The sequence below is a fragment of the Mycobacterium paraseoulense genome (genome assembly GCF_010731655.1).
Lineage (GTDB): Bacteria > Actinomycetota > Actinomycetes > Mycobacteriales > Mycobacteriaceae > Mycobacterium > Mycobacterium paraseoulense.
The window spans coordinates 3890714-3948148 of the sequence record NZ_AP022619.1 but is presented as its reverse complement, the minus strand read 5'-3'; the positions used below and the strand labels follow the sequence as shown (position 1 = coordinate 3948148).

Annotated in this window: 52 protein-coding genes (2 of these 52 only partly in view); 27 read left to right on the top strand and 25 right to left on the bottom strand. The window is 68.9% G+C overall.

The genetic code is table 11. The features are described from left to right. Positions 1 to 1014 carry the 5' portion of a DNA polymerase IV gene (dinB, locus tag G6N51_RS18360; RefSeq protein ID WP_083175860.1) on the bottom strand. The gene continues 192 nt to the left of window position 1, outside the view, so only the first 1014 of its 1206 coding nucleotides appear in the window; its start codon is at positions 1012 to 1014; its stop codon lies beyond the left edge, outside the window. 23 nt (positions 1015 to 1037) lie between these two features. Next, positions 1038 to 1679, bottom strand: coding sequence for a TetR/AcrR family transcriptional regulator (locus G6N51_RS18355; RefSeq protein WP_083175862.1), 642 nt, complete (start codon positions 1677 to 1679; stop codon positions 1038 to 1040). 76 nt (positions 1680 to 1755) lie between these two features. Between G6N51_RS18355 and G6N51_RS18350 the strand changes: the two genes are divergently transcribed. Then, entirely contained in the window at positions 1756 to 3225 is a 1470-nt protein-coding gene (locus G6N51_RS18350; protein WP_083175864.1) for a flavin-containing monooxygenase, read from the top strand. Here G6N51_RS18350 and rraA read toward each other — a convergent pair. From rraA to G6N51_RS28785, 9 genes are all read right to left on the bottom strand, one after another. Further along, positions 3222 to 3701, bottom strand: coding sequence for a ribonuclease E activity regulator RraA (gene rraA, locus G6N51_RS18345; protein ID WP_083175866.1), 480 nt, complete (start codon positions 3699 to 3701; stop codon positions 3222 to 3224). The genes G6N51_RS18350 and rraA overlap by 4 nt on opposite strands. A 28-nt stretch (positions 3702 to 3729) precedes the next feature. Beyond that, on the bottom strand, positions 3730 to 4197 hold the full coding sequence (locus G6N51_RS29450; RefSeq protein ID WP_083175868.1) for an Rv3852 family protein: 468 nt from the start codon (positions 4195 to 4197) through the stop codon (positions 3730 to 3732). A gap of 96 nt (positions 4198 to 4293) precedes the next feature. Beyond that, positions 4294 to 4794, bottom strand: a complete 501-nt coding sequence (locus G6N51_RS18335; RefSeq protein WP_083175870.1) for a copper resistance CopC family protein — start codon at positions 4792 to 4794, stop codon at positions 4294 to 4296. Next, positions 4791 to 5468, bottom strand: coding sequence for a YcnI family protein (locus G6N51_RS18330; RefSeq protein ID WP_083175888.1), 678 nt, complete (start codon positions 5466 to 5468; stop codon positions 4791 to 4793). Before G6N51_RS18330 ends, G6N51_RS18335 begins: the two co-directional genes overlap by 4 nt. Before the next feature lie 18 nt (positions 5469 to 5486). Beyond that, positions 5487 to 6143 carry a DUF6474 family protein gene (locus G6N51_RS18325; RefSeq protein ID WP_083175872.1) on the bottom strand — a complete coding sequence of 219 codons (657 nt, stop codon included), beginning with the start codon at positions 6141 to 6143 and terminating at the stop codon, positions 5487 to 5489. A 135-nt stretch (positions 6144 to 6278) separates the two neighbouring features. Continuing rightward, positions 6279 to 6677, bottom strand: coding sequence for a helix-turn-helix domain-containing protein (locus G6N51_RS18320; RefSeq protein WP_083175873.1), 399 nt, complete (start codon positions 6675 to 6677; stop codon positions 6279 to 6281). Between the two features lie 490 nt (positions 6678 to 7167). Next, positions 7168 to 7701 carry a peptidase gene (locus G6N51_RS18315; protein WP_067925804.1) on the bottom strand — a complete coding sequence of 178 codons (534 nt, stop codon included), beginning with the start codon at positions 7699 to 7701 and terminating at the stop codon, positions 7168 to 7170. 196 nt (positions 7702 to 7897) lie between these two features. Then, a complete protein-coding gene (locus tag G6N51_RS18310) occupies positions 7898 to 8521 on the bottom strand; it encodes a superoxide dismutase (protein ID WP_083175875.1) in 624 nt (207 codons plus the stop codon). A 163-nt stretch (positions 8522 to 8684) separates the two neighbouring features. Then, positions 8685 to 8840, bottom strand: coding sequence for a hypothetical protein (locus G6N51_RS28785; RefSeq protein ID WP_167528590.1), 156 nt, complete (start codon positions 8838 to 8840; stop codon positions 8685 to 8687). Between the two features lie 407 nt (positions 8841 to 9247). Between G6N51_RS28785 and G6N51_RS18305 the strand changes: the two genes are divergently transcribed. Together G6N51_RS18305 and G6N51_RS18300 are read left to right on the top strand one after the other, a co-directional pair. Beyond that, complete coding sequence (locus tag G6N51_RS18305; protein ID WP_083175877.1) at positions 9248 to 10294, top strand: DUF4328 domain-containing protein; 1047 nt, start codon at positions 9248 to 9250, stop codon at positions 10292 to 10294. Further along, a complete protein-coding gene (locus tag G6N51_RS18300; protein WP_083175879.1) occupies positions 10291 to 11103 on the top strand; it encodes a glycerophosphodiester phosphodiesterase in 813 nt (270 codons plus the stop codon). Before G6N51_RS18305 ends, G6N51_RS18300 begins: the two co-directional genes overlap by 4 nt. On the opposite strand, the gene G6N51_RS18295 is transcribed toward G6N51_RS18300, so the two are convergent. Both G6N51_RS18295 and G6N51_RS18290 read right to left on the bottom strand, forming a co-directional pair. Continuing rightward, positions 11100 to 12308 (bottom strand): LCP family protein, encoded by a 1209-nt coding sequence (locus G6N51_RS18295; RefSeq protein WP_232078428.1) that lies wholly within the window; start codon positions 12306 to 12308, stop codon positions 11100 to 11102. The genes G6N51_RS18300 and G6N51_RS18295 overlap by 4 nt on opposite strands. Positions 12309 to 12353: 45 nt before the next feature. Beyond that, positions 12354 to 13157: a DUF2470 domain-containing protein gene (locus G6N51_RS18290; protein WP_083175880.1), complete on the bottom strand. Its 804-nt coding sequence runs from the start codon at positions 13155 to 13157 to the stop codon at positions 12354 to 12356. 90 nt (positions 13158 to 13247) lie between these two features. Between G6N51_RS18290 and pheA the strand changes: the two genes are divergently transcribed. Then, on the top strand, positions 13248 to 14198 hold the full coding sequence (gene pheA / locus G6N51_RS18285; RefSeq protein ID WP_083175882.1) for a prephenate dehydratase: 951 nt from the start codon (positions 13248 to 13250) through the stop codon (positions 14196 to 14198). Further along, entirely contained in the window at positions 14195 to 14881 is a 687-nt protein-coding gene (locus tag G6N51_RS18280; RefSeq protein WP_083175884.1) for a histidine phosphatase family protein, read from the top strand. The genes pheA and G6N51_RS18280 overlap by 4 nt, the downstream gene beginning before the upstream one ends. A 7-nt stretch (positions 14882 to 14888) precedes the next feature. On the opposite strand, the gene G6N51_RS18275 is transcribed toward G6N51_RS18280, so the two are convergent. From G6N51_RS18275 to G6N51_RS18265, 3 genes are all read right to left on the bottom strand, one after another. Beyond that, positions 14889 to 15080, bottom strand: a complete 192-nt coding sequence (locus tag G6N51_RS18275; protein WP_046183317.1) for a hypothetical protein — start codon at positions 15078 to 15080, stop codon at positions 14889 to 14891. Between the two features lie 73 nt (positions 15081 to 15153). Further along, positions 15154 to 15504, bottom strand: a complete 351-nt coding sequence (locus G6N51_RS18270) for a metallopeptidase family protein (protein ID WP_142275247.1) — start codon at positions 15502 to 15504, stop codon at positions 15154 to 15156. Between the two features lie 4 nt (positions 15505 to 15508). After that, positions 15509 to 16867, bottom strand: a complete 1359-nt coding sequence (locus tag G6N51_RS18265; protein ID WP_163750750.1) for a septum formation family protein — start codon at positions 16865 to 16867, stop codon at positions 15509 to 15511. A gap of 111 nt (positions 16868 to 16978) precedes the next feature. Here G6N51_RS18265 and serS point away from each other — a divergent pair, with 111 nt between their 5' ends. Continuing rightward, positions 16979 to 18247, top strand: coding sequence for a serine--tRNA ligase (gene serS, locus G6N51_RS18260; RefSeq protein ID WP_083171834.1), 1269 nt, complete (start codon positions 16979 to 16981; stop codon positions 18245 to 18247). A 104-nt stretch (positions 18248 to 18351) separates the two neighbouring features. Here the strand turns inward: serS and G6N51_RS18255 are convergent, their stop codons facing one another. Further along, positions 18352 to 19101, bottom strand: coding sequence for an AraC family transcriptional regulator (locus G6N51_RS18255; RefSeq protein WP_083171833.1), 750 nt, complete (start codon positions 19099 to 19101; stop codon positions 18352 to 18354). Positions 19102 to 19156: 55 nt separating this feature from the next. Between G6N51_RS18255 and G6N51_RS18250 the strand changes: the two genes are divergently transcribed. After that, entirely contained in the window at positions 19157 to 19726 is a 570-nt protein-coding gene (locus G6N51_RS18250; protein WP_083171832.1) for a class I SAM-dependent methyltransferase, read from the top strand. Positions 19727 to 19733: 7 nt separating this feature from the next. Here G6N51_RS18250 and G6N51_RS18245 read toward each other — a convergent pair whose 3' ends face one another. Continuing rightward, entirely contained in the window at positions 19734 to 20315 is a 582-nt protein-coding gene (locus tag G6N51_RS18245) for a carboxymuconolactone decarboxylase family protein (RefSeq protein WP_197747124.1), read from the bottom strand. A 91-nt stretch (positions 20316 to 20406) separates the two neighbouring features. On the opposite strand from G6N51_RS18245, the gene G6N51_RS18240 reads away from it, so the two are divergent. Further along, a complete protein-coding gene (locus G6N51_RS18240) occupies positions 20407 to 20676 on the top strand; it encodes a winged helix-turn-helix transcriptional regulator (protein WP_232078427.1) in 270 nt (89 codons plus the stop codon). Here the strand turns inward: G6N51_RS18240 and G6N51_RS18235 are convergent. Then, a complete protein-coding gene (locus G6N51_RS18235; protein WP_083171830.1) occupies positions 20673 to 21158 on the bottom strand; it encodes a DUF2834 domain-containing protein in 486 nt (161 codons plus the stop codon). The two genes, G6N51_RS18240 and G6N51_RS18235, sit on opposite strands and share 4 nt — an antisense overlap. Before the next feature lie 71 nt (positions 21159 to 21229). On the opposite strand from G6N51_RS18235, the gene G6N51_RS18230 reads away from it, so the two are divergent. The 4 genes from G6N51_RS18230 (at position 21230) to G6N51_RS18215 (ending at position 28320) form a co-directional block, all read left to right on the top strand. Continuing rightward, entirely contained in the window at positions 21230 to 21850 is a 621-nt protein-coding gene (locus G6N51_RS18230) for a TetR/AcrR family transcriptional regulator (protein WP_083171829.1), read from the top strand. A gap of 62 nt (positions 21851 to 21912) precedes the next feature. Then, the gene (locus tag G6N51_RS18225; protein WP_083171828.1) at positions 21913 to 23487 is read left to right on the top strand and encodes a phytoene desaturase family protein; all 1575 of its coding nucleotides are present in this window, start codon (positions 21913 to 21915) and stop codon (positions 23485 to 23487) included. 167 nt (positions 23488 to 23654) lie between these two features. Beyond that, positions 23655 to 25091, top strand: a complete 1437-nt coding sequence (locus tag G6N51_RS18220; protein WP_083171827.1) for a condensation domain-containing protein — start codon at positions 23655 to 23657, stop codon at positions 25089 to 25091. Between the two features lie 22 nt (positions 25092 to 25113). Then, complete coding sequence (locus G6N51_RS18215) at positions 25114 to 28320, top strand: MMPL/RND family transporter (protein ID WP_083171858.1); 3207 nt, start codon at positions 25114 to 25116, stop codon at positions 28318 to 28320. On the opposite strand, the gene G6N51_RS18210 is transcribed toward G6N51_RS18215, so the two are convergent. Then, positions 28317 to 29414: a PE-PPE domain-containing protein gene (locus G6N51_RS18210; RefSeq protein ID WP_232078426.1), complete on the bottom strand. Its 1098-nt coding sequence runs from the start codon at positions 29412 to 29414 to the stop codon at positions 28317 to 28319. The two genes, G6N51_RS18215 and G6N51_RS18210, sit on opposite strands and share 4 nt — an antisense overlap. A gap of 41 nt (positions 29415 to 29455) precedes the next feature. Next, complete coding sequence (locus tag G6N51_RS18205) at positions 29456 to 30184, bottom strand: GAP family protein (RefSeq protein WP_083171826.1); 729 nt, start codon at positions 30182 to 30184, stop codon at positions 29456 to 29458. Between the two features lie 440 nt (positions 30185 to 30624). Here G6N51_RS18205 and G6N51_RS18200 point away from each other — a divergent pair, with 440 nt between their 5' ends. Next, the gene (locus G6N51_RS18200) at positions 30625 to 32049 is read left to right on the top strand and encodes a condensation domain-containing protein (RefSeq protein WP_083171825.1); all 1425 of its coding nucleotides are present in this window, start codon (positions 30625 to 30627) and stop codon (positions 32047 to 32049) included. Here the strand turns inward: G6N51_RS18200 and G6N51_RS18195 are convergent. Both G6N51_RS18195 and G6N51_RS18190 read right to left on the bottom strand, forming a co-directional pair. Beyond that, positions 32032 to 32367 (bottom strand): hypothetical protein, encoded by a 336-nt coding sequence (locus tag G6N51_RS18195; protein WP_083171824.1) that lies wholly within the window; start codon positions 32365 to 32367, stop codon positions 32032 to 32034. The genes G6N51_RS18200 and G6N51_RS18195 overlap by 18 nt on opposite strands. Further along, positions 32364 to 33914, bottom strand: a complete 1551-nt coding sequence (locus G6N51_RS18190; protein WP_083171856.1) for an MBL fold metallo-hydrolase — start codon at positions 33912 to 33914, stop codon at positions 32364 to 32366. Before G6N51_RS18190 ends, G6N51_RS18195 begins: the two co-directional genes overlap by 4 nt. A gap of 185 nt (positions 33915 to 34099) precedes the next feature. On the opposite strand from G6N51_RS18190, the gene G6N51_RS18185 reads away from it, so the two are divergent. Genes G6N51_RS18185 through G6N51_RS18170 form a run of 4 tightly spaced genes read left to right on the top strand, consistent with a single transcriptional unit; the run spans position 34100 to position 37279 of the window. Next, positions 34100 to 34867 carry a lysophospholipid acyltransferase family protein gene (locus G6N51_RS18185; RefSeq protein ID WP_083171823.1) on the top strand — a complete coding sequence of 256 codons (768 nt, stop codon included), beginning with the start codon at positions 34100 to 34102 and terminating at the stop codon, positions 34865 to 34867. 6 nt (positions 34868 to 34873) lie between these two features. After that, entirely contained in the window at positions 34874 to 35629 is a 756-nt protein-coding gene (locus G6N51_RS18180; RefSeq protein ID WP_083171822.1) for a lysophospholipid acyltransferase family protein, read from the top strand. A 14-nt stretch (positions 35630 to 35643) separates the two neighbouring features. Further along, positions 35644 to 36429: a lysophospholipid acyltransferase family protein gene (locus tag G6N51_RS18175; protein WP_083171821.1), complete on the top strand. Its 786-nt coding sequence runs from the start codon at positions 35644 to 35646 to the stop codon at positions 36427 to 36429. Positions 36430 to 36463: 34 nt separating this feature from the next. After that, complete coding sequence (locus G6N51_RS18170) at positions 36464 to 37279, top strand: Cof-type HAD-IIB family hydrolase (RefSeq protein WP_083171820.1); 816 nt, start codon at positions 36464 to 36466, stop codon at positions 37277 to 37279. Between the two features lie 13 nt (positions 37280 to 37292). Here G6N51_RS18170 and G6N51_RS18165 read toward each other — a convergent pair whose 3' ends face one another. Then, positions 37293 to 38927: an LGFP repeat-containing protein gene (locus G6N51_RS18165; RefSeq protein WP_180134407.1), complete on the bottom strand. Its 1635-nt coding sequence runs from the start codon at positions 38925 to 38927 to the stop codon at positions 37293 to 37295. Between the two features lie 131 nt (positions 38928 to 39058). Next, positions 39059 to 40048, bottom strand: coding sequence for a PirG (locus G6N51_RS18160; protein ID WP_232078425.1), 990 nt, complete (start codon positions 40046 to 40048; stop codon positions 39059 to 39061). 264 nt (positions 40049 to 40312) lie between these two features. On the opposite strand from G6N51_RS18160, the gene glf reads away from it, so the two are divergent. The 10 genes from glf to pks13 all read left to right on the top strand — a co-directional run. Next, positions 40313 to 41557, top strand: a complete 1245-nt coding sequence (glf, locus tag G6N51_RS18150; RefSeq protein WP_083171818.1) for a UDP-galactopyranose mutase — start codon at positions 40313 to 40315, stop codon at positions 41555 to 41557. Continuing rightward, complete coding sequence (locus G6N51_RS18145; RefSeq protein WP_083171817.1) at positions 41557 to 43452, top strand: glycosyltransferase; 1896 nt, start codon at positions 41557 to 41559, stop codon at positions 43450 to 43452. Before glf ends, G6N51_RS18145 begins: the two co-directional genes overlap by 1 nt. Next, positions 43445 to 43993 (top strand): phosphatase PAP2 family protein, encoded by a 549-nt coding sequence (locus tag G6N51_RS18140; protein WP_083171816.1) that lies wholly within the window; start codon positions 43445 to 43447, stop codon positions 43991 to 43993. The genes G6N51_RS18145 and G6N51_RS18140 overlap by 8 nt, the downstream gene beginning before the upstream one ends. Further along, positions 43986 to 44903 carry a decaprenyl-phosphate phosphoribosyltransferase gene (locus tag G6N51_RS18135; RefSeq protein ID WP_083171815.1) on the top strand — a complete coding sequence of 306 codons (918 nt, stop codon included), beginning with the start codon at positions 43986 to 43988 and terminating at the stop codon, positions 44901 to 44903. The genes G6N51_RS18140 and G6N51_RS18135 overlap by 8 nt, the downstream gene beginning before the upstream one ends. Further along, the gene (gene aftB / locus G6N51_RS18130) at positions 44890 to 46869 is read left to right on the top strand and encodes a terminal beta-(1->2)-arabinofuranosyltransferase (RefSeq protein ID WP_269475042.1); all 1980 of its coding nucleotides are present in this window, start codon (positions 44890 to 44892) and stop codon (positions 46867 to 46869) included. The genes G6N51_RS18135 and aftB overlap by 14 nt, the downstream gene beginning before the upstream one ends. Before the next feature lie 328 nt (positions 46870 to 47197). Next, a complete protein-coding gene (ag85A, locus tag G6N51_RS18125; protein ID WP_083171813.1) occupies positions 47198 to 48241 on the top strand; it encodes a diacylglycerol acyltransferase/mycolyltransferase Ag85A in 1044 nt (347 codons plus the stop codon). A gap of 155 nt (positions 48242 to 48396) precedes the next feature. After that, positions 48397 to 49299 (top strand): esterase family protein, encoded by a 903-nt coding sequence (locus tag G6N51_RS18120; protein ID WP_083171854.1) that lies wholly within the window; start codon positions 48397 to 48399, stop codon positions 49297 to 49299. Positions 49300 to 49466: 167 nt separating this feature from the next. Further along, positions 49467 to 50477 (top strand): carboxylesterase Culp6, encoded by a 1011-nt coding sequence (gene culp6 / locus G6N51_RS18115; protein WP_083171812.1) that lies wholly within the window; start codon positions 49467 to 49469, stop codon positions 50475 to 50477. 288 nt (positions 50478 to 50765) lie between these two features. Continuing rightward, positions 50766 to 52664: a long-chain-fatty-acid--AMP ligase FadD32 gene (fadD32, locus tag G6N51_RS18110; protein WP_083171811.1), complete on the top strand. Its 1899-nt coding sequence runs from the start codon at positions 50766 to 50768 to the stop codon at positions 52662 to 52664. A gap of 11 nt (positions 52665 to 52675) precedes the next feature. Then, a protein-coding gene (pks13, locus tag G6N51_RS18105; RefSeq protein WP_083171810.1) for a polyketide synthase Pks13 crosses the window boundary here: on the top strand, positions 52676 to 57435 show its 5' portion. It continues 589 nt past the right edge of the window; the window shows 4760 of its 5349 coding nt (coding positions 1–4760); its start codon is at positions 52676 to 52678; its stop codon lies off the right edge, out of view.

The following is a 57435-nucleotide window of genomic DNA, read 5'->3' as shown; positions in this document are numbered from 1 at the left end:
GACCAGCGTCAGCCCGCGCTGCACGATCACGGGCGCTGCCGCCGCGACCAGCTGGCGGGCGGCGGCCAGGATCGGCTGCGTCGAGGCCGTCGCCAGCGGCAGCGTCCGCGACCGCGTCGCCCGGCCGAAGTCGTCGAACCTCAGGCGCAGCGTGACCGTCCGGCCGGTGCGCCCGGCGGAGCGCATCCGGCCGGTGATGCGGTCGATCAGGTTGACCACCACCGCGTCGAGCTCGGCTGGTGAGATGGTGTTGCCCGATCTGCCGAGCGCCCGTTGCGCTCCGACGGAACGGCGACGGACGCCGGTGGTCACCCGGCGGCGGTCGATGTTGCGGGACAGCGCAAACAGCTGGCGGCCCATGGCGCCGCCCAGCAGCGAGGCCAGGGTCGACTCGCTCAGCTCGGCAACGTCGGCGACGGTCACCAGGCCGTGGGCGTGGAGTTTCTCGGCGCTTTTGGCGCCCACGCCCCACAGGCGCCGCACCGGCAACGGGTGCAGGAAGGCCAGCTCCTGGTCGGGCGGCACCAGCAGCAGCCCGTCCGGCTTCGCCTCCTGGCTGGCGACCTTGGCGAGAAACTTCGTCCGGGCGATGCCCACGGTGATGGGCAACCCGACCCGCTCGCGCACGTCGGCACGCAGCCGCGCGGCGATCTGGACCGGCGTCCCGGACACCCGGCGCAGCCCGCCGACGTCGAGGAACGCCTCGTCCACCGAAAGCGGCTCCACGATCGGTGTGCAGTCGCGGAACACCTCGAACACGGCGTCGCTGGCGCGGCTGTAGGCCCGCATCCGCGGCGGCACCACCACGGCATGCGGGCAGAGCCGCCGCGCCTGGCCGCCGCCCATCGCGGTGCGCACGCCGTAGGCCTTCGCCTCATAGCTGGCGGCCAGCACGACCCCGCCCCCGACGATCACCGGGCGGCCCCGCAACGTCGGGTCGTCGCGCTGTTCGACGGACGCGTAGAAGGAATCCAGGTCCGCGTGCAGGATGGACGCGTCGCACCGCACGAACATATGTTCGCACGCGCCGGTGACGGCTAGCCGGATTCGCCGTAGATGCTGGACACCCAGATGTGGGTGAGGGTGTCGACCACCCGGTCCTCATCGACCGCCGGCGTCTCGGCGGACAGGGCGGCCATCATCGTGCGCTCGTTCATCTGGTTCAGCGAGGTGGCCAGGTCCGCGGCCGGAATCGTCTCCGGTGCGGCGCCGCGAGCGCGTTCGGCGGTGATCATGGCCGCCGTCTGGTCGATCCACTTCTGCATGAAGCCCAACCACACGACGCGCAGTTCGGAGCTCGTCGCCAGCGCTTCTGTCGCGGCGCGGGCCAGCCGGCGGTGTGAACTGAAGGCCGTGAAGAACGCCTTGATGCCGTTTCGCCACACCCTGCGCGGGTCCTCGGGCAACCGCTGCACCGCGCCGTCGAACTCGGAGTCGGCGCGCGCGATCACCGGTTCCAGCAGCGAGAGCAGCACCGCGTCCTTGGACTTGAAATAGAAGTAGAACGTCGGGCGCGACAGTCCGGCACCCTTGGCCAGGTCATCGACGGAGATGTCGGCGAACGAGCGCTGCTCCAGCAGCCGTTCGGCGGTCGCCAGGATCGCCTGCTCACGGTCGTCTCCCGAGGGACGGATTGCGCGGCGCCCACGCAGGGCACGGGTCTGGCCGGCGGTAGTCACGACCGTTACTTTACACAGTGTCGAAAGTTTCGACACAGCGTTGACTGCGTCGACACAGCGTTGATAACGTGGCCGCATGACTGAGCACCTTGACGTGATCATCGTGGGCGCCGGCATCTCGGGGATCAGCGCCGCGTGGCACCTGCAAGAGCGCTGCCCGACCAAGAGCTACGCCATTCTCGAGCGCCGCGACGACCTGGGCGGCACCTGGGACCTGTTCAAATACCCGGGCATCCGGTCGGACTCCGACATGTTCACCCTGGGGTTCCGGTTCAAGCCCTGGCACTCGGCGAAATCGATCGCCGACGGCGCCGACATCAAGGCCTATATCAACGAGGCCGCGGTTGAGAACAAGATCGACCGGCACATCCGCTACCGCCAGCGCGTCCTGGCCGCCGATTGGTCCGACACCGACAACCGCTGGACCCTCACCGTCGAGTCCGATGGCCAACAGCGCGAACTCACCTGCTCATTCCTGTTCGCGTGCACCGGCTACTACAACTACGACGAGGGGTACTCGCCCACCTTCCCCGGCGCCGACGACTTCGAGGGCCAGATCATCCACCCGCAGCACTGGCCGGAGGACCTCGACTACGCGGGCAAGAAGATCGTCGTCATCGGGTCCGGCGCCACCGCGATCACCCTGATTCCGGCCCTGGTGAACTCGGGCTCCGGTCACGTCACGATGCTGCAGCGCTCGCCGACCTACATCGGCTCGCTGCCCGGGGTCGACCCGTTCGCCGTGCGGTTCAACCGGTGGTTGCCGGACCGCTTGGCGCACATCGCCAACCGCTGGAAAGCGATCGCCTTCAGCACGTTCCAGTACCAGCTGTCGCGGAAACGCCCGGCCTACATGCGCAAGACGTTGATGACCATGGCCAAGCGACGCCTGCCGCAGGGCTACGACGTCGAGAAGCACTTCGGGCCGCGGTACAACGTGTGGGACCAGCGACTGTGCCTGGCTCCCGACGGCGATTTCTTCCGGACCATCCGGCACGGCAAGGCGGACGTGGTCACCGACACCATCGACCGGTTCACCAAGACGGGCATCAGGCTCACCTCGGGTGAGGAGCTGCAGGCCGACATCATCATCACCGCAACGGGTTTGAACATGCAGCTGCTCGGCGGGGTGAAGCCCACCAGGAACGATGAGCCGATCGAACTGACGTCGTTGATGACCTACAAGGGCCTGATGTTCTCCGGGGTTCCCAACTTCGCGATCACCTTCGGCTACACCAACGCCTCGTGGACGCTGAAGGCGGACCTGGTCTCCGAGTTCGTCTGCCGGCTGCTGAACTACATGGACGACAAGGGTTTTGACTTCGTCGAGCCGGAGCATCCCGGCGATGACGTCGACGAGCTGCCGTTCATGGACTTCAGCCCCGGGTATTTCCAGCGGGCGATGGACATGCTGCCCAAGTCAGGGTCGCGCGCACCGTGGCGGCTCAAGCAGAACTACTTCTTCGACATGCGCACGATCCGCCGCGGCAAGGTCGCCGACGAGGGTCTGCGATTCGCGAAAAGGCGGGCGCCGGTCGCCGTTTAGGGCTTGACGACGACGATGCCGTCGTCGTCGCTGTAGGCGATCTCCCCCGGCACGAACGTCACCCCGCCCAGCGTGACCTCGACGTCGCGCTCGCCGGCGCCGGTCTTGCTGCTCTTGCGGGGGTTGGTGCCCAGCGCTTTGATGCCGATGTCGAGGCCACGCAGCGCGGCAGCGTCGCGCACCGCCCCGTTGATGACCAGCCCGGCCCACCCGTTCGAGCGGGCCAGCTCGGCGATCACGTCTCCGACCAGCGCCGAATGCAGGGAGCCGCCGCCGTCGATGACCAGCACTCCGCCCGCACCCGGCTCGGAGAGCACCGATTTCAGCAGCGCGTTGTCTTCGAAGCAGCGCACCGTGCTGATGGGTCCGGCGAACTGCGGGCGGCCACCGAATTGGCGGAATTGGACGTCGCAGCTGCGGACGTCGGCTCCGATGTCGTCGACGAGGTCGGCGGTCGGCTTGAAGAGCACGGTCACGTCTGACACGGTAGCGGCCAGGTCCCGGTCAGCGGCGCCGCAGCTGCCGGATCAACAGGATCGCCAGCAGGCTGACGGCCAGGGCGACGATCAACGGCACCGGCGACTGGGTCAGGGCCGCCGCGGGAACCTCGGGAGAAACCGGGTTGTTGACGGCGTCGACAGCTGATTTCGCTTGTGCTGCAGCGTCTTTGGCGGCCGCCGCGAGGTCGCCGTTGCTTTCGATCCGGCGCTGCACCTCGACGGGCGGCTCGGCGGCCTTCGCCGGGGCCGCGGCGGCTTTCGCGGGCGCCTTCTTCGCGGGCGCTTTTTTCGCGGGCGCCTTTTTGGCGGGCGCTTTCTTCGCGGGCGCTTTCTTGGCGGGTGCCTTCGCGGTCTTCTTGACCGCCTTGGCCGGGGGCTTCTTTTCCGGCGGGGCGGCCGGCGCGGGCGGCTCCGGAGGCGGGTTCGATGCGTTCTCGGGTTCGCTGTTGGGTGGATCTTGCGGGTCTGCCATGCGGCCGCTCCTTGAGCTTTCTTCAGTCGTTTTCTAGCCCACGCGGGTTCTTCGAACCCATCATGCCAGCAGGAGTGCGGGCGCCTCGGGCGCCGGTCACGGTCTGCGCCGCACCGACCACAGGGCGCCTCCAGCGACGAGCAGCCCCGCCACCACGACGAACGGCCACACCGGGACGTCACCGCCGGCGGGGGCGCCGCCAGCCGGGGGGCCCGGCGTCCCGGTGCCCGGCACCGTCAACCGAAACGACCACGAGCCGGAGACCACGTGACCGTCGGCGGACGTCACCCGGTAGTTCACCGTGTAGGTCCCGGCCGGGCCCAGCGGCCGCAGGTCGATGCCGACCACCGCACCCCGCACCACGGGGTCGCCGGCCGACCACGTGTTGCCGTCGGGCCCGACGACCGTCATGGCAGCGAACGTGGTTTGCAGCTGTTCGTTGAAGGTGGCGCTCACTCGCGCGGGACCGGCCGCGAGGACGGCCCTGTCGGCCGGATCGCTGGCTATCCGCGTTGCGTGCGCCGACGCCGCGGGCGCGGTCAGCGTTGCGATCACCAGCAGGGCAGCGACGCATGCGGTGATCGCCAACCGCCTCATGTCCGTCGGCGGATCAGCGCGAGGCAGACGCCCAGCGCGGCCACGACCAAGGCCGCGCCGCCGAGCAGTCGGGCGGTGCTGTCCGACGACTTGGGCTGTGGCGCGGTCGCCTGCCGGGCCGGCGCCGCGGAGGGCGGATGGTGGCTCTGCGAGGCCGCCGGTGCCGCGGCAAGCGTCAGCGTGGGCACGGGATATTCGGGCTCGCCACCGTCGGGCTTCGGGGGCTGGTCCCACTTCACCACCGTGCCGTCGGAGTAGGTCTGCGTGGCCGGAAAGCTCACCGTCTCGGTGTCGGGCAATTTCACCGACATCCGGAACAGCGCGAACTGATCAGCCCCGATGCCGCCGCCCGGCGCCGCCGTCCACGTCACCGAGCGCACGGCGCCCGATACCGCGTCGCGGTCGAGCTTGGTCGTCCACCCCGGCATGGTTTCGGCGCGCGCCGAGGCCACGTCGGGCAGCGCGACGCTGAGCGCGGTGGTCGCCGCGCCCACGTTCGATTCGTTGGGGACCTGAAAGGTGACGACCGCCATGGCGCCCCGCACGGCGTCGTCGCTGGTGGCGTGGACGTGGGCCCATGCCGCGGGGAGGTGCGCCGCCGCGCCGACATAGAGCGCGACGGCCGCGGCCACCGCGATCGGCAGGCGGGCCGTCCGCCGCGCGCGGATCGACATGCCGGATCCCATCCGCGGTCAGCCCAGCCCGAGCCGGGCCATCAGGTCCGCCTCGATGCCGTCGAGCTGCGCCGCGATCGCGGCGTGGGCCGCCCGGCGCCGCGCGGCCGGCATGTTCTCCGCGGCGGTGACGGCCGCCGACAGATCGGCGAGCCGCTCGCTGATGGCCGACACGAATTGCTTGGTCTCGGCGTCCTTGGGCTTCTTGTCTTGCACGGCCCGCAGGGACTTCTCCGCGCCGGCGATCCGGGCCGACAGCTGCGCGCCGTGGCCGGAGAACTGCCCGATCTGGGCCAACGGGATCCCGAGTCGGTCCGCGCGGCGCTGATCGATCAGCGCGCGCGCTGAGACGGCGGCACGGTAGACGAGTGGAGTGAGGATCGGCGCGAGCAGCCGGGACACGGTCAGCGCCCGGCGGATCCGCGTCGGGGAGAGGATCTTCCCCTCCCGCGCCGCTTTGAGTTCGGCCTCGGCGACCTTCAACGCCGTTCGATCGGTGTCCCGTTGGGCCTTGATCTGCGCTCGCAGTGCCTTGGCCTCCGCCCGCTGGGCCGCCTTGTATCGGCGGGTCTCGTTCTTGGCGGCGAGCTTGGCCTCCAGCTTCGCGCGGGCCTTGATCGCACGGGCTTCGGCGCGACGCGTCGCGCGACTCTTTCGCTTGCGGAACAGGCCCATTCCCGGCCGCCTCCCCGGTCTGTTGTGGACTATCGCTTTCGCGCGTGCGCGATCCGTGAGCCACCCTAATCGGCGTGGGCGGGCGGAAGCCCTCCAGGTCGGGGCGGCCGGGGTGGGCGTCCGTAACCGGTACAGCTACGCGTCCAGGTGCTCCGCGCGGCGCAGTTCGTTGACCCGCTGCATGACCTCGTGCTGGGCCTCGGGGGACAACTCGGATGCGCGCAGGGCGATACGGCGCACCCCGTCGTCGCGCATCGTGGCCAGGAACGACAGCTCCCTATCGAGCTTCTCGTAGTACTCGTCGTCGGTGAAGTAGGCCGGCTTGATGCGGAAGAAGTTGGCCAATGCGGCCATGGTGGCCGCCGACGGGTTGGTGCGGTTCCCCGACCGCAACTGCGACAGGTAGGGAGCCGACATCGTGACGCCCTCCGCCTTGAGAGCCGCGATCACTTCCGCGGAGGTGTGCGGCCCCCGTCCCGGGGGATACACCGTGTCGAACAGGCGGTTCAGGCGAGCAGCGAACGTCGTGCTCATTGGATATGACCTCCACTGGGCTGTAGAAGTGAACTATTACCTAGGTGTATTTGCTGATCATGGTAGCGAGGGTTTGTGTGCCTAACCAGGTGCAAACCCCCACGGATATGCGTCGGACGTAGCTGGAACGTGCCGATGCCACACTTGACGAGCGTCTAACTGATTCGCTGAGGTGTCCACTAAATCCACGGAACTCACAGGTTATACGCAGAATTGGGGATCGGGCACACGGTGGCCGACCGGCGGCGCCGGTCGGGGCGACGTGTGGGATGGCGACGTGCTGTGCGGTCGCACCGCAACCGGACAGCAATTTATGATTGCTTAACGCCTTATTTGCTGTCGGACGCCTGCTGCGTCCCGAAACAGCAGCACGCGGACGCGCCGGGAAACACGAATCGGAGCTCGTGGGCGATGGGGGCGCCCGCGGGGGCACCGCAGAACGAACGCTGTGCGGTGTCGAGAAAGGCCGTCCGGGCGAAGCGGCAACCGCTTATGCCGCCAGCAGCATCGCCAGAATCGCGGTGTCGGGATGGCTGATGGGATCGACGCCGACCCGGCTCACCATGGACGTGATCGTGCCGTCGGCCTCGGCTTCCACCCAGGCCGCCCGATGCTCGAGCCCCAGGTATGGCAAGCCGGGCAGCAGCACGCAACCAGACGCCGCGCCGCTGCATTCCGGCAGGGAAGGCGTGGTCTCCGAGGGCGGATGCAACATCAACAGCGCGGGCGGTTGGTGGTCGGCGAAATATCCTGGCTGGATTGCCGATTCACCGAAGACGGTACCCTCGGCGAGCACCAGGCCGACGGTGCCCGGCTCGGGCGCGTCGGGTAGCTCCTCGCGGGCACCGAACACCGTTGTGGTGGAGAGCAATCCGGGCAACGACGCGACCCGCACGGCTACCATGAGCAGCTGGGCCCACTCCTTGGTCGAATCGGGCCAACGCCCGGAGATCACAAACCCTTTCAGGGCACCACGAGCATGGAAAGGGGAAACCCCTATCGGGCGGTCAGACCCAGTCTCCATTTCGACCTCCGCGCGACGCCTCCGTCCGATTAACCACACTGGTAGCTCGAATGACTAAGCATGCCTGCGGGTTCGGCGCCGTGCAACCCGACACGGCTAGTGGCGCACATCTTCTCGGAATGCCCGATTCGCGGCCGGACAAACGACAGGGGCGCCGCGCATGCCGCGCGACGCCCCGTGCCGATTCGAGGAGGCCTCAGCCGAAGATCAGCCCGCTGGTTTTCGACGTGGCGGCCGCGTACCGCTTCTGCACGTCGGCCCAGTTGACGACGTTCCAGAACGCCTTGACGTAGTCCGCCTTGACGTTCTTGTACTGCAGGTAGAAAGCGTGCTCCCACATGTCGACCTGCAGCAGGGGAATGATGCCGAGCGGGACGTTGGCCTGCTGGTCATACAGCTGGAAGGTGAGCAGTCTGTCACCGAGCGTGTCATAGCCCAGGACCGCCCAGCCCGAACCCTGCAGGCCGTTGGCGGCCGCGCTGAACTGCGCGCGGAATTTGTCGAACGATCCGAACGCGTCATCGATCGCGGCGGCCAGCTCTCCGGTCGGCTTGTCGCCGCCGTCCGGCGACAGGTTCTTCCACCAGATCGAGTGGTTCACGTGGCCGCCGAGGTGGAACGCCAGGTTCTTTTCGTTCAGGAAGATCGAGGCGTGGTCGTCATTGGCGCGTGCCTCTTCGAGTTTGGCGACCGCGTCGTTCACGCCCTTGACGTACGCGGCGTGGTGCTTGGTGTGATGAATCTCGTTGATCTGCCCCGAGATGTGCGGTTCCAGCGCTGCGTAGTCCCAGTCCAGATCGGGCAGGGTGTATTCAGCCACGGCGTTCCTTTCTTCGATTGTCTTCTTAGGCTCATTGCGCGGGCCCGCCAACGCGGCGGCCAGCCGTAGACAACCCTGCTCCATGACCGGACGGACCGCAAGAACGGCCGCTATGAGCCCCGAACGCGGGTACCCGTTCGGCGCCGAATCAAGCCCGAACGAGTCAGGACAAAACGATGAGGGCGAGAATCGCCAGCAGCGCGAGCGCGATGAGCCCGGCGCGCAGTGCGGCGACGCTGTAGCTGTGATTCCACGCGGGCGAGCCGGAGTACGACTTCGAGGGGGCCGGTGAACCCGGACCGAACGAATGCGTGGCCATCAATCGCCTTTCACCCGCCCCTCACCCCGCGGTAGTGAGGTGAGTCACAAACAATTTTTCGCGAACGCGATCATAGCGCTTCAAACCGGGGTTGGAAAACGGCCCGCTGACGTGCGCGTTGGGGCGGGGCGGGCAAGGACATTTGTGACCGGAGGTCATCCATTCGCTCAACGGCCCTTCCGGGCTGTCGATGGCACACCGGCAAGCCCGTGGTGTTATCCACATGTCGAACCACGGCTACCCCGATAGCGCTGTGGTAACGCTCCCCTTACCCGTTATCCGGATGTGGATAAACCTGTGGAAACTGTGGATAGTCACGGCAGCCGAGTAGATAGCCGGCGGCCCCGACCTCCAGCCACCGACGCCGCATCCGGCGGCGGATATCACCGCGCGGTTAGGCTAGTCCGGTGATCCAGGTGTGCTCCCAATGCGGCACCCGGTGGAACGTGCGCGAGCGGCAACGCGAGTGGTGTCCCCGTTGTCGGGGAGCCCTGCTGGCCCCGCTGCCGGACGCGCCGGCGCCCGATCCGCGGTGGGGCGCACAAACCGCCGCGCCGGCGAGCCGACCGTCCGGGGCCCGGGGATGGCAGCGCACGCCGCCGCGCCTACCGCCGGGCTTTCGCTGGATAGCGGTGCGTCCCGGTGCCGCGCCGCCCACCCGGCGCGGACGACGTCCCCTCGGCCCCACTCCGCGTTATGCCGTGATGCCGCGCTGGGGCCTGGCCGACCGCGTCGAGCCAACGCCGGCGGCGGCCGAGGCGGCCGCGCGCCCCGGGCCGGCCGTACCGACAATTCGCACCACGCTGTTTGTGAGCGTGCTCGTCCTCGGCATCGCGGCTCTGGTCTATGTCGTGCGATACCTGCTGCTGATCATCAACCGGAACACCCTGCTGAACTCCTGGATCGCCGCAGGGGCGGACTGGCTCGGCGTCCTGGCCAGCGCGGCCGCGATCGCGGCGGTGTTCACCTCCGGGGTGATGCTGATCCGTTGGCTCATCGCTCGCCGCGCCGCCGTGTTCGCGCATCACGGCCTGCCCGAGCCGCGGTCCACCCGTACGTTGTGGGCGGGGTGCGTGGTGCCGCTGGCCAATCTGTTGTGGGCGCCGGTCTACGTCATCGAGCTGGCGATCCTGGAGGAGTACTACGCCCGGATACGGCGACCAATCGTCCAGTGGTGGGTCGCGTGGGTGGCCAGCTACCTGGTCTCCGTCTTCGCCATGGTCACCAGCTTCGCCAGGGACGCGCAGGGTATCGCCAACAACACGATCACCATGGTTTTCGCGTACCTGCTCGCGGCGCTGACGATCGCCGCGGCCGCCCGGGTCTTCGAGGGTTTCGAGCGGAAGCCGGTCGAACGGCCCGCGCACCGCTGGGTTGTGGTCACCGACGACCCGGTGCCCACATCGCGCCCGGTTGAGCTGGAGGGGCAGGAAGCGGCAGCATTAGGCGTATGACGTGGGCCGAGGAGGTGCTCGCCGGGCACCCCTTTGTGGTAGCCCACCGCGGCGCGTCGGCCGCTCGGCCCGAACACACGCTGGCCGCCTACGACCTCGCCCTCAGGGAGGGCGCCGACGGCGTGGAATGCGACGTGCGCCTGACGCGCGACGGCCACCTGGTGTGCGTGCACGACCGGCGTCTGGACCGCACGTCGACCGGGGCCGGGCTGGTCAGCACGATGACCCTCGCTGAGCTGCGTGAGCTCGAGTACGGAGCGTGGCACGACAGCTGGCGTGAAGACGGCACACACGGTGACACCAGCCTGCTGACGCTGGACGCCCTGGTTTCGCTCGTCCTGGACTGGCGCCGGCCGGTGAAGCTGTTCATCGAAACCAAGCACCCGGTGCGATACGGCTCGCTGGTGGAAACCAAGCTGCTCGCGCTGCTACACCGCTTCGGCATCGCCGCCCCAGCCTCCGCCGACCGGTCCCGCGCGGTGGTGATGTCGTTTTCGGCGGCCGCGGTCTGGCGGATCCGGCGAGCCGCTCCGCTGCTGCCGACCGTGCTGCTCGGCAGAACCGCGCGCTACTTGACCAGCGGCGCGGCCACGGCCGTCGGCGCCACCGCCGTCGGGCCTTCGCTCGCGACGCTGAAGGAATATCCCCAGCTGGCGGATCGCGCGATCGCCCAGGGCCGGGCCGTCTACTGCTGGAACGTCGACGAGTACGAAGACCTCGACTTCTGCCGTGATGTCGGGGTGGCCTGGCTTGCCACCCACCACCCCGGCCGAACGAAGGCCTACCTGCAAAACGGCCGGGGCGGCTAGTCCGGCGGGGCGGTGGGCACCGGCGCGTCGTTGGCCAGCGCCTCGAACAGCCGGCTGGCCTCGTCGTGGTTCCACACCACCACCGATCCGGCGTCACCGCTGGTGAACTCCCCGATGGGCACCGTCATCGTGGTGGGAGAGCCGTGCAGCCCCCAGCCCAGGCGGCCCAGGTCCCAGACGTGGTCGCCGCGGTCGACGGTCAGGGCATCGGCGACCGCACGCGGCACCGCGTACCAGCGCCACGGGTTCAGCCACACCGCTGGGCTGGCGGCGGCGCGCAGCAGCGCCGCGACGAACTGCCGCTGGTTGACCATCCGGTCCAGATCCGCCCGGGGGGTGTCGCGCGTCCTGACGTACCCGAGGGCGTTGCGGCCGTTCAGCTTCTGGCAGCCGGCCGGCAGGTCGATGCCGGCCAAGGGGTCGTTGAGCGGGGTCGTCGGGCACACCGTCACCCCGCCCAGCGCGTCGACCACGCCGGCGAAGCCGCCGAATCCGATTTCCGCGTAGTGGTCGAGGCGCAGCCCGGTGGCCTGCTCCACCGTCTGGGCCAGCAAGCCGGCCCCGCCCATCGAGAAGGCCGCATTGATCTTGTCCTTGCCGTGCCCGGGGATCGGCACGTAGGAGTCGCGCGGTATCGACACCATCGTCACCCGACCGCCGGACCACAGCTCGGGCAGGTGCACCAGCAGGATGGTGTCCGTCCGGCTGCTGCCGAGGTCACCGCCGGTGGCCAGGTCCTGCTGCTGCTCGGGGCTGAGCCCCTGGCGGCTGTCGGAGCCGACGAGCAGCCAGTTCGTGCCTCGGCCGGGTCCCGGGCGTCCGGGGTAGTCGGTCAAAATGTCGTCGCGGTGCAGCCTGCTGTCGAACCAGACCGCCCCGCACACGGCGGCAATGCCGATCAGCAGCGCACAAATCACCAACGCCGAAGTGGCCGCCCGAAGCCACCGGCGCCACCCGCGTCGGCGTCGCGCGCCGGGCGCGGCGGGCGGAGGTGGGGGTCCGGGCGATCGACGGGTGCGCGGCCCCGGCGGGGCGGGGCGTGGCGTGTCGACGGCGCGGGGCGGCACCGGCGGCGCGGGTGGTGGCATGGGCCGCCGCAGCGGCGCGGTCTGCTCGGCCGGGGCCGGCGGTCGAGCCCCGCGGCGAATCACCGGTGACGGCTCGGTAGGCGGGTCGGGCCGGTGCGGTGGTTGATCGCCGTTCACCCGGTTAACGTACGCGGCGGCGGCGGCCCGGCAAGACGGGTTCGGCTACCGACGGGCGCGCAGGCCGTTGATGAACGGGCACCCCATCAGGACCCGGATGGCCTGGCTCAACCCGGTCATGTCGTCCACCGGCTTGTGGAAGGGCAAGCGGACGTCGTGGTCGCGGTCGGCACCTTCGACGCGGAACCGCACGCCGTAGCGGTCGAGCCCGAGTGGGCGTACCTGGCCGCGGCGCAACGGGGCCGGCAGCCGCGACACCAGCCGCGCCACCACGTCGCTGTGGGCGGTGTCCAAATGCCACAGCAGGTTCGACTCGATCTCGCAGAACGGGTCGGGCCGGGCCGCGAGGAGATCCTCGACGCTGACGGGCTCGGCGCCGGTGGCGTCGGTGACGACGACGGACGCGATCTCCAGCCGGATCAGCGTGTACCGGGGCTCGTCGCCGTCCGGCGGGGCGCAGCGCGGCGTGTCGACCTGAAGCAGTGCGGGGTGGGGCCAGTCGGCGGCGATCAGGTCGACGGTGTCGGCGACCTCGTCCGGGCGGAATTCCTGCAGGCGCCCGCGCACCCACACCAGCGAGCGCACCGGCTCCCGCAGCGGAAGCGGCGCGTAGTCGGTCAACTCCAGCAGTGCCTGCGCTCCGGCGACGCCGCGGTCCGGCCGGCCGTCGCGCCCACTCGGAAGCGCCAGCGCGAACGACCCGTCGGGCAGCAGGTGATGTACGGGCGTCACGACCGGATCCTGGCGTGTGTGCACGGATTCCAGGGCCAGGAGCGCGCCACCGGCGCGCACGCACGCGCTGCGGATGCGTTCGGCCGTCGTCGGGGCGGGGCACGTCAGCGGTAACACCGTTCTCCTTCAGTTAGGTAAGCCTAAGTTAACTTAGAAGGCCGAGCGCCGCAAGAGCCGTCTGCTCGCGGTCGCCGCTAGGGTTGGGGCGTGATCCGCATCGCTTATCTCGGTCCGGAGGGGACCTTCACCGAGGCGGCGCTGTTGCAGATCAAGGCCGCCGGCCTGATTCCCGACCAGGGGACGGACGAGGTTGGGCGGATGCCCTTCGACAGCACCGCCGCGGCGCTGGACACCGTCCGCGAGGGCGGCGCCGAATACGCCTGTGTCCCCATCGAGAACTCGATCGACGGGTCAGTGACGCCCACGCTGGACAGCCTGGCGATCGGTTCGCCGCTGCAGGTGTTCGCCGAGACCACCCTGGACGTCGCATTCACGATCGTCGTCAAACCCGGTCGCACCGCCGCCGACGTGCGCACGCTGGCCGCATTCTCCGTGGCGGCGGCGCAGGTGCGGCATTGGGTCGCCACCCACCTGCCCGACGCCGAGCTGCGACCCGCGTACTCCAACGCCGACGCCGCGAGGCAGGTGGCCGAAGGGCAAGCCGACGCCGCGGTGACGTCGCCGCTGGCCGCCACGCATTGGGGGCTGGCCGCGCTGGCCGACGGCGTGGTCGACGAGCCCAACGCCCGGACGCGTTTCCTCTTGGTCGGCCCGCCCGGACCGCCGCCGGCCCGCACCGGTGCCGACCGCACGTCGGTGGTGCTGCGCATCGACAACGCGCCCGGTGCGCTGTTGGGCGCGCTGACCGAGTTCGGGATCCGCGGCATCGACCTGACCCGGATCGAATCCCGCCCGACCCGGACGGCGCTGGGTACCTACGTGTTCTTCGCCGACTGTGTGGGCCACATCGACGACGACGCCGTCGCCGAGGCACTCAAAGCGCTGCACCGACGTTGTGCAGACGTGCGATACCTGGGATCTTGGCCGACCGGCTCCCCCGCCGGGGTGCTGCCGCCACCGGCCGACGAGGCGGCCCGCTGGCTGGCGCGGCTGCGCGACGGCAAACCGGAGACCACGGCCGGGGGGATCGTGGGATGACGGGCCGACTGGTGCTCCTGCGACACGGCCAGTCCTACGGCAACGTCGAGCGCAGGCTGGACACCCGCCCACCCGGGGCGGAACTGACGCCGCTGGGCCGCGACCAGGCCCGCGCCTTCGCCCGCCGGGCGGGACGGCCCTCGCTGCTGGCCCATTCGGTGGCGATCCGGGCGTCGCAGACGGCCGGGGTGATCGGCGGCGAGCTGCGGATGTCCGCCGTCGAGGTGGCCGGCGTTCACGAAGTTCAGGTCGGCGGGCTGGAAAATCGCAAAGACGACGACGCGGTCGCGGAGTTCAACGAGGTCTACCGGCGATGGCATCACGGTGACCTCGATGTCCCGCTGCCCGGCGGGGAAACCGGCAACGACGTGCTGGACCGCTACGTGCCGGTGCTCACCGACCTGCGGCTGCGCTACCTCGATGACCACGACTGGACCGGCGACATCGTCGTTGTCAGCCATGGCGCCGCCATCCGCCTGGCCGCCGCGGTGCTGGCCGGTGTGGACGCCGGCTTTGCGCTGGACAATCACATCGACAACGCCGAATCCGTGGTGCTGGCGCCGATCACCGACGGACGGTGGAGCTGCGTGCGGTGGGGGACCCTGACGCCGCCGTTCTATCCGGAGACCGAGGCAACCCCGGTCGCGGACGCGGTGCACTCGAGCACCGACCCGATGGGCTGACGCCCGATCAGACGGCCAGTGCGACCGACTCCGAGCATCCGCAGCCGACCGCGTCGCAGTCGACGACGAAGGCGTGCGGCAACAGCTCGGGGCTGAAGCAATCCGGCTCGGTGCATTCCGAGCGGCGCAGTGAATGGCGAATGATGGTGCCGTGACAGTGATCTAGGCCTGCCCGGCAGTCGCGGCAGTCAGCACTCATAACGCGTTCATAGCACCCGCCACGGACAAATCCGGGATGCCGCGCCCATAAAACCGGCGCGGCTGTCAGGTGGTCAGGCCCAGCCCAGTTCTTCCAGCCGGGCGTCGTCGATGCCGAAGTGGTGGGCGATCTCGTGGATCACCGTGATCGCCACTTCCTCCACGACGTCTTCGTCGGATTCGCAGACGTCCAGCAGCGCCTCGCGGTAGATGGTGATCGCGTCGGGCAGTGATCCGGCGTAGTCGGAATCCCGCTCGGTCAGGGCGACGCCCTCGTACAGTCCGAGCAGCTCCCCCTCCTCGGGGTGGCGGTCCTCGACCAGAACGACGACGTTGTCCATCGCCGCCGCCAGCTCGGGCGGGATCAGGTCGAGCGCGTCGGAAACCAGTTCGTCGAACCGCTGCGGATCCATCCGCGCGGGCACGTGGCTACCCCCCGGGTTGCGCCGCGGGCGGTGCCTCCGGCGCCGGATTGGCCGGCGGCGGCGCTCCACCGTCCGCGGGGGGCGGGGCCTGCTGCGGCGCCCCGGCATCCGCGGGGGGTGGCGCCTGCGGGGCCGGGGAGTCGGAGGCCGGCGCCTGGGGCGGGGTGACCACCGGCTGCTGCCCCGGAAGGTGCTGATTGTTCGGCGGGATCTCCGGCGGCGAGCTGGCCTGCGGCGACGGCGCCTGGGCCGGCACCTGGAGCGGTATCGGCGGCAGCGTGAGCCGCTCCTCGGGAATGTCGGGCGGCGGCACCGGCGGCTGGCCGTTGATCAGCAGCTGGCCCTTGGCGCTGTTGACCAGGGTGGCCCAGCCGCCGTTGCCCAGGGTCGCGCCGATGCTGCATGCGACCTCCCGGCTGCCAGCCGCCCAGCTGGCCAGCGGAACGGTCGGATAGATCAGCGTCAGTGTCGTGGTGCGCAACTTGACCGGCGCCAGGTAGGCGTCCGTCATCTTGGTGCACTGATCCTTGATGAAGCCGTCCTGGTCGGGCTCCGCCGGCAGCGCGCCGGGGAACTTCTCGGCCAGGTTCACCGTGCCGGTCACCTCCATCGCGTGCGGCGCCGCGCACTCGACCGGAGCGTCGATCGGCTGGTTGGTGGTCGGGTCGATGCCCAAGCAGGTGCCCGCCGGCCAGACCTTGGACTGGTCGACGTCGGCGACCTTGCCCTTGAAGGCCTGCTGCTGGTTGTTGGTGCCGGGCAGCTGCAGACCGCACAGCATGCGGCGCTCGCCCGACTGGCGCCAGGCCCGGTCACCTGGCCACAGCAGGCTGACGGTGAACTTGCTGTTGGGATCGAACTTGGGGCCCAGGTAGTTGCGCACGGCGGACTCGCACTGCTCCTGGGTGATCTGCTGGATGCGAGCCGGCGACGGGGGAGCGGCGTCGGGGCCGTACTCGGAGCCCGGGAACGTCCGCATGTCGACGGATTCGGCGACTTCGAACTTGTGGTCGTCGACGCAGTTGACGATCCTCGCCGACTCGGGGGTGCTGTCCGGCCACATCAGGCAGTCACCGCTGGCGGCCTTGTTGAACGCGGCGTCGCTCCGGCTTCCGGTGGTGGGCACGGGGTTGCCGTTGAGATACCCGGACAACCGTCCCGGCCCGGTGCCGCCGACCGGCAACGCGGTGACGAGCCCGGCGATCAGCAGGCCGCCGAGCGCTGTCAGCAGCAGGGCACGGCGGGTGGCCTGCGCCTGCAGACTGCGCGGCCACCGGAAGCCGGCGTGCGGCTGTTCCGGCGCGGCGGTGCGGGCGTCAGCCTCCGCGGCTTCCGTCTCGGGCGCTTGCGACATCGGGTCCATTCTGACAGGAGCGCCTGTGCGGCGTGACAAAAGTTACTGATGTGAGTCCTGGGACTGGCGGGGCCGGGCGGCGTGCGAACGGGCCGAGCCGGTGAAAGTAGTCTCAGGGCCGTGATCGACCTGAAGCTGCTCCGCGAGAACCCCGACGTCGTACGCAGGTCGCAGACCAGTCGAGGCGAGGATCCGACCTTGGTTGACACGCTGCTGGCGGCCGACGCCGCCCGCCGGGCGGCGATCTCGTCGGCCGACGCGCTGCGCGCCGAACAGAAATCCGCCAGCAAGAGCGTCGGCTCCGCGTCGCCCGAGGAGCGCCCGGCCAAGCTGGCGCGCGCCAAGGAGCTGGCCGAGCAGGTCAAGGCCGCCCAGAGCGAGCAGGCCGAGGCCGAGGCGGCGCTCACGGCGGCGCACATGGCGATCTCCAACGTCGTCATCGACGGGGTGCCCGCCGGCGGGGAGGACGACTACCGCGTCCTGGAGGTCGTGGGCGAACCCGCTGCGATCGAGAACCCGAAGGACCACCTCGAACTCGGCGAATCACTGGGCCTCATCGACATGCAGCGCGGCGCCAAGGTGTCCGGGTCGCGCTTCTACTTTCTGACCGGCCGGGGCGCGCTGCTGCAGCTGGGGCTGCTCCAGCTGGCCTTGCGGCTGGCCGTCGAGAACGGCTTCATCCCGATGATCCCGCCGGTGCTGGTGCGCCCGGAGGTGATGGCCGGCACCGGGTTCCTCGGCGCGCACGCCGACGAGATCTACCGGGTCGACGCCGACGACCTCTACCTGGTCGGCACCTCCGAGGTGCCACTGGCCGGTTACCACGCCGACGAGATCCTGGACCTGTCCGGTGGGCCGCTGCGTTACGCGGGCTGGTCGTCGTGCTTCCGGCGGGAGGCCGGCAGCTACGGCAAGGACACCCGCGGCATCATCCGGGTGCACCAGTTCGACAAGGTGGAGGGGTTCGTCTACTGCACCCCCGCGGAGGCCGAGGCCGAGCACGAGCGGCTCTTGGGTTGGCAACGCGAGATGCTGGCCCGCATCGAGGTGCCTTATCGGGTGATCGACGTCGCGGCGGGCGATCTCGGGTCGTCGGCCGCCCGCAAATTCGACTGCGAGGCATGGGTTCCCACCCAGGGCGCCTACCGCGAGCTGACGTCGACGTCGAACTGCACGACCTTCCAGGCGCGCCGGCTGGCGACGCGCTACCGCGACTCGGGCGGCAAGCCCCAGACCGCGGCCACCCTCAACGGGACGCTGGGCACCACCCGGTGGCTGGTGGCGATCCTGGAAAACCACCAACGCCCCGACGGCAGCGTGCGCGTTCCGGAGGCGCTGGTGCCGTTCGTCGGCACCGAGCTGCTCGAGCCGGTCGCCACCATTGGCTAGTGGGGATCGCGAGCGCGGCGTAGCCGGGCGCTGCGGGTCGCCACCATTGGCTAGTGGGGATCGCGAGCGCGGCGTAGCCGGGCGCTGCGGGTCGCCACCATTGGCTAGGGTGTCTTCGGCGTCAGCCGGCCCGGGGTGTGGCCGAAGGCGCGCCGATAGGTGTCGATGAAGGCACTCGGTGTGGCCCAACCACATTCGGACGCCACCGACGTGACATCTCGGCGCTCGGCCAGCAGCACCAGGGCATGCTGCAACCGGAGCTGGGTGCGCCACTGCGGGAAGGTCATCGCCAGCTCGTCGCGGAACAGGCGGCTCAGCGTGCGCGGGCTGATACCGATCCGGTGACCGATCTGCTGCAACGTCAGCGGCTCGCGCAGGTTGCCGGCGATCAACGCGCACGCTTCGGACAGCCGGCCGTCGACGGGTGTGGGAATCCACAGCGGCTCGCCGACGCTGGTCGCCTGCAACTGATCGTGCAACACGGCCAGCATCCGGTGGTGCTCGTCCGTGTCGGTTCCGTCGGTCTGCGAACACGCGATCATGAGTTCGCGCATCAATGGGTTGACCGCCAGCACGGCCGGCGCCGCCGGGCCGCGACGGTACCGGCTTGGGTCCAGTGCGACGGCGTGAAACTGCGTGTGGCCGTGGAACTTATGTTCGTGCCAGCAGCCCGCCGGTATCCAGATCGCCCGATTCGCGGGCGTGATCCAGGTTCCCGCCGGGGTGGTGACCGAGACCGCGCCCGAGGACGGGTAGACGATCTGATGCAAGGGATGTCGGTGCCGCTGGATGCGGGCTCCCGGCGGCAGCGCCTGTGACGACGTCACCAAGCGATGATGGCCGATTTCCGACATAACACGGCAGAATATCGGAAGCTCGCAGGAGGCGCGTGCGCCTAATGTCCGCGTTATGGCGATGAATCTCTTGCACCGGCGCCGGTGTAGCTCGGCGGGCTGGGAGAAAGCGGTGGCCCATCAGCTGTTGCCCTGGGCGCTGGACGGCGTCGAATTGGGCTCGCGGACTTTGGAAATCGGCCCGGGCTACGGGGCGACGACGCGCGCTTTACTGGACAGGGCCGATTCGCTCACCGCCGTCGAGGTCGATGCCGCGATGGCCGATCGCCTGCAGCGCCGTTACGGCGACCGGGCCCGCATCATCCACGGCGACGGCACCGACACCGGCCTGCCCACCGATCACTTCACCTCGGTGGTGTGCTTCACGATGCTGCACCACGTTCCCAGCGCCGACTTGCAGGACCGGCTCTTCGCCGAGGCGTTCCGGGTGCTGCAGCCGGGCGGGGCATTCGCCGGCAGCGACGGCGTCCCGTCCCTGACCTTCCGGCTCCTTCACATCGCCGACACGTACAACCCAATCGAGCCGAAGCATCTGGGCGCGCGCCTGCGGAACGCGGGATTCGCCGATGTCCAGATCGACTCTTCCGGTGGGCGGCAACGGTGGCGCGCCATCAAACCGACCTGAGCGTGGATCAGCGACCGATGCCGCCGAACGTGGGGCTGCCCGCCTCGAGCGGCACCCGGGCGGCGCGTGCGGTGAAGCTGATCGCGTGATACCACCCGCACAGCATCGTGAGGTCGAGAATCTCGCGTTCGTCGAACTCGGTGCGCAGCGCCGTCCAGAGGGCATCGTCGATGTCGCGACGGTCGCAGAGCGAATCCACGGCGCGGACCAGGAGCCGATCTCGGCCGGCGCTCCAGCAGGGATCGTCGGCGCCGCCGTGGGTCAAGGAGCGGACCTGCTCGCGGTCGAGGCGCGCCTTCTCCGCGAAAAACGCGACGTGCACGCCCCATTCGTATTCACAGCCGCAGCGAGCGCAGGTGCGGTCGATGACGATCTCGCGATCGCGAAGGGACAGCGACAACTTGCGGCTCAGCTCGTAGCCGCCCCAGAGCGTCATGGCCTCGGCCATGGGCATGTTGCGCACCACGACGCGAAACAGGGCGATGGGCGGCACGTTCGGCGGCATCATCTTTTGCAGTTGCGCCGCCACCGAGGGCTCGTACGGCGGTTCGAGGCCACCGATGCGAGGCGTTACTATTTCCGTAACCATGGAGAAGAAAGCTACGTTACGGAATCCGAAACGTCAATCGGTGGCTCGACCGGGGCGTCCGGTGCGGGGGTCGACAACAGGGCGGCCGCTCATGGCGGCCCTCGATCTCCTGGGGCGGCGCTGGGCGTTGCGGATCCTGTGGGAGCTTCGCGACGGTCCGCTGGGAGCGCGGTCCTTGCGGGAGCGCTGCGACGGCATGTCTCCCAGCGTTCTGTATGACCGTCTCGGCGACCTGACAGGCGCGGGCCTGGTCGTCCAGCGGGACGACCAGTGTTACGAGCTCAGTGAGGCCGGCCTGTCGCTGGGCGAGGCCCTAAATCCCCTGGACCAGTGGGCCCGTCGCTGGGCGGAGCGAACCTAGGCGTCCACCGTCTCGCGGGCCTGCTCGTGCCGGCGCTGCCGCTCCATGGTGGCGAAGTAGAAGGCGAACGCGAACGCGAAGCTGGTGAAGAGGCTGGACACGAAGTACAGCCACGGGTGCCGCAGCCCGCGGCGGTAACCGTCCACGATCGTAAACAGCGGCAGCAGAACGACATTCGCGATCGTGTAGTCCTGGCTGGCGGAGGACGCGGCCGGGTTGGTGAACATCAGCCTGATGTACTCGGCCCAGCTGCCGTGCTCGCCCCACAGCGGGTTGGTGGACCCGTGCGAATACTGCGAGACGTAGGTGATGTTGAAGTACCAGCCCAGCGCGACCGACGCGATCCCGACCAGGTAGTAGACGCACTCCAGCGGGGAGAACAACGGGCCCCCGGCGGGTCGGGCGAAGACCTTCGAGTTCGCGGCGACGATCCAGCCGATGACGCTGAGCCCGAGAACTGCATGCACAAGAAGCGAGACCATGCGCGCAGTCTCACCCCGTAGCCAGAGTTTTGTCAATAGTGACAAAAGACCGGGTGGGGTACCTTAATTGCATGGTCAGGCCGGCGCAGACGGTGCGCAGCGAGCGCACCCGGGAGGCGCTGATCCAGGCCGCCATGGTGCGATTCCTGGGCCAGGGTGTCGAGGAGACCTCGGCCGAGCAGATCGCTGCGGACGCCGGGGTGTCGCTCCGGACGTTCTATCGGCACTTCAAGTCCAAGCATGACCTGTTGTTTGCCGACTACACCGGACTGAACTGGTTTCGCGCCGCCTTGGATGCCAGGCCCGATACCGAAGCGATCATCGATTCGGTGCAGTCGGCCATCTTCTCGTTTCCGTATGACGTTGAGGCCGTGGCGAAAATCGCTGCTCTACGCGGTGGCGAGCTCGACCCGGGCCGCATCGTGCGCCATATGCAGGAAGTCCAGGGCGACTTCGCCGATGCCATCCAGGAGCAGTTGCGCCGGCGTAGCTGTGCGGCGCGCGAGACGCAGGACGCGCGGTTGCGCGCCGCGGTGACCGCGCGCTGCATCGCCGCCGGCGTCTTCGGCGCGATGGAGTTCTGGATGCTCGGGGGGGATCGATCGCTGGGCGAGCTGGCGCGCATGTGCCACGCGGCGCTGGAGTCCCTGCGGGCGGGCATCACCGACGCCTGGGTCACGCAAGCCGACTAAAGTTTCGTCATAATTGACAAAACTTTGCGATCATGCCAGCCTGCATTGCTGGAGGGCAGGACATGACTGACTATGACGCGATAGTTATCGGTGCCGGGCACAACGGTCTGGCCGCCGCGGTGGTGCTGCAGAAGGCCGGGCTGCGGACGGTGTGTCTGGATTCCAAGCTCTACGCCGGTGGAATGGCTTCCACGGTGGAGCTTTTCGACGGGTACCGGTTCGAGATCGCCGGCTCGGTGCAGTTCCCCACCTCGATGGTGGTCGTCGAGGAACTCGGCCTGGACACCCTGCCGACGATCGACCTCGAGGTGATGTCGGTGGCGGTGCGCGGCGTCGGCGACGACCCGCTGATCCAGTACAGCGACCCCATCAAGTTGTTCACCCATCTCAACGAGGTGCACGGGGCGGACGCCGTCAACGGGATGGCGGGGCTGATGGCCTGGAGCCAGGCGCCCACCCGGGCGCTGGGCCGGTTCGAGGCCGGAACCGAGCCCAAGACGTTCGACGAGATGTACGCCTGTGCGACAAACGAATTCGAACGTTCAGCTATCGACGAGATGCTGTTCGGCTCGGTCACCGACGTTCTGGACCGCTACCTTCCCGACCGCGAGAAGCACGGTGCGCTGCGCGGTTCGATGACCGTGCTGGCCGTCAACACCCTCTATCGCGGTCCCGCTACGCCGGGCAGCGCGGCCGCGCTGGCCTTCGGGCTGGGCGTCCCCGACGGGGATACCATGCAGATGAAGAAGCTGCGCGGCGGCATCGGGGCACTCACCTCGCACCTGTGCAAACTGCTGGAGAGCCACGGCGGCGAAGTCCGGCTGCGAAGCCAGGTGACCGAGATCCTGGTCGACGATTCCCAGCCCGGAGGGCGGGTGAGTGGGGTCCGCACCGAGGGGGGCGAGACCTTGACCGCCCCGATCGTCGTTTCCGGCATCGCGCCCGACGTCACCCTCAACGAACTGATCGACCCGGCTCTGCTGCCCGGCGACATTCGGGAGCGCTATGCGCGCACCGACCACCGCGGCAGTTATCTGCAGATGCACTTCGCGCTGGAGGAGGCGCCGGAGTTCGTCGCGCCCTACGAGTCGCTCAACGACCCGGCCATGCAGGCATCGATCGGCCTGTTCTGCACGCCGGAGGAAGTCCAGCAGCAATGGGAGGACTGCCGCCGCGGGATCGTCCCGGCGGACCCGACCGTGGTGCTGCAGATTCCCACGCAGAACGATCCGGACCTGGCGCCCGCGGGCAAGCACGCCGCCTCGGCGTTCGCGTTGTGGTTCCCGATTGAGGGCGGCGTCGATTACGGCGCCGCGAAGGTCGAAATGGGGCAGCGGGTGATCGACAAGATCACGCGCCTGGCGCCGAACTTCGAGCGCAGCATCACCCGGCACACCACCTTCACGCCCAGGCACATGGGCGTGATGTTCGGCGCCCCCGGGGGCGACTACTGCCACGGGTTGCTGAACCCCGACCAGATCGGCCCGAATCGGCCCGGTCCGAGAGGTTTTCGCGGTCAGCCGATTCCGATCGAGGGCCTGTACCTGGGCAGCGCGGGCTGCCACGGCGGACCGGGCATCACGTTCATTCCCGGCTACAACGCGGCCCGGCAGGCGCTCGCCGACCGCACGGCCTAGCGATTCGAGCCGCCGGATGAGCGGTACGTCGAACCGAGCCGTCCGGGGCAACCCGGGCTAGGCTACCCAGGAACCTCAGCACTACCGGTGCTTGGCGGATCCCCCCGTACGCAGCCAGCTGCCGTTCTCCACGCACCGCCGTCGGTGCTGAAGCACGGGAGGTAGCGGTGCGGATCGGCCCATTGGATGTCTCAACGGTCGACGAATGGGCGCCGGCGCCGGGCAGGTTGTTCTCGTGGCACCCGTCGCCCGCCGCCCGCGCCAAGGCCCTCGAAGCGCCGGTAAGCGCCGTGCCCCCCAGCTACGTCCAGGCCCGGCACCTGCGCAGCCTGCGTGAACAGGCCGCCCGCGGCCTGGATCATTCGCGGCTGTTGATCGCGTCCGTCGAGGTGTCGGGCCGCTGCGATCTGCGCGCCATGACCTACGTCATCAACGCACACCTGCGCCGGCACGACACCTACCGCAGTTGGTTTCAGTATCGCGACGCCGACCACATCGTGCGGCGCACCGTCGCCGACCCCGCCGACATCGAGTTCGAGCCCACCGAACACGGCGAGCTGACCAGTGCGCAGCTGCAGGAGCACATCGTGGCCACCCCCGATTCACTGCAGTGGGATTGCTTCAGCTTCGGGGTGATTCAGCGCCCGGACCGTTTCACGTTCTATGCGAGCATCGATCACCTGCACGCCGACGGCCAGTTCGTCGGGATGGGCCTCATCGAGTTCCAGACGATGTACGCCGAGCTGATCGCGGGAAACCCACCGGTCGAACTGCCCCCTGCCGGCGACTACGCCGACTACTGCCTGCGGCAGCGCGAGTACACCGAGGCGCTGACCGTCGAGTCGCCGGAGGTGCGTGCCTGGATCGACTTCGCCGAACTCAACGACGGGACGTTCCCGGCGTTCCCGCTCCCCCTCGGCGACGTCCCCTATGGCGGCGATCTGCTGGGCGTGACCCTGCTGGACGAGGATCAAACGCATCGATTCGAAACGGCCTGTGTGGCCGCCGGTGCCCGTTTCGTCGGGGGCATGTTCGCGTGCCTCGCCCTGGCCGTTCACGAGTTGACCGGCGCGGGGACCTATTTCGCCATCACCCCGAAAGACACCCGCAGCACCCCGGCCGACCTCACGACGCAGGGTTGGTTCACCGGACAGATCCCGATCACCGTTCCGGTCGCCGGGGCGTCGTTCAACGACATGGCCAGAAGGGCGCAGGCGTCGTTCGATGACGGTTCGGACCTGGCGCGGGTGCCCTTCGAGCGGGTCGTGGAATTGGCGCCGTCGCTGCGCAGGCCCCCGCCGTTGTTCTCGCTGGTGAATTTCTTTGACGCGCAGGCCAGTCCGCTGTCGATGATGACCAAGTTGTTCGACGGCCTGACCGTCGGTGCGCACAGTGACGGCCGGGTCACCTACCCGCTGAGCACGATGGTGGGGCGGTTCGACGAGACGGCGGCGAGCGTGCTGTTCCCCAACCATCCCGAGGCCCGAAATAACGTCACCCGGTACCTGGGTGCCATAAAATCCGTGTGCGTCCGCATCGCCGACGGCGGGGCGGCGGAGCGTGCGCGTAACGTCGCCGACCGCCACCGGCAGGCGGCGCACTGACGCCGAAAAGAATGCGGTTCCCATGTCACGAGTGAAGACCGGCCGGGGCAACCCCGTGGGCCTCTTTCCCCGCCTCGGGCACCTGGTCGGGCGAAGGCCGTGGCTGGTGATCGGCGTCTGGAGCGCGCTGGCCTGCGTCCTTGCGCTGACGGCGCCGTCGCTGGAGGAGATCTCCCAGCAACACCCGGTCGCCATCCTGCCGGCCGACGCGCCGGTGTTGTCCGCCACCCGCACCATGAACGCCGCGTTCGGCGAGGCCGGATTGCAGAGCATCGCGGTGGTGGTGCTCAGCGACGCCAACGGGCTGAGCGCGGCCGACGAAGGCACCTACCGGAAACTGGTCGAGGCGTTGCGCCGGGACACCCGGGACGTGGCGATGGTGCAGGATTTCGTCGCCACACCGCCGGTGCGCGACCTGATGACCAGCAAGGATCACCGGGCCTGGATGCTGCCCGTGGGGCTGCCCGGCGATTTGGGATCGCCGCAGTCCAAGCAGGCGTACGCGCGAGTGGCCACGATCGTCAAGCAGACCGTGGCGGGATCGACGCTGACGGTCAACCTGACCGGACCCGCGTCCACCGTCGCCGACCTGAACGTCACCGGCCAGCGCGACAGGACGCGGATCGAGCTGGCGATCGTCGCGCTGTTGTTCGTCATTCTGCTGGTGATCTACCGGAACCCGGTCACGATGGTGCTGCCGTTGCTGACGATCGGCATGTCCGCGGTGGTGGCCCAGCGGGTGGTGGCCCTGGTCGGGCTGGCCGGCCTGGGCATCGCCAACCAGACCGTCATCTTCATGAGCGGGCTGATGGTCGGCGCGGGAACCGATTACGCCGTCTTTCTGATCAGCCGCTATCACGACCACGTGCGCCAGGGCATGGACTCCGACCAGGCGGTCATCAAGGCGTTGGCGTCCATCGGCAAGGTCATCGCTGCGTCGGCGGCCACCGTGGCGGTCACGTTCCTCGGGATGGTGTTCACCCAGTTGGGAATCCTGCGAACCGTCGGACCGGTGCTGGGCATCTCGGTGGCTGTCGTCTTCATCGCCGCGATCACGCTGCTGCCGGCCCTGCTGGTGCTCGCCGGCCGCCGCGGCTGGATCGCGCCGCGCGATGATCTCAGCCGCCGCTTCTGGCGGCGTTCGGGCGTCAACATCGTGCGGCGGCCCAAGACCCACCTGCTGGCCAGCTTGCTGGTGCTGGTGATCCTGGCCGGGTGCGCGGGCCTGGCCCGGTACAACTACGACGATCGCAAGGCCCTGCCGGGCGACGTGGAGAGTTCGGTCGGCTATGCCGCGCTGGCGAAGCACTTCTCGACGAACCTGATCGTCCCGGAGTATCTGTTCATCTCCTCGCCGCAGGACTTGCGCACCGCGAGGGCCCTGGCCGACCTCGAGCAGATGGCGCAACGGGTGAGCCAGGTCCCGGGCGTCGCCATGGTCAGGGGCATCACCCGGCCCACCGGCCAGTCCCTGGAGCAGGCCAAGACGTCCTGGCAGGCCGGCGAAGTCGGCGGCAAGCTGGACGCGGGTTCCAAGCAAATCGCCGACCACACCGGTGATCTCGATCGGCTGGCGGGCGGCGCGAACGTGATGGCGGGCAAGCTCGGAGACGTGCGGACGCAGGTCAATCAGGCCGTGTCCGCGGTCGGCGGCCTGGTCGACGCGCTGGCGACGCTGCAGAACATCTTCGGCGGGAACCGGGCGCTGGCGGAACTCGAGGGTGCCGAACGGCTCGTCGACGGCATGCGATCGCTTGGCGACGCCATCGGCGCGAATGCCAACTTCGTTGCCAACAACTCTGATTGGGCCAACCCGGTGCTGGGGGCGCTGGACAACAGCCCGATGTGCGGCGCCGAGCCCGCCTGCGTGAACGCGCGCGAGGAGCTGCGGCGACTGGTGACGGCCCGCGACGACGGAACGCTGGGCAAGATATCGGAGCTGGCGCGCCAGCTGCGGGCGACGCAGGCCGTGCAGACGCTGGCGGCAACGGTTTCCGGGTTGCGCCGGGCATTGTCCACCGTCGTCGCCGCGATGGGCTCCCTGGGGATGGGCAGCCCGGGCGGAATGCGGGCGAAGATCACCTTCCTGCAGCAGGGGACCAACAGCCTCGCGGACGGCAGCCGCCAATTAGCCGACGGTGTACAGCAATTGGTCGACCAGGTCAAGAAGATGGGTTTCGGGATGAGCGAGGCGTCGGCGTTCCTACTTTCGATTAAGAAGGAGGCGACGACGCCGGCGATGGCGGGCTTCTACATTCCCGCACAGGCGTTGTCGTATGCCACCGGCGAGGGCGGCAAGCCCGAGGTGTTGCCGGGCGGGGTGCCGGACCTGCTGGGGGGCATGAGCGCCGGGCAGCTGAAAAGGCTTGCCGCCGCCTTCGTTTCGCCGGACGGCCACGCCATGCGGTACCTGATCCAGACCGATCTCGATCCGTTCGGCACCGCGGCGATGGACCAGGTCGACGCGATCAAGGCCGCCGCGCAGGGGGCGCGGCCGAACACCACGCTGGCCGATGCCAAGGTGTCGGTGGTGGGGTTGCCCGTCGTACTGAAGGAGACGCGCGACTACTACCGGCACGATCTGCGATTGATCATCGTGATGACCATTTGCGTGGTGCTGGTCATTCTCATCGCCCTGCTGCGCGCGGTCATCGCACCGCTGTACCTGGTCGGAACAGTGATCCTCTCCTACATGTCCGCCATCGGCATCGGCGTCATCGTCTTCCAATTCCTTCTCGGCCAGGAAATGCATTGGAGCGTACCGGGATTGACCTTCATCATCTTGGTCGCGGTCGGCGCCGACTACAACATGCTGCTCATTTCCCGGCTGCGGGACGAATCCGTATGGGGAATGCGCTCGGGCGTCATCCGAACCGTGTCCTCGACCGGTGGGGTAATCACCGCCGCGGGCCTGATCATGGCCGCGTCGATGTACGGCCTCGTCTTCGCCACCCTGTCCACGGTGATTCAGAGCGGATTCGTCCTCGGGACGGGGCTGCTGCTGGATACGTTCCTGGTGCGGACGGTGACGGTGCCCGCGATCGCTGTGCTGGTCGGGCGGGCGAACTGGTGGCGCCCGCCGGGCTGGGCCGCCGCGGCTCGGTGGCCGCTGTGGCGGCGCCGCGGGCCGGTCAAACGCAAGCCGCTGCTGCCCGACGAAGAGAGGTCACCGGCGTGGACGGCCGAGCAGCTGGTCGGCTTTTCGCCGCGTGACGGGCTGAGGCTCTAGCTGTACTTCTTGGCTTTGACGACCGCGCGGACGACTTTCGGCAACACACCCTTGGCGCCCTTGCCGAGCCCGGGACCCGGGGCGACGATTCGGGCCAGGTTGGCGACCGCCAGTGAGTTGGTGGCCAGGTTGATGCCGGCGCTCGCACCCCGGACGGGCCAGGAAACGGCGGAGATGATCGTGGGAATGTGGGCGATCCCGTTGATCATCTGGACGGGGTCGTGTGCCGGCCCCGGGTCGTAGGCCCTGTCGATCATCGGCCGCAGCACCGCGTCGATGGGGCCGACCGCCTCCGGGGGCATGCCCGCGCCGTCGACCAGTGCGCGGGCCAGCGGCAGCTCGGAGTTCCGGATGAAATACGTCGTCTCGGTGCCGCCCAGGCTGTTGGTGGTGCGCTTGATGTCCCAGGGCGCGACACGGGACGGATCGGAGAACGCCGTGGCGCTGTGGCCGTAATAACCCCCGGCGGCAACCGCGTTCAGGTCGGCAAGCAGATTGCCGGGGTGGTTGGGCGGGTCGGAGAACGGGTCGTACTGGCCCACGATGTTGATGGTGTCGTACTGGCTCTCCACCGGAGCGGGGACCGTGTAGTCGATGATCGGCACATGCGTCCCGGGCCCGAACACCTTGTAGAGCAGGTTGTCGGGGTTGCCGGCCTTGATGAACGTGAGCTGACCCGGCGGCGGCGCGGTCGGATCGTGTGCCAGGCGCGCCTGCTCGCGGTCGAGCGCCAGCGAGCCCTGGGACAGGCCGGCCACCGAGATGGGGCCCGGCGTGTTGCGGATCGCGGCGTCGAGATTGCTCGTCCCGGTCGTGACGGAGCTGTTGACGGTCGGTGAATTCAGGCCCGTGACCGGCCAGAAGCTGCCCGGATAGGGCACCACGCGCCGGACAGCCGCTGGACTGTAGTAGTTCGCGTCAATCTGGGGCTGCATCGCGGGGTTGAAGTGATACAGCGACCTCAGCGGCCCGTACGGGGAGGGCGCCGTGCCGGGCACTATCAGGGCGGTGTCGGCGCCGGCGACGCCGCCATCGAAAACCGTTGCGCACGCCAGCATTCCAACGGCGACGGCCCCGGCGAGCAGTTTGTTCACGAGCTCCCCTCAGGCCTGTCGATCGAGCTATAGCAGGGATGCTACCTCGCGCCGAGGCCGGTCAGCCCGAGGACGAGCATGAAGCAGCCCCCGGCCGCGACCAACACGGCCACGTCGCGCTGACCGCGAGATCGCAGCCAGTTCTGCAGCGCGGCCATGAGGGCGCGCGTCTTCTGCGGCGCGGCCAGGTAGCCGATCAGCGGGATCTCGGCCACGGTGAACGCCACCAGGTTGAACGCCACCAGCGCCTGAACCTGCGCGACGGGAGCGGCGTGCGAGGCGAGGATGGCGGCCATTGAGCCCATGTAGTTCGCGGACGGCAGCGACGCCCCCATCCCGCTAACCGCTGCGACACTTAGGGAATCGCCCCGTAAGAACATGCGTGCGCGGTCGGCCAGCCGCTGCCGGCCGCGCGGCGGCGTCCGTTCCAGCAGGACGACGCCTCCGCCACCGCCGACCGCCGCGCCAGCCGGGACGGGGCGCACTTGCTTGCGCAGCGAAACGGTCGTGGCAAGCGCCACGGCGATCAGCAAAGCCACCAGTCCCGACCCGATCTGGACCTCCGCCACGCTCAACTGGCCGACGACCGGGGCTGCCCGGAGGCCGAAGAGCACCACCAGGCCGGCGCCGACTCCCAGCGCGAAGCCACCGCACAGAAACACGAGCAGTTGCAGAAGGGGGCGCCGCCTGCTCAGCAGCAGGATCACCAAACCGAGGCGTATCGGCTCGAAGATCACCGAGCCGGCCAATACCAGCACGGTGATCCACATGCTGGGCAACCGTACCGCACGCGGGGAAGCTCCGGGCGCAAACCCGCCCGGCCCAACCGGTCCGCCGCTGATCAGGCGCGGGGATACCGGGTTTCGGCGTCTGACGTTCAGGTGGCCGTAATTCACACGTAACGCCCGCACGGGGTTTCGCGGGGCGACCGACGACCCAAGCGGTTATGCTGAAGATTCCCGCAGCTCCACTTTCGGCTGGAGAAATCCCGGGGGCAGCCGGACCTACCGGTTCGGTGCCCGCCATCATTTGGTGTCCACCAAGGGGTTTCGCGGCGGAGCGTGACCACGCCCTGGCCGCGTGGGTTGCTGCGGGCGGCGGGCTCGACTCCGTGGCGACGGCGCGGACGGCAGGTCGCCTGAAGCATCGCTCGGCGGGCCACTAGCTTCCGCCGTGCCGAGCCGAATAGCGCGGAGGTGCAGGGTATCCAGTGTTCGGCATAACGACGCTCCACGACTGGACACCGCAAGCGGGACCCGTGATCTGCTGGCATGCTTCACCCGCGGCGAAGGCCAAAGCGGCCGAGGCGCCGGCCAGTCCGGTGCCGCCCAGCTATCAGCAAACACAGCACCTGCGGCGCTACAGCGATCACGCGGCCCGGGGCCTGGACATGTCGCGCTTGATGATCTTCACCTGGGACGTCCCGGGCCGCTGCGACATCCGCGCCATGAATTACGCGATCAATGCTCACATTCGTCGACACGACACCTACCACAGCTGGTTCGAGTACCGCGACGCGCGACGCATCGTCCGCCACACGATCGCGGACCCCGCTGACATCGAACTCGTCCCGATCGCGCACGGGAAGCTCACGCCGGAGGCATTGCGGGATCACATTTCGACCCCACAGCCGCTGCAGTGGGATTGTTTCTTCTTCGGGGTGGTGCAAAGCGACCGCCATTTCACCTTTTACGCGAGCATCGCGCACCTGTGCGTCGACCCGATGATCGTCGGTGTGCTCTTCTCGGAGATCCACATGATGTACGCCGCATTGGTCGGCGGCGACGCTCCCGTCGAACTCCCCGAGGCCGGCCGGTACGGCGACTACTGCGTCCGGCAGCGCGCGGAGATGGATGCGTTGACGGCCGACTCCCCCGAGGTGCTCGCATGGATCGAGTTCGCCGCCGACAACGGTGGAACGCTGCCCTACTTTCCGCTGCCCCTGGGCGACCTCTCGGTGCCCTACGCCGGCAAGCTCGTCACGGAGACACTGCTGGACGAACGGCAGACGGAGCGATTCGAACGGGCCTGCGTCGCTGCGGGCGCCCGATTCAGCGGCGGCGTCTTCGGTTGCGCGGGCCTCACCCAGCGTGAATTGACCGGAGCAGAAACGTTTTCCGTGGTCACCACCACCGATACCCGCAGGACGCCGACGGACTTGATGACGACGGGCTGGTTCACCGGTTTGGTTCCGGTCACCGTCGGCGTCGGCGCGGGGCAGTTCGAGGAGGCGGCGCAATCAGCCCAGGCGTCCTTCGACGCGGGCATCGAGTTGGCGATCGTGCCGTTCGACCGGGTGCTGGAGTTGGCGCCTGCGGAGGCGGGCCTGGGCCGGCCGCGGCCGGGCAACTTCGTGATGTCGTTCCTGGACGCGAGCATCGCGCCGCTGTCCGCTGTCGCCAACTCCGACCTGAACTTTCGGATCTACGACGAGGGCAGGGTCTCCCACCAGGTCTCCCTGTGGGTGATCCGACTCCAGCATGAGACCAAGGTGACGGTGCTCTTCCCCGACAACCCGGTCGCCCGCGAATCGGTGGGCCGGTACATCCACGCGATGAAGTCGGCATACGTCCGGGTGGCCGACGGCAGGCCGGTGTTTGCGCGCTCGCGCACGCCGCTAACCGCGCTGACTTAGCAGCTCATCCAGGAGTGCGGTGAACTCCTCCGGCCGCGCCGGTGTGAAGGCGGGGCTGGGCCGGGTGCCCGGCACGTCCAAGGTGATCAACGTCGATTTCAATGGCCGGCCGACGTCCAGCGGCAGCCAGCGGCGGAAATCGGAGCTGCCCCAGATCCGGAACCGGTGGGTGAACAGGCCCAGGCCCTCGGCCTTGTACCCACGGACCGCGCCCAGCGCAATGACTTTCGACGTGCCGGACGGAAAGTGGTAGCGGCGCAGTGTGATTGCCGCGCGGTCCAGTTGGATCAGGCCGTCGTCGTACGACTGGTCGTTCATGCTCGTGAACTCCGCAGTTGGTGACCCCGGGCGGTCAGGCAGTGCCCGTCATCCAATCGCCACTGCCACCCGTGCAGGTTGCAGGTCAGCGTATTGCCCTCCACCACACCGAATCTCGAGAGGTCGGCCTTCAGGTGCGGGCACCGGCGTTGAATCTCCCACCCGTCCAGCGTCACCGACGACGAATCGTCGTGCGTCTCGGCGAACCAGCCGTCGGCATAGGCGATCCGTTCATCGGTCAGGCATTTGAAGAAGGTGTACAGGTACTCGTTGTAACCGCCCACGCGCCACGCCCGGAATCGGGTGGACAAGAAGATGGTGTTGACCCAGTCCGGTTCCCGATCGCGCAGCACGGTGCGGACCAGCTCCGGCGCGATCGCGAATCCGTAGCGGAACTTCTCATCGGGAATGCGTTCGCGCACGGCGCGTTTCGGAAAGTCCAGCACGACCGTCTCGGTGCCGAGCACGAGTTCGACGGGATAGCCGATGCCGTCGCAGATCTCGTCGCTTTGCGACATGATCGGTTCGAACAGCGCGCGCAGCTGCTCCAGCAGCGGATCGCCGGTGGCGGGGGCCCAGCTCGCCCGCTCCTCGGCCAGCACGGGGGCCATCCGCTCGGCGTAGTCCGCGATGTAGGCCTGCTTCCCGGTGGTGAAAATCGCCTCGACCCGGTCGTCGGGCAGCGGATGGCGCAGCGAATTCAGGGAATTACCGGTGAAGTCCGCGGTCGAGCCGGGGATCATCAGCAGGCCGCCGTCGTTCCCGTTGCGGCGCATCTGGTCGAGAAACACCAGCTGGTCCGGGAAGATGTTGGCCGCATCGCCGTGGTCGTCGTTGAGATGACGCAACTCCGGGTCCAGGAAGCACGGTGGGCCGGCCGACGGGATGATCCACGTCGCGCCCACCTGCGCGATGTACTGGCGGGCGCGGTCCATCTGCCGCTGCCGCTTCTGCACGCCGAACGACTCCTTGGCGCGGGCCGGCATGTCGTAGACCATCGGGTACCAGATCGCGCCGGAGTACTGCAGCATGTGCACGTCGATGTGACCGAAGGCCGATGCCAGCACGTCCAGGTCGACGGGCCGGGCGTCGTTCATGTTGAAAGCCGTTGTCACGCCATCGGAAACCACCAGCGCCGAGTCGCCCAGCGGGCCGTCGGCCGGGGCCCGCAGGGCGATGATCATGACGTCGAGGTCGCCCTTCGGGCCGCTGAGCCGGTGCTTGACCGAGTTGGAGGTCTCGAAGAACCGGTGGAAACCGAGCTCTTGCAACGCGTTCCGCAGGTCCGGCACCGGGAAGTCGGGCAGCAGCACCACCGCGTCTTTGTTGACGTGCTCGGCCAGATTCTTGGCGTCGAAATGATCCTTGTGCAGGTGCGAGACGTAGAGGTAGTCGCAGTCGCCCAGCCGGTCCCAGTCCAGCTGGCTGTTGTCCGGGAAGGGGAACCACGAGGCGAAGTACGCGGGATTGACCCAGGGGTCGCAAAGGATGCTGCCCGCGGGGGTCTCGATCAGAAATCCGGCGTGACCTACGCTCGTGACCTGCACAAACACCTTCCTCGGGGCCTTGACGGCGCACGGCCCGGTAACGGCTTTTCAGCCCCCGAGCTTAGCGCGGGGCGGCACCGCCGGCCCGCCGCGACCGTCGGGGCGGGCCGGCGGTGCAGGTCGGCCAGCCGCCTCTTTTCGGCACTTAGGGTGACTCACAGCCGGGAGCACTAGGCTGATCAGCTGTGGAACCGGTATACGGGACTGTCATCCAGCTTGCCCGGTTGGTTTGGCGCGTGCAGGGCCTCAAAATCACCGTCGCGGGCGTCGAAAACCTGCCCAAGAGCGGCGGTGCGGTCATCGCCATCAACCACACCGGCTACCTCGACTTCACCTTCGCCGGTCTGCCCGCCTACCAGCAGGGTCTGGGCCGCAAGGTGCGGTTCATGGCCAAGCAGGAGGTGTTCGACCACAAAATCACCGGGCCGATCATGCGCAGCCTGCGGCACATCTCGGTGAACCGGCAGGACGGGGCCGCCTCCTACGAGGAAGCCGTCAGGAATCTCAAGGACGGTGAGCTCGTCGGCGTCTATCCGGAAGCCACGATCAGCCGCAGCTTCGAGATCAAGGAATTCAAGTCCGGGGCCGCGCGGATGGCGGTAGATGCCGGGGTGCCGATCGTTCCGGTGATCGTCTGGGGCGCGCAGCGCATCTGGACCAAGGGGCACCCCAAGAAGCTGCTGCGCCCGAAGGTGCCCATCATCGTGCTTGTCGGTGAGCCGATCGAACCGACTCTGGGCGTCGAGGAACTGAAGGGGCTGCTGCACTCGCGGATGCAACACCTGCTGGAGCGGGCCCAGGAAATGTACGGTCCGCATCCGGCCGGGGAGTTCTGGGTGCCGCGGCGGTTGGGCGGCAGCGCCCCATCGCTGGCCGAAGCCGCCCGGATGGACGCCGAGGAGGCGGCCGCCCGCGCGGCGCGCCGGGCTCGACCCGCGGGAGCGCCGGAGTAGCGATCGATGGTGGAGCCGATCTTCCGCACGCTCGAGGTTCTGGCGCGGCTGTCGGTGCTGGCCACCGGCACCCGGATCTCCTACGGCGGCGAGGAGAACATCCCCGCCTCCGGCGGCGCCGTGATCGCGATCAACCACACCAGCTACGTCGACTTTCTGCCCGCGGCGCTGGCCGTGCATCGGCGCCGCCGGCGGCTCAGGTTCATGATCAAGGCCGAGATGCAGCAGGTGAAGATCGTCAACTTCCTGATCAAGCACACCCGGACCATCCCGGTGGACCGCGGCGCGGGGGCCGGCGCGTACGCGGTGGCCGTGCAGCGGCTCCGCGAAGGCGAGCTGGTCGGGGTGTATCCGGAGGCCACGATCAGCCGCAGCTTCGAGCTCAAGGAGTTCAAGACCGGCGCCGCCCGCATGGCCATCGAGGCGGATGTGCCGATCATCCCGTTGATCGTCTGGGGCGCACACCGGATCTGGACCAAGGACCACCCGCATACACTGGGCCGCGCGAAAGTGCCGATACATGTGCAGGTGGGTGCGGCGGTGCGGGCGGCCGAAGACATCGCGCGGACCGACGCCGCGCTGCGCGAATCGATGACCAGGTTGCTACACCAGGCGCAGCAGGGCTATCCGCACGAGCCGGGCGCGTACTGGACGCCGCGCCGGCTGGGCGGAGGGGCACCGACCATGGCGGAGGCTGCGCGGATGGAGGCGGACGAGGCCGCGGCGCGGGCCGCCGGCCGCAGTGGACGACCGTCGCGGTAGGTGGAGGAGAAGACATGCCCGAGGGGTTTTACCGGCTGTGCGAGTGGGTCGTCCCGCCGATGGTCGCGATGCAGGGAACCACGTTCACCTATCGCGGTCTGGAAAACATCCCCGAGCGGGGCGGCGCGCTGCTGGCCCAGAACCACACCAGCTATCTGGACTGGCTGCCGACACTGCTCGCCGTGCGCGAGCGTGGCCGGCGGGCGTACTTCATGATCAAGGCGGAGATGGCCGACGTGAAGGCGGTCAACTACGTGATCAACCACGCCAGGCTGATCCCGGTGGACCGCAGGAGCGGGCACGACGCGCTCGAGGTGGCCGTGCGGCGCCTGCGGCAGGGCGAGCTCATCGGGATGCATCCCGAGGCCACGATCAGCCGTAGCTTCGAGCTCCGGGAGTTCAAGACCGGCGCGGCCCGGATGGCGCTGGACGCCCAGGTGCCGATCGTCCCGATCATTGTCTGGGGCGCGCATCGGATCTGGCCGAAGGACCAGCCAAAAAAGGTGTGGCGCAACAAGGTCCCGATCACGGTCGCGGCCGGGCGGCCGCTGCCGCCGCACGGGACGCCCGAGCAACTCAACGCGACGCTACGCGAGGCGATGAACACGTTGCTGTACCGGGTGCAGGAGGAATACCCGCACCCCGAAGGGGAGTTCTGGGTGCCGCGGCGGCTGGGCGGCGCCGCGCCCACCCAGGAGGATTCCCGGGCGATCCGGCTGTCGGAGCTGCAGGCGCGGATGCAGAAATACGGCACCGACGGCGTGACGCGACCGGGACAGAACCAGAGCGGCGTCCATTGATCAGACCGGCGAGCTGCCAGGGCGGACCGTCCCGATGACCCTGCCGGCGCTCATAGCCTGCGACGTCGACGGCACCCTGTTCGACGACGACGAAACCATCACCCCGCGCACCCGCGATGCCGTGCGTGCGGCCGTCGCGGCCGGCGCGACGTTCGTCGTGGCGACCGGCCGCCCGCCGCGGTGGATTCGCCCCGTCGTCGACGCGCTGGGCTTCGCGCCGATCGCGGTGTGCGCCAACGGTGCCGTCGTCTACGACCCGGCGGCCGACCGGGTGGTGTCGGCGCGCACGCTGCCCGTCGACACCCTGGCCGAGCTGGCGGAGCTCGCGACGCGCGTCATCCCCGGCGCCGGCCTGGCCGTCGAGCGAATCGGCGAGCGTGCCCACGACACGGCGACCCCGCAGTTCATCAGCTCACCCGGCTACGAGCACGCCTGGCTGAACCCGGACAACACCGAGGTGTCGATCGAGGACCTGCTCAGCGCGCCGGCGATCAAGCTGCTGATCCGTAAGAGCGGGGCCCGCAGCGCCGACATGGCCGCCGAACTGGCCAAGCATGTCGGCATCGAAGGCGATATCACCTACTCCACCAACAACGGTCTGGTGGAGATCGTGCCGCTGGGCATCAGCAAGGCCACCGGTGTGGAGGAAATCGCCAGGCCCCTGCAGATCACGAGCGGGGACGTGGTGGCCTTCGGCGACATGCCCAACGACCTGCCGATGCTGCGCTGGGCCGGTCATGGGGTCGCGATGGGCAACGCCCATCCTGAGGTGCTGGCCGCCGCCGACGAGGTCACCGCCCCCAACAACGACGACGGGGTGGGACGGGTACTGGAGCGCTGGTGGCTCTAGCGCTGCTGTGGCGCTAGGTGGCGGACGGGTGCGCGGGCAGCGAGAAATGTTCGGGCAGGACGGTCGGGCCGCTGGGCGATTGCGTCGAAAGCGGAGTCGTGATTCCCTCGGCGACCTCGGTGACGTTCCCGGTGAGCCGCTCGTAGTTCAGCGTGCCGTGCTGGAAGTTCTGCGTAATCTGTAGCGGCTCTTGGATTTCCGCGCTGGTCGGCAAGCCGAGTGGTCCGCGTTCGTAGCTCAGCGACGCCCACGCGTCGTAGATCGCGCCGGTGACGGGTTGGGCGCCGGTGTCGGGCGACCAGTACATCGCGCCCCTGGCGAACGTGACGTACCGCGCGTCATCTTCGGCGCTGTCCTCCGGGGAGGTCGGCGCGCCGAGCACGCTGTTCATGCCGCCCATCGCCTGCCAGTGCTCGTAAATCGCGCCGCCCTGCAGGGCCTTGATCAACTCCTCCGGCGGATCGTTGAAATGCGAAGCGACGTCGCGCACTTCGTCCATGAGCGCGTAGGCCGCGTTGCCCGGGCAATCGGTGTTGCCGACGTCGCGGTGGGTGAAAATCGTCGGCAGCGTCGCGACGGCGCCGGCCGGAAAGGTGGTGTAGTGGCTCCCCGCCGACTCCAGCGCCACCGTGCCCTTGGGGTCGACGCCGTCCAGGCCGAGCCGCCAGCCGAGCAGCCGGCCCAGGGTGCGCAGCTGGATGGGTGTGGGCGGCACGTCGTCGAAGTTGCCGATCATCGCGACACCCCAGGTGTTGCGGTTGAACCCGCCGGTGTGGAAGGCCTCGACCGCCTTGGTGAGCCCCCCGGCGCTGCCCTCGAACACCTGGCCGTACTTGTCGACCAGGGCGTTGTACGCGATGTCGCACCAGCCCAGGGTCTTGCTGTGATAGGTGTAGATGGCCTTGACGATCCCGGCCGATTCCAGCGGCGAATAGTCGTTGCTGCCCGCGGTGTGGTGCACGACGGCGGCGCGAATGCCGTTGTCGTACTGCGGACTACCGCACCGCAGCGACTCGTCGGCACCCCATTCCGCCCGGCTGATGATGGCGGGGGCCTGACCGGGCATGAGAACCCCGGACGGCGGCGTCCACTGCTTTTTCGCCGGCGCCTGCGGCGGGGAGATCAGGATGGCGGAGATGTTCTGCCCGAAGGGTTGTTCCCGGGATGCCGGCTTGTAGCCGAGGCCGGTCTCGGTGGCGGGCACGGCTGGCGGTTGGGTCACCGGCGCATCCATCGGACGGGTGACTGCGATCTGGACCGTCGTGGTGGTGCCGACGAACACGGGATCGGTGCCCCGCGGTCCCTCGAGTGACCCGGCCGCCGTCGCTCCGTCGGGCGCCGCGGTCTCGTACTCCGTCTGATACCAGGGCCCCCACGAACCGTCGGGGCGCTTCGCCCGCACCCGGGTCGAGGTACCGGCCAGGTCGCCGGTGAGCGCCACGAGTGAAAACGGGGTGTCCTGGCTGATGTCGCGAACCGTGACGCCGCCGCCCAGCCCGATCAGCGGCTGTTCGGCCAGTTGGGTGTCGTGGGCGGGCGGCGGGCCTGCCGCGCCGCCTTCGCGCGTCGTGTCCGCCACCCAGGAGACGATGAGGACAGTCGCGGCGATGGCGGTGAGCAGCGTCGTCGGCCCACGACTAGGAGACACCAGGCGATGTTACTTGTGTTTCTAATGTTAATGATGAGACGACACGACCTGGGCGTCCGGAATCTGCACAAAATCGACGGCACCGCAGAAGAAATCTGCGGTGCCGTCTGGTTGAAGGGTTTTCCGGAGGTCTAGACAGGGGGCAGGACCGGCGCCGCAGCCGCGGCGGCCGGCAAAGCTCCCGCCGCGCCCGGCAGGGCTCCCGCCGCGCCCGGCAGGGCTCCCGCCGCGCCCGGCAGAGCGCCCGCGGCGGCCGGCAGAGCGCCCGCGGCGGCACCCGGCAAAGCGCCCGCTGCGCCGTGCTGCATGCCCTGCGTGATGGCCGGCATCACCAAGCCCTTGAGCAGGTCGATCGCCTGACCGGCGCCCAGCTGGTTGGCGGCCTGCATCACGTCGTTGACGAGACCGCCACCGCCGCTACCGCTGCCGCTGCCGCCGCCGAGGCCGGTGCCGCCACCGATCGGTGAGCCGTTACCGAAGGAGGACGGATCGCCGAGGATCGGATAGGTGCCGTCGGCACCCGGGTCCAAACTCGCCGGAGCGGTGATGGGCACCTCACCCTGAGCCGCCGGGGTGCCCAGTCCGGGCGCGATCCCGGCCGGGCTGGTCAGCCCGGGGTTGGACAGCGCGGGGTTGAGCCCCGCACCCGGGGTCGCCACACCGGCGCCCGGGGTGGTCGGCAGCGCGCCGGGCGCGGTGAGTCCCGGCGTCGTGGGCGCCAGACCGGGGGTCGCCAGACCGGGGCTCGTCAAGCCGGGGCTGGTCAGGCCGGGACTGGTGAGGCCCGGGCTCGTCAGACCGGGGCTGGTCAACGCTGGGCTGGTGAGACCCGGCGTCCCGAGTCCCGGCGTTCCGAGGCCCGGGGTGCTTGCCGCACCCCCACCCAGCGCGGGCACCGGGGGCAGGTTGATGCCGAACTGCGACAACCCCTGCGACAGGGCGCCCATCAGCTCGCCCGGCAGGTCGGTCATCACGGCCGCCTGCTTGAAGTCGTGGTGCTCGGGCGGCTTGCTGCCCGCCGTCGATTCGTAGACAAGGAAGTATGCGCAAGGACTCGCCACTGCCACAGCGGCGACCGCGCTCATGGCTGTCGAAAGCTTGCGTCGGCGTCGGTTCGGCACGGAAGTCTCCTCAATCTGGACAACTCAATCTCAACTTGTTGTGTCGGTGCGGCCTAACCGTCTTCCTGGCGAGAACCACACAGAGTCGATGGTACGAGTGAGATTGCTGTGACTAGAGTGGTGATATTGAATCGTGAGGTAATTGCGACACCGACCGTGATCGCCGAGCCGGGGCGTCTCGAACGGACCGCCTTCGGCCCAACGCGGACTTCGTGGCCTCGCCAAATGGGTTAGGCCCACGCGGTCGGATACCCTAAGCAACCGATGACCGCTCGCTTCGACCTCCTCGTCGTCGGCTCCGGATTTTTCGGCCTGACCATTGCCGAGCGCGTGGCTACCCAACTCGGGAAGCGCGTGCTCGTGGTGGAACGCCGCCCGCACATCGGTGGCAACGCCTATTCGGAGGCCGAGCCGCAGACCGGTATCGAGGTCCACAAATACGGCGCCCACCTGTTCCACACGTCCAACAAGAGGGTCTGGGACTACGTGCGGCAGTTCACCGACTTCACCGACTACCGGCACCGGGTGTTCGCCATGCACGACGGGCAGGCCTACCAGTTCCCGATGGGCCTGGGCCTGGTGTCGCAGTTCTTCGGCCGGTACTTCACCCCGGACGAGGCCCGGCGGCTGATCGCCGAGCAGGCCGCCGAGATCAGACCCGAGGACGCGCAGAACCTCGAGGAGAAGGCGATCTCGCTGATCGGGCGGCCGTTGTATGAGGCGTTCGTCAAGGGTTACACCGCCAAGCAGTGGCAGACCGACCCCAAGGAACTGCCGGCCGCCAACATCACCCGGCTGCCGGTGCGCTACACCTTCGACAACCGGTACTTCAGCGACACCTACGAGGGCCTGCCGGTCGACGGGTACACGGCGTGGCTGCAGAACATGGCCGCCGACGACCGCATCGAGGTCAGGCTGAACACGGACTGGTTCGACGTCCGCGACCAGCTGCGCGCCGACAGTCCCGAGGCGCCGGTGGTCTATACCGGCCCACTGGACCGCTACTTCGACTACGCCGAGGGCCGGCTTGGCTGGCGCACACTGGATTTCGAGGTGGAGGTGCTACCGATCGGGGACTTCCAGGGCACGCCGGTGATGAACTACAACGACATCGACGTCCCCTACACCCGCATCCACGAGTTCCGCCACTTTCACCTCGAGCGTGACTACCCGACCGACAAGACGGTGATCATGCGGGAGTTCTCGCGGTTCGCCGAAGACGACGACGAGCCCTACTATCCGATCAACACCGAGGCCGACCGTGCCCTGCTGGCCGCCTACCGAGCGCGGGCGAAGGCCGAAACCGCCTCCTCGAGAGTGCTTTTCGGTGGACGGCTGGGCACCTACCAATACCTGGACATGCACATGGCGATTGCCAGCGCACTGAACATGTACGACAACACGCTCGCGCCGCACCTGCGCGACGGCAAGGTTCTGGTGGAAGAAGACGCGGGGGGAAGCGCGCCGGGAGCGACGCAGAGCGAAGCGAGGGGGAGGAGCGGCGCCTGATGACTGCTGTAAGCCTGCTTTCCAGGATCATCCTGCCGCGTCCGGGCGAGCCCCTCGACGTGCGCAAGCTGTACCTGGAGGAGTCGACCACCAACGCCCGGCGGGCCCACGCGACCAGCCGCACCTCGCTGGAGATCGGCAAAGAGTCCGAGGTGTCGTTCGCCACGTACTTCAACGCGTTCCCGGCCAGTTATTGGCGCCGTTGGTCGATCTGCACGTCGGTGGTGCTGCGGGTCGAGCTGACCGGAACCGGCCGCGTCGACGTGTACCGGACGAAGGCCACCGGGGTGCGAATCTCCGTGGAGGGCCGCCAGTTCGTCGGCACCGACGATCAGCCGGCCGTCGTGGAGATCGAGGTGCCGCTCAAGCCGTTCGAGGACGGCGGCTGGATCTGGTTCGACATCACCACCGACACCGCCGTCAGCCTGGTCAGCGGTGGCTGGTACGCGACCGAGCCGGCCCCGGGCACGGCCAACATCGCCGTCGGCATCCCCACGTTCAATCGGCCCGCGGACTGCGTCAACGCGCTGGCCGATCTCACCGCGGACCCGCTGGTGGACGAGGTGATCGGTGCGGTTATCGTGCCGGACCAGGGCGTCCGAAAGGTGCGCGATCATCCGGACTTCGCGGCGGCGGCCGCGGGCCTGGGCAACCGGCTGTCCATCCACGACCAGCCCAACCTCGGCGGTTCCGGCGGGTACAGCCGGGTGATGTACGAAGCGCTGAAAAACACGGACTGTCAACAGATCCTGTTCATGGACGACGATATCCGCATCGAGCCGGATTCGATCCTGCGGGTGTTGGCGCTGCACCGCTTCGCGAAGACGCCCATGCTCATCGGCGGTCAGATGCTCAACCTGCAGGAGCCGTCGCACCTGCACATCATGGGCGAGGTCGTCAACCAGGCGAACTTCATGTGGACCGCGGCCCCGCACGCCGAGTACGACCACGACTTCGCCGAATTCCCGTTGAACGACAAGAACTCTCGAAGCGCACTGCTGCACCGGCGCATCGACGTCGACTTCAACGGCTGGTGGACGTGCATGATCCCGCGGCAGGTCGCCGAGGAGCTGGGCCAGCCGCTGCCGCTGTTCATCAAGTGGGACGACGCCGAATACGGTCTGCGCGCCGGCGAGCACGGGTATCCCACCGTGACGCTGCCCGGCGCGGCGATCTGGCACATGGCCTGGAGTGACAAGGACGACGCCATCGACTGGCAGGCGTACTTCCATCTGCGTAACCGGCTGGTGGTCGCCGCGATGCACTGGGACGGCGATGTCACCGGGCTTGTTCGCAGCCATCTCAAGGCGACGCTGAAACATCTTGCCTGCCTTGAGTATTCGACCGTCGCGATCCAGAACAAGGCCATCGACGACTTCCTGGCCGGCCCCGAGCACATCTTCTCGATCCTGGAATCGGCGCTGCCCGAGGTGCATCGGCTGCGCAAGGAGTATCCGGACGCCGTGGTGCTGCCTGCGGCGAGTGAGCTGCCGCCGCCGGCGAACAAGACCAGGGCGATGAAGCCGCCGGTGAATCCGCTGTCGATCGGTTACCGGCTGGCACGCGGCATCGCGCACAACGGGACCAAGGCCGACCCCGAAGCCCACCAGCGCCCGGAATTCAACGTGCCGACCCAGGACGCGCGGTGGTTCCGGCTGTGCACGGTTGACGGCGTCACCGTGACGACGGCCGACGGGTGCGGGGTGGTCTACCGGCAACGGGATCGGCGCAAGATGTTCCAGCTGCTGTTCGCCTCGCTGCGCCGGCAGCGCCGGCTGGTGAGCCGGTTCGACGAGATGCGCAAGACCTACCGTGACGCGTTGCCGGTGCTGTCCAGCAAGCAGAAGTGGGAGACGGCGCTGCTACCCGCGCACGCCGAGCGCGAGCATGCCTGAAGCTCCGCCCTCGGCGCCCCCAACCGGCGAGGTGGCCGCGTTGGTGGCCGTGCAATCGGCGCTGGCCGGTCGCCCCGGAGTGCTGACCGCGGCGCGCGCGCTGTCCCATTTCGGCGAGCACAGCATCGGCTGGCTGGCCGTGGCGGCCGTCGGCGCGCTGCTGATGCCGAAGCGCGCCGGCGACTGGCTGGTCGCCGGGGCCGGTGCGTTCAGCGCGCACGCCGCCGCCGTGTTGGTCAAGCGCGTGGTGCGGCGCAAGCGGCCGCATCACCCGGCCGTCGCGGTGAACGTCGGAACCCCCAGCCAGCTGAGCTTTCCGTCAGCGCATGCCACGTCGACGACGGCCGCGGCCATCCTGATGGGCCGGATCACCGGTTTGCCGCTGACCGCCCTGCTGGTTCCCCCGATGGCGTTGTCGCGGATGCTGCTGGGGGTGCACTATCCCAGCGACGTGGCGTGCGGCATCGCCCTCGGCGGCACCGTCGCTCGAATCGCCATCCGGCTGCAGGGCCGGGCGCGGGAGGTCTGGCCGGATGAGTGAGGACGTGGTGACGGGGCCCTCGGGCAACGTGGTGGTCGGGGTGGTCAAGGCGATCCGCCCGCGGCAGTGGGTGAAGAACGTCCTGGTGCTGGCCGCGCCGCTGGCCGCCCTGGGCGGCCCCTTGCACTACCACTACCGCGACGTGCTGGACAAGGCCTACCCGGCGGTGGGCGCGTTCGTGGTGTTCTGTCTCGCCGCGTCGTCGATCTACCTGGTCAACGACGCGCGCGACGTCGATGCCGACCGCGAGCACCCCACCAAGAGGTTCCGCCCGATCGCCGCGGGCGTGGTGCCGGAGTGGCTGGCCTACGCGCTGGCGGTGGTGCTCGGGATCGCCTCGCTGGTCATCGGCTGGTGGATAACACCGAATCTGGCGCTGGTGATCGCCGTCTACCTCGCGATGCAACTCGGTTACTGCTATGGCCTCAAACACCAAGCGGTGATGGACATCTGCATCGTGTCGTCGGCCTATCTGCTGCGCGCCATCGCCGGGGGCGCGGCCACCGACATCCGCCTTACCCAGTGGTTCCTGCTGGTGATGGCCTTCGGGTCGCTGTTCATGGTGGCCGGCAAGCGGTACGCCGAGCTGCAGCTGGCCGAGCGCACCGGGGCCAAGATCCGCAAGGCGCTGGAGAACTACACGAGCACCTACCTGCGGTTCGTCTGGACGTTGTCGGCGACGGCGCTGGTGGTCTGCTACGGGCTGTGGGCCTTCGACCGGGAACACGGCGCGGCGGGCTGGTTCGTGGTCTCGATGGTCCCGTTCACCATCGCCATCCTGCGCTATGCGGTCGACGTGGACGGCGGGTTGGCCGGGGAGCCCGAGGACATCGCGTTGCGGGACCGGGTGTTGCAGCTGCTGGCGGTGGCGTGGATCGCGACAGTTGGAGCCGCCGTTGCCTTCGGCTAGCTCCGAACTGCAGGCCCTCAAAGCGCGCATGATGCGCGGCCGGCCGGTCGTCAGGCGGTTGGGCTGGCCGGTCTTTCCGTACACCTCGACGGTGCGGGTCAGCCTGTGGGTCAGCGTGTGGGTGGTCGGCGTCCTGTTCGCCTGGGGCGCGTGGCAGCGGCGCTGGATCGCCGACGACGGCCTGATCGTGTTGCGCACGGTGCGTAACCTGCTCGCCGGCAACGGCCCGGTCTTCAACCAGGGCGAGCGGGTCGAGGCCAACACGTCCACGGCCTGGACCTATCTGATGTACGTCGGCAGCTGGGTCGGCGGGCCGATGCGCCTGGAGTACGTCGCGCTGGCGCTGGCCCTGACGCTCTCGGTGGTGGGCGTGGCGCTGCTCATGTTGGGGGCGGCCCGGTTGTATGCGCCCAGCCTGCGGGGCCGCCGGGCGGTCATGCTGCCCGCCGGTGCGTTGGTCTACGTCGCGTTGCCCCCCGCGCGCGACTTCGCCACCTCTGGTCTGGAGAGCGGGCTCACGCTGGCCTACCTCGGACTGCTGTGGTGGATGATGGTCTGCTGGGCGCAGCCGGTGCGAAACCGCCCGGACCGCAGCGTGTTCGTCGGAGCGTTGGCGTTCGTCGCCGGCTTCAGCGTGTTGGTCAGGCCGGATCTGGCGCTGATGGGCGGGCTGGCGCTGATCATGATGTTGGTCGCGGCGCGGACGTGGCGCCGACGGGTGTTGATCGTGGTGGCCGGTGGGCTGTTGCCGGTCGCCTACGAGATCTTCCGGATGGGCTACTACGGACTGCTGGTGCCCGGCACCGCGCTGGCCAAGGATGCGGCAGGCGACAAGTGGTCGCAGGGCATGATCTACCTCGCGAACTTCGACGCGCCGTACGCCGTCTGGGTGCCGGTGGTGCTCCTCGTGCCGCTGGGGGTGCTGCTGCTGGCGGCGCGCCGCCGCCCTTCGTTTTTGCGGCCGGCGCTGGCGCCCAACTACGGCCGGGTGGCCCGGGTGGTCCAGAGCCCGCCGGCCGCCGTCGCCTTCGTTCTGGTGAGCGGTCTGCTGCAGGGGCTCTACTGGATCAGGCAGGGCGGCGACTTCATGCACGGGCGGGTGCTGCTTGCGCCGCTGTTTTGTTTGCTGGCCCCGGTGGCCGTCATCCCGGTGGCCATCCCGGACGGCCAGGACTATTCGCGGGAGACGGGCTATTGGGTGGCCGGGGCGGTCGGCGCGCTCTGGCTGGGTGTGGCCGGCTGGTCGCTGTGGGCGGCGAATTCACCGGGGATGGGCGACGACGCCACCCGTGTCACCTATTCCGGGATCGTCGACGAGCGCCGCTTCTACGCGCAGGCCACCGGGCACGCCCATCCTTTGACCGCCGCCGACTACCTCGGCTATCCGCGGATGGCGGCCATCCTGACGGCGCTGGACAACACCCCGGACGGCGCGTTACTGCTGCCCTCGGGCAACTACATCCAATGGGACCTGGTGCCGATGACCCAGCCGCCGCCGGGCGGCGCCGGCAAGCAGCCCCAAAAGCCCCAGCACGCAGTGTTTTTCACCAACCTCGGCATGGTGGGCATGAACGTCGGGCTCGACGTCAGGGTGATCGACCAGATCGGATTGGCGAATCCGCTTGCGCAACACACGGAACGGTTGACGCACGGCCGCATCGGTCACGACAAGAACCTGTTCCCGGACTGGGTGATCGCCGACGGCCCGTGGGTGAAGGTGTATCCGGGCATTCCGGGCTATCTGGACGAGCGATGGGTGGCGGAGGCGGTGGCGGCCCTGAAATGTCCGGAGACCGAGGCGGTGCTGAGCTCGGTGCGCGCGCCGATGACCCCGCACCGATTCCTGTCCAACCTGCTGCATTCCTATGAGTTCACCATGTATCGGATCGACCGCGTGCCGCGCTACGAGCTCGCCAGGTGCGGGCTGCCGGTGCCCCCGGAGGCACCGAAGCCGCCCCGCGAGTAAGGCCCGCGCAGAGGATTTTTCGACCAATTTCAAAATGATCACGACCCGTGCCGGTGAAAAATTGCCAGCAACTTCACATTTGGGCCTTTACCAGCTGGGCATGGCGCCCAAGCACATGCGAAAACGCCGGCTACGCCTTCGGTGTTTCGCCTGGAAATCGCTGGGTAGTGAAGGCCGAACGGCGCTTTGGGGGGCCGCCTCGATGCGACCCGGCGGGCGAAGGTGTGGTTGACTACACGAGCACTGCTGCGCGGAGATCGCATGCAGTACGACCCAAATCATGGACGCGTCCGGGTGATGGGCGCGCCGAAAGGATGAGGAAGCAAGGATGACGCTTGTCGACAGGTTTCGCGGCGCCGTGGCTGGTATGCCGCGGCGGCTCGTGGTGGCGGCCGCTGGCGCGGCGCTGCTCTCGGGCCTGATTGGCGCCGTGGGGGGCTCGGCGACCGCTGGTGCCTTCTCGCGCCCCGGTCTGCCGGTGGAATACCTGCAGGTTCCTTCCGCGGGGATGGGCCGCGATATCAAGGTCCAGTTCCAGAGCGGTGGCGCCAACTCGCCGGCGCTGTACCTGCTCGACGGTATGCGCGCGCAGGACGACTTCAACGGCTGGGACATCAACACCCCGGCCTTCGAGTGGTACAACCAGTCCGGAATCTCGGTTGCCATGCCGGTCGGCGGGCAGTCCAGCTTCTACTCCGACTGGTACAAGCCCGCCTGCGGTAAGGCCGGCTGCACCACGTACAAGTGGGAGACCTTCCTGACCAGCGAGCTGCCGCAGTACCTGTCGGCGCAGAAGCAGGTCAAGCCGACCGGCAGCGCCGTCGTCGGTCTGTCGATGGCCGGGTCGTCGGCGCTGATCCTGGCCGCCTACCACCCGCAGCAGTTCATCTACGCCGGTTCGCTGTCCGCGCTGCTGGACCCGTCCCAGGGGATGGGCCCGTCGCTGATCGGGCTGGCCATGGGTGACGCCGGTGGCTACAAGGCCGCCGACATGTGGGGTCCCAAGGAGGACCCGGCGTGGGCCCGCAACGACCCGTCGCTTCAGGTCGGCAAGCTCGTCGCCAACAACACCCGGATCTGGATCTACTGCGGTAACGGCAAGCCGTCCGACCTCGGTGGCGACAACCTGCCCGCCAAGTTCCTCGAGGGCTTCGTGCGGACCAGCAACCTGAAGTTCCAGGACGCCTACAACCAGGCCGGCGGTCACAACGCCGTGTGGAACTTCGACGCCAACGGCACCCACGACTGGCCCTACTGGGGCGCGCAGCTGCAGGCGATGAAGCCTGACCTGCAGTCGTCGCTGGGCGCCACCCCGGGAGCCGGCCCGGCCACGGCCGCCGCGGCCAACGCCGGGAACGGCCAGGGCACTTAAGCCCGCAAACACCACGCCTGGCGGCGGGACCCCTCGGGGTTTCCGCCGCCAGTCGTTTTGGTGTGTGATTTGTTTCACTACCCCGCGGGCGGGGGAACTACGGCGCTGGCTAGTGTGCAGACAGCGACTAGACGATGGAGGGTGACATGAGGGTCGTGCGGGGTATGTCAGCGCTTCTTCGGGTGTTCTCCGTGGCGGCGCTCTCGATCGGGTTGATCGGCGTGACGGTGACGGGCGGGCCCGCCGGCAAGGCGCGCGCGGCCGGTTACGAGAGCCTCATGGTGCCGTCGGCGGCGATGGGCCGCGACATCCCGGTGGCCTTCCTCGCGGGCGGTCCGCACGCGGTCTACCTGCTGGATGCCTTCAATGCCGCCCCCGACGTCAGCAACTGGGTCACCGCGGGCAACGCGATGAACACGCTGAGCGGAAAGGGCATCTCGGTGGTCGCGCCCGCGGGCGGGGCGTGGAGCATGTACACCAACTGGGAGCAGGACGGCAGCAAGCAGTGGGACACCTTCCTGTCCAGCGAGCTGCCCAACTGGCTGGCCGCCAACAAGGGCCTGGCGCCCGGTGGCCACGCCGCCGTCGGCGCCTCGCAGGGCGGCTACGCCGCGATGGCGCTGGCCGCCTTCCACCCCGACCGCTTCGGCTTCGCCGGTTCGCTGTCGGGGTTCCTGTACCCGTCGAGCACCAACTACAACGGCGCGATCCTCGCCGGCCTGCAGCAGTTCGGCGGTGTGGACGGCAACGGGATGTGGGGCGCCCCGCAGCTGGGCCGCTGGAAGTGGCACGACCCGTCGGTGCATTCCGCGCTGCTGGCGCAGAACAACACCCGCGTGTGGGTCTACAGTCCGACGAATATGGGCGGTGACGACGCCGCGATGATCGGCCAGGCGGGTGCCGCGATGGGCAGCTCCCGCGAGTTCTACCAGATGTACCGCAGCAACGGCGGGCACAACGGTCACTTCGACTTCCCCGGCGGCGGCGACAACGGCTGGGGCTCGTGGTCGGGGCAACTGGGAGCCATGTCGGGCGACATCGTCGGCGCCATTCGCTAGCGGCGATCGCGAGGGCGGCAAAGCCGGGCGAAGCGGGTCGGCGCCGAAATCGCTAGCGGGTCGCGGCCGGGCTGGTCGGGTCGCGGGAGCCGGTACCGTGTAGGGGGTGCGGCGGGGGTCGGGAGGACCGCTTCGCCGCGGCCCACCGACTCTGCCAGCAGGAGAACATGGCTACCAACGCTCGGCGCAAGCGCCACCGCGCCCTCGCCTGGACCGCCGCCTTGACGATGGCGGGGGTGGTCTTGTTGGTCATCGTGCTGGTGGTCGTCTTGTTGCGCGGCCGCGAGGCGCCGCCCAGCGCGGTGCCGCCCGGCGTCCTGCCTTCGCCGCCCACGACCACCCACCCCCACAAACCGCGGCCGGCTTCCCAAGACGCGTCGTGTCCCGACGTCCAGCTGGTGAACGTCCCCGGCACCTGGGAGTCCGCTCCCCAGGACGATCCGCTCAACCCGATGCAGTTCCCCAACGCGTTGCTGCACAAGGTGACCACGGCGATGACCCAGCAGTTCCCCGCGTCGCGGGTGCAGGAGTACACCACGCCCTACACCGCGCAGTTCCACAACCCGCTGAGCGGTGACACCCAGATGTCGTACAACGAGAGCCGCGCCGAGGGCACCCGGGCGACGGTCCAGGCGATGACGGACATGAACGCCAAGTGCCCGTTGACCAGTTACGTGCTGATGGGCTTCTCCCAGGGCGCGGTGATCGCCGGTGACATCGCCAGCGATATCGGTAACGGCCGCGGACCCGTCGACGACGACCTGGTGCTCGGTGTGACGTTGATCGCCGACGGCCGCCGCCAGCCCGGCGTGGGCAAAGACATCGGGCCCAACCCGCCGGGGCAGGGCGCCGAGGTCACGCTGCACGAAGTGCCCGTGCTGTCCGGGCTCGGGTTGACCATGACGGGCGCGCGGCCCGGTGGGTTCGGCGCGCTCGACGGCAAGACCAATGAGATCTGCGCGCCGGGTGACCTCATCTGCGCGGCGCCGGAAGAGGCGTTCAGCGTGGCCAACCTGCCCAACACGCTCAACACCCTGGCCGGCAATGCCGGACAGCCCATCCATGCGCTGTACGCGACGACACAGTTCTGGAACCTCGACGGGCAGGCCGCGACCGATTGGACGTTGAACTGGGCCCAAGGGTTGATCAGCAACGCGCCGCATCCCAAACATGGATGACCGGCCGCGGGACACAGCCGTCAGGAGCCGGTTGCCGGTGCAGATCAGCGGTACCTTGTGATTTGGTGTGCTGCGGGCCGCCCCTTAACATTAAGAGGAATTTAAGAGCTATCAGACGTCGTTGCGGACCCGGTGCTGGTGGGAGCCGGCCTGAGATGGACAGGAGGCTGGCGCCGGTGGCGTCGCGCGAGGACTGGCCCGCGTAGAGATGGAACCGTCGGCGTCGCCGACCAGAGAACAACACGCCGGCGTAGCGCCGGCCTAAAACAGGTGTGACAGGAGAGCGGAATGCCGTACCACAACCCGTTCATCGTGAATGGAAAGATCAGGTTCCCCGACAACACCAACCTGGTCAAGCACGTTGAGAAGTGGGCGAGGGTTCGCGGCGACAAGCTGGCCTATCGGTTCCTCGACTTCTCCACCGAACGCGACGGCATCGCCCGCGACATCGTCTGGCGCGATTTCAGCGCCCGCAACCGGGCGGTGGGCGCTCGGCTGCAGCAGGTCACCCAGCCGGGTGACCGCATCGCCATCCTGTGCCCCCAGAACCTGGACTACCTCATCGCCTTTTTCGGCGCGCTGTACGCCGGCCGGATCGCGGTGCCGCTGTTCGACCCGGGCGAGCCGGGCCACGTCGGCCGCCTGCACGCGGTGCTCGACGACTGCAGCCCCTCGACGATCCTGACCACCACCGAGGCCGCCGAAGGCGTCCGCAAGTTCATCCGCGCCCGCTCGGCCAAGGAGCGGCCCCGCGTGATCGCCGTCGACGCGGTGCCCGACGAAGTGGCCTCCACCTGGGTGGAGCCGGAGGCCGACGAGAACACCATCGCCTACCTGCAGTACACGTCCGGCTCCACGCGCACGCCGACCGGTGTCGAGATCACCCACCTGAACCTGCCGACCAACGTGCTGCAGGTGCTCAACGGGCTGGAAGGCAAAGAGGGTGACCGCGGCCTGTCCTGGCTGCCGTTCTTCCACGACATGGGCCTGATCACGGCGCTGCTGTCGCCGGTGATCGGCCACAACTTCACCTTCATGACGCCGGCCGCGTTCGTGCGCCGGCCGGGCCGGTGGATCCGGGAGATGGCGCGCAAGCCCGAGGACGCCCCGGACAGCGAGGTCATCACCGTCGCCCCGAACTTCGCGTTCGAGCACGCCGCGGTGCGCGGGGTGCCCAAGGACGGCGAGCCGCCGCTGGACCTGAGCAACGTCAAGGCGATCCTCAACGGCAGCGAGCCGGTCTCCCCGGCGTCGATGCGCAAGTTCTACGAGGCGTTCAAGCCGTACGGGCTGAGGGAGACCGCGATCAAGCCGTCCTACGGCCTGGCCGAGGCGACGCTGTTCGTCTCCACCACGCCCATGGACCAGGCGCCGACCGTGATCCACGTGGACCGCGACGAGCTGAACAAGCAGCGCTTCGTCGAGGTGGCCGCCGACGCGCCGAACGCCGTCGCACAGGTTTCGGCCGGCGTCATCGGCGTCGACGAATGGGCCGTGATCGTCGACCCCGACACCGCCAGCGAGCTGCCGGACGGCCAGATCGGCGAGATCTGGCTGCACGGCAAGAACCTGGGCCTCGGCTACTGGGGCAAGGAGGCGGAGACCCAGGAGACCTTCCGCAACATTCTCAAGTCGCGCATCAGCCAGTCGCACGCCGAGGGAGCCGAGGACGACGGGCTGTGGGTGCGCACCGGCGACTACGGCACCTACCACAACGGGCACCTCTATATCGCGGGCCGGATCAAGGACCTGGTCATCATCGACGGCCGCAACCATTACCCGCAGGACCTCGAGTACTCGGCCCAGGAAGCCAGCCGGGCCCTGCGTACCGGCTACGTGGCCGCGTTTTCCGTCCCGGCCAACGAGCTGCCCCAGGTGGTGTTCGACAATCCGCACACCGGCCTCAAGCACGACCCCGAGGACAGCTCCGAGCAGCTGGTGATCGTCGCCGAGCGTGCCCCCGGCACGCACAAGCTCGAGTACCAGCCGATCGCCGACGAGATCCGCGCGGCCATCGCGGTGCGGCACGGGGTCACCGTCCGCGACCTGCTGCTGGTGCAGGCCGGAACCATTCCGCGTACCTCCAGCGGCAAGATCGGGCGCCGCGCGTGCCGCGCCGCCTACCTCGACGGCAGCCTGCGCAGCGGCGTCGGCTCGCCGACCGCCTTCGCCAGCTCAACTGACTGAACCCAGGAACCATGGCTGAATTAGACGACCCCCAGGACCAGCAGGAGAATCTCCCCGCCAACAAGGCCGACCACCTGACGGTCCCCGAGATGCGCGAGTGGCTGCGCAACTGGGTGGGCAGGGCGGTCGGGAAGTCGCCGGACGACATCGACGAGTCCGTGCCGATGGTGGAGCTCGGCCTGTCGTCGCGCGACGCCGTGGCGATGGCGGCCGACATCGAGGACATGACCGGCGTCACCCTGTCGGTCGCGGTGGCCTTCCAGCACCCGACCATCGAGTCGTTGGCCACGCGGATCATCGAGGGCGAGCCGGAAGCGGACACGACCGGGGACGACGTCTCGGACTGGACGCGCAACGGCCCCGCCGAGCGGGTCGACATCGCGATCGTCGGCCTGTCCACCCGGTTGCCCGGCGACATGAACACCCCCGACGAGACGTGGCAGGCGCTGATGGAGGGCCGCGACGCCATCACCGACCTGCCCGAGGGTCGCTGGGAGGAGTTCCTCGAGGAGCCGCGGCTGGCCGAGCGAGTCGCCAAGGCCCGCACCCGCGGCGGCTACCTGAAGGACATCAAGGGCTTCGACTCCGAGTTCTTCGCGGTCGCGAAGACCGAAGCCGACAACATCGATCCGCAGCAGCGGATGGCGCTGGAGCTCACCTGGGAGGCGCTCGAGCACGCCCGCATCCCGGCGTCGAGCCTGCGCGGCGGGTCCGTCGGCGTATACGTCGGCGTCTCCAACAACGACTACAGCTTCCTGGCGGTGTCCGACCCGACCGTCGCGCACCCGTATGCGATCACCGGCACCGCGACGTCGATCATCGCCAACCGGGTCTCCTACTTCTACGACTTCCGCGGCCCTTCGGTCGCCGTCGACACCGCCTGCTCGAGCTCGCTGGTGGCCATCCACCAGGCCGTCCAGGCGCTGCGCAACCGCGAAGCCGACGTCGCGGTCGCCGGCGGTGTCAACGCCCTGATCACCCCCGTGGTCACGCTCGGTTTCGACGAGATCGGCCAGGTGCTCTCCCCCGACGGTCGGATCAAGTCGTTCTCCGCAGATGCCGACGGCTACACCCGCTCCGAGGGCGGCGGCATGCTGGTGCTCAAGCGGGTCGACGACGCCCGCCGCGACGGCGACCAGATCCTGGCCGTGATCGCGGGCAGCGCGGTCAACCACGACGGCCGGTCCAACGGACTGATCGCGCCCAACCAGGACGCGCAGGCCGACGTGCTGCGCCGGGCCTACAAGGACGCCGGCATCGACCCGCGCACCGTCGACTACATCGAGGCGCACGGCACCGGCACCGTCCTCGGTGACCCGATCGAGGCCGAGGCGCTGGGCCGCGTCGTCGGCCGGGGCCGCCCGGCCGACCGCCCGGCGCTGCTGGGTGCGGTGAAAACCAATGTGGGCCACCTGGAGTCGGCGGCCGGCGCGGCCAGCATGGCCAAGGTGGTGCTGGCCCTGCAGCACGACAAGCTGCCGCCGTCGATCAACTTCGCCGGCCCCAGCCCGTACATCGACTTCGACGCGATGCACCTGAAGTTGATCGACCAGGCCACCGACTGGCCGCGCTACGGCGGCTACGCGCTGGCCGGGGTGTCCAGCTTCGGCTTCGGCGGGGCGAACGCGCACCTGGTGGTGCGCGAGGTGTTGCCCCGCGACGTGATCGAGCGTGAGCCCGAGCCCGAGCCCGAGCTGAAGGCGTCCTCGGCCACCGCCGAGGCGCCGGCCATGGAAGCCCACGCGCTGCGCTTCGACGACTTCGGCAACATCATTCCCGACGCCGAGGCACCCGAGGAGGAAGAGCCCGAACTGCCGGGCGTCACCGACGAGGCGTTGCGGCTCAAGGAGATCGCGCTGGAAGAGCTGGCGGCGCAGGAGGCCGCGGAGCCCACCAAGCCCCTGATCCCGCTCGCGGTGTCGGCGTTCTTGACCTCGCGCAAGAAGGCCGCGGCCGCCGAGCTGGCGGACTGGATGGAAAGCCCGGAGGGGCAGGCGTCGTCGCTGGAATCGATCGGGCGGGCGCTGTCGCGGCGCAACCACGGCCGCTCCCGCGCGGTGGTGCTGGCCCACGACCACGAGGAGGCCATCAAGGGCCTGCGCGCGGTCGCCGAGGGCAAGCAGCGGCCGGGCGTGTTCAGCGTCGACGGACCGGTGACCAATGGCCCGGTGTGGGTGCTGGCCGGTTTCGGCGCGCAGCACCGCAAGATGGGCAAGAGCCTGTACCTGCGCAACGAGGTCTTCGCCGAGTGGATCGAGAAGGTCGACGCGCTGATCCAGGACGAGCTGGGCTACTCGGTGCTCGAGCTGATCCTCGACGACTCGCAGGACTACGGCATCGAGACCACCCAGGTCACCATCTTCGCGATCCAGATCGCGCTGGGTGAGCTGCTCAAGCACCACGGCGCCAAGCCCGCCGCGGTGGTCGGCCAGTCGCTGGGCGAGGCGGCGTCGGCCTACTTCGCCGGCGGCCTGTCGCTGCGCGACGCCACCCGCACCATCTGCTCGCGCTCGCACCTGATGGGCGAGGGCGAGGCGATGCTGTTCGGCGAGTACATCCGGCTGATGGCGCTGGTGGAATACTCCGCCGACGAGATCAAGACGGTGTTCTCCGACTTCCCCGACCTGGAGGTGTGCGTCTACGCCGCCCCCACCCAGACCGTCATCGGCGGCCCGCCCGAGCAGGTGGACGCGATCATCGCCCGCGCGGAATCCGAAGGCAAGTTCGCCCGCAAGTTCCAGACCAAGGGCGCCAGCCACACCCAGCAGATGGACCCGCTGCTCGGTGAGCTCGCCGCGGAACTGCAGGGCATCAAGCCGATGAGCCCCACGGTCGGGATCTACTCGACGGTGCACGAGGGCACCTACATCAAGCCCGGCGGCGAGCCGATCCACGACGTCGACTACTGGAAGAAGGGCCTGCGCCACAGCGTCTACTTCACCCACGGCGTTCGCAACGCGGTCGACAGCGGCCACACGACCTTCCTGGAGCTGGCACCGAACCCGGTGGCGCTCATGCAGGTTGGCCTGACCACGGCCGCCGCCGGGTTGCACGACGCGCAGCTGATCCCGACGCTGGCCCGCAAGCAGGACGAGGTCGAGTCGATGGTCTCGACCATGGCGCAGCTCTACGTCTACGGGCACGACCTGAACATCTGGACGCTGTTCACCCGCGCCGCCGGACCGCAGGACTATGCGAACATCCCGCCGACCCGGTTCAAGCGCAAGGAGCACTGGCTGGACGTGCACTTCGGGCACGGCAGCAGCTCGGTGCTGATGCCGGGCAACCACGTCGCGCTGCCGGACGGCCGCCACGTGTGGGAGTACAACCCCCGCGGCCTGACGGACCTGCCCGCGCTGGTGAAGGCCGCTGCGGCCGAGGTCCTTCCGGACGCCCAGCTGGCGGCCGCCGAGCAGCGCGCGGTTCCCGGCGAGGGCGCCCGGCTGGTGACCACGCTGACCCGCCACCCCGGCGGCGCCGCGGTGCAGGTGCACGCCCGCATCGACGAGTCCTTCACGCTGGTCTACGACGCGCTGGTGACCCGGGCCGGGGAAGCGGGCGTCGCCCTGCCGGCCGCGGTCGGCGCGGGCGCGGCCATCACGGCCCCCTCCAGCGGGGCGGTGGCAGCGCCGGAGGCACCCGCCGACGAGGCCGGAGCCGAAACCCTGACCGACAGCCTGACCAACCGGTACTTCTCGGCCAGCATGGGCAAATGGTCGCCGGACTCGGGTGAGACCGTCGCCGAGCGCCTGGGCCTGATCGTCGGCGCCGCGATGGGTTACGAGCCCGAGGATCTGCCCTGGGAGGTGCCGCTGATCGAGCTCGGCCTGGACTCGCTGATGGCGGTGCGGATCAAGAACCGGGTCGAATACGACTTCGACCTGCCGCCGATCCAGCTGGCCGCGGTGCGTGACGCCAACCTCTACAACATCGAGAAGCTGATCGAGTACGCGGTCGAGCACCGCGACGAGGTCGAGCAGCTGCACGAGTACCAGAAGACGCAGTCGGCCGAGGAGATCGCCCGGATGCAGGCCGAAATGGTCAGCGGCGCAACACCTTCGACCGTCACGGCCCCCGCGCCCGACCCGCAAGCCGAGCCCGAGACCCAACCGGCCCCGCCGGCATCGGACGTCCCGATTCCGCCGCCGCCCACCGACCCGTCGGGACCCAACGGCAACGGCGCCGCGCAGCGGCAGCCCAACCTGACCGGCGCCGCCGACGCGCTCAACCAGCAGGCGGTCGCCGCGGCGCTCAACTCCGACGTGCCGCCGCGCGACGCCGCCGAGCGGGTCACCTTCGCCACGTGGGCGATCGTCACCGGCAAGTCGCCGGGCGGCATCTTCAACCCGCTGCCCAAGCTGGACGACGAGCAGGCCGCCAAGATGGCGCAGCGCCTCTCCGAGCGCGCCGGGGGTCCGATCACGGTCGAGGACGTGCTGACGTCGGAGAACATCGAGGCGCTGGCCGAGAAGGTGCGGCAGTACCTGGAGGCCGGCGTGATCGACGGGTTCGTCCGCACCCTGCGGCCGCGGCCCGAGGGACCCGCGGAAGCATCGCGGGTGCCGGTGTTCGTTTTCCACCCGGCCGGTGGCTCGACCGTCGTGTACGAGCCGTTGCTCAACCGGCTGCCGCCGGACACCCCGATGTACGGATTCGAGCGGGTCGAGGGCTCGATCGAAGAGCGTGCGGCGCAATACCTTCCGAAGCTGATCGAGATCCAGGGCGACGGGCCCTACATCCTGGCCGGCTGGTCGCTGGGTGGCGTGCTCGC

Coding starts and splice junctions, on each gene's coding strand:
- G6N51_RS18195 (WP_083171824.1), bottom strand. CDS start 32,367: ATGAACGACCAGTCGTACGACGACGGCCTGATCCAACTGGACCGCGCG.
- ag85A (WP_083171813.1), top strand. CDS start 47,198: ATGACGCTTGTCGACAGGTTTCGCGGCGCCGTGGCTGGTATGCCGCGG.
- G6N51_RS18315 (WP_067925804.1), bottom strand. CDS start 7,701: ATGGAGACTGGGTCTGACCGCCCGATAGGGGTTTCCCCTTTCCATGCT.
- G6N51_RS18180 (WP_083171822.1), top strand. CDS start 34,874: ATGGTGGAGCCGATCTTCCGCACGCTCGAGGTTCTGGCGCGGCTGTCG.
- G6N51_RS18335 (WP_083175870.1), bottom strand. CDS start 4,794: ATGAGGCGGTTGGCGATCACCGCATGCGTCGCTGCCCTGCTGGTGATC.
- G6N51_RS18300 (WP_083175879.1), top strand. CDS start 10,291: ATGACGTGGGCCGAGGAGGTGCTCGCCGGGCACCCCTTTGTGGTAGCC.
- G6N51_RS18145 (WP_083171817.1), top strand. CDS start 41,557: ATGACTGCTGTAAGCCTGCTTTCCAGGATCATCCTGCCGCGTCCGGGC.
- G6N51_RS18265 (WP_163750750.1), bottom strand. CDS start 16,867: ATGGACCCGATGTCGCAAGCGCCCGAGACGGAAGCCGCGGAGGCTGAC.
- G6N51_RS28785 (WP_167528590.1), bottom strand. CDS start 8,840: ATGGCCACGCATTCGTTCGGTCCGGGTTCACCGGCCCCCTCGAAGTCG.
- G6N51_RS18170 (WP_083171820.1), top strand. CDS start 36,464: ATGACCCTGCCGGCGCTCATAGCCTGCGACGTCGACGGCACCCTGTTC.
- G6N51_RS18205 (WP_083171826.1), bottom strand. CDS start 30,184: ATGTGGATCACCGTGCTGGTATTGGCCGGCTCGGTGATCTTCGAGCCG.
- G6N51_RS18230 (WP_083171829.1), top strand. CDS start 21,230: ATGGTCAGGCCGGCGCAGACGGTGCGCAGCGAGCGCACCCGGGAGGCG.
- G6N51_RS18320 (WP_083175873.1), bottom strand. CDS start 6,677: ATGAGCACGACGTTCGCTGCTCGCCTGAACCGCCTGTTCGACACGGTG.
- G6N51_RS18350 (WP_083175864.1), top strand. CDS start 1,756: ATGACTGAGCACCTTGACGTGATCATCGTGGGCGCCGGCATCTCGGGG.
- G6N51_RS18215 (WP_083171858.1), top strand. CDS start 25,114: ATGTCACGAGTGAAGACCGGCCGGGGCAACCCCGTGGGCCTCTTTCCC.
- G6N51_RS18140 (WP_083171816.1), top strand. CDS start 43,445: ATGCCTGAAGCTCCGCCCTCGGCGCCCCCAACCGGCGAGGTGGCCGCG.
- G6N51_RS18135 (WP_083171815.1), top strand. CDS start 43,986: ATGAGTGAGGACGTGGTGACGGGGCCCTCGGGCAACGTGGTGGTCGGG.
- fadD32 (WP_083171811.1), top strand. CDS start 50,766: ATGCCGTACCACAACCCGTTCATCGTGAATGGAAAGATCAGGTTCCCC.
- G6N51_RS18225 (WP_083171828.1), top strand. CDS start 21,913: ATGACTGACTATGACGCGATAGTTATCGGTGCCGGGCACAACGGTCTG.
- G6N51_RS29450 (WP_083175868.1), bottom strand. CDS start 4,197: ATGGCAGACCCGCAAGATCCACCCAACAGCGAACCCGAGAACGCATCG.
- G6N51_RS18235 (WP_083171830.1), bottom strand. CDS start 21,158: ATGGTCTCGCTTCTTGTGCATGCAGTTCTCGGGCTCAGCGTCATCGGC.
- G6N51_RS18245 (WP_197747124.1), bottom strand. CDS start 20,315: ATGGTTACGGAAATAGTAACGCCTCGCATCGGTGGCCTCGAACCGCCG.
- G6N51_RS18250 (WP_083171832.1), top strand. CDS start 19,157: ATGGCGATGAATCTCTTGCACCGGCGCCGGTGTAGCTCGGCGGGCTGG.
- G6N51_RS18175 (WP_083171821.1), top strand. CDS start 35,644: ATGCCCGAGGGGTTTTACCGGCTGTGCGAGTGGGTCGTCCCGCCGATG.
- glf (WP_083171818.1), top strand. CDS start 40,313: ATGACCGCTCGCTTCGACCTCCTCGTCGTCGGCTCCGGATTTTTCGGC.
- culp6 (WP_083171812.1), top strand. CDS start 49,467: ATGGCTACCAACGCTCGGCGCAAGCGCCACCGCGCCCTCGCCTGGACC.
- G6N51_RS18325 (WP_083175872.1), bottom strand. CDS start 6,143: ATGGGCCTGTTCCGCAAGCGAAAGAGTCGCGCGACGCGTCGCGCCGAA.
- G6N51_RS18330 (WP_083175888.1), bottom strand. CDS start 5,468: ATGTCGATCCGCGCGCGGCGGACGGCCCGCCTGCCGATCGCGGTGGCC.
- G6N51_RS18255 (WP_083171833.1), bottom strand. CDS start 19,101: ATGTCGGAAATCGGCCATCATCGCTTGGTGACGTCGTCACAGGCGCTG.
- G6N51_RS18240 (WP_232078427.1), top strand. CDS start 20,407: ATGGCGGCCCTCGATCTCCTGGGGCGGCGCTGGGCGTTGCGGATCCTG.
- G6N51_RS18275 (WP_046183317.1), bottom strand. CDS start 15,080: ATGAGTGCTGACTGCCGCGACTGCCGGGCAGGCCTAGATCACTGTCAC.
- G6N51_RS18280 (WP_083175884.1), top strand. CDS start 14,195: ATGACGGGCCGACTGGTGCTCCTGCGACACGGCCAGTCCTACGGCAAC.